The organism is Burkholderia sp. BCC1638 (assembly GCF_902833195.1).
In the GTDB taxonomy this organism is placed as follows: Bacteria; Pseudomonadota; Gammaproteobacteria; order Burkholderiales; family Burkholderiaceae; genus Burkholderia; species Burkholderia diffusa.
Genome location: NZ_CADFEC010000006.1, coordinates 113876 through 169996, shown reverse-complemented (window position 1 = coordinate 169996; position 56121 = coordinate 113876). Strand labels below are relative to the sequence as shown.

Sequence of the window (56121 nt, the reverse complement as noted above, 5' to 3'; positions counted from 1 at the left end):
CGCGCGCGACGTCGGACGGATCGGACTGCGCGAGATACGAGTTCGGGCGCTTCGCCGGATTCAGGCGCGTGAGCGTGCCCTGATCGACCATCGCCTGGCACAGCGCGTCGTTTTCTTCCTGCGAGCCGTCGCACCAGACGACGCGGTCGGGCTCCGTGAGCGCCGCGATACGCGACACCCAGTCGATCAGTTTGCGATGCTTGACGAATGCCGGGGGAGCGATCAGCGGGCCGTGCGTCGCTTCGGCCAGATTGTTTTGCGACATGGAAATGTCTCCAGACTATTGGGCGGGGATGGGGGATGCGGGACGCGCCCGCGAGATGGGGAATGCGGTCGGAGCGCAGGATGCAGCGACGCGCAAGGCGGGACGCGCGAGCGGAGCGCGTGTCGATGCCGCGATGCGGGCGAGAGAATGTGATGTCTCGTATGAGCGTGCGAACGCGAGTTTCGCCATGCAAGCAACCTGCCGTACAACTCCATGCCGGCCAGCATACCATCGCCGTTATCGGGCGGGCGTTGCGTTGCAACAAGAAACAACTGTGACGACACGCCGGCATGCCGCTTGCCGGCGCGTTCTTTTTATTGCACCGACGCGTGAGCTTTGGGGACGAAACGGCTGGAACGTCCGTCCTGCAAGGGTTTCGCGAAAACGGAAAAATCGCGCGACAGGTTCGCATGCGATGCACGCTAACTGTCGCGATGCAGATTCGTGTTTTCGCTACTCAGGCAAACCCTGAATTAGGTTGCGCACACAAACATCCATCGCGCATGCGTTGTGTGCCCTACCGCTCAAAACGGCGCGCCCGGCAATCCGGGGTAATACGCGCCTGCCGCCATCCCGCCGTCGACGGACAGTTCGGCGCCGTTGCAGTACGACGCTTCGTCGCTCGCGAGAAACAGCGTCGCACGCGCGATTTCGTCAGGCAAGCCGACGCGCTGCAGCGGCACGTGCGTGTAGTGCTTGTTGATCTCGTCGAGCGGCGCGCCGGTCGGATTCGACATCGCGGTGTTGACGCCACCGGGATGGATCGAATTTACGCGCACGCCCTGGTGGCCGAGTTCGAGCGCCGCCACCTTCGTCAGGCCGCGCACGCCCCATTTGCTCGATACGTAGGCGGCCAGCGCGTTCACGCCGCGCAGCCCGTCCACCGACGAGATGTTGACGATCGACCCGCTCTTCTGCGCGATCATGCGCGGCGCGATCGTGCGAATGCCGACGAACGTGCCGACGAGATTGATCGACACCGCGCGCTCGAAATCACGTTTCGACAATTCGGTGATCGCGCCGAACATCAGCACGGCCGCGTTGTTCACGAGCACGTCGATGCGGCCGAACTGCTCGACGGTCGCATCGGCGACACGCGCCCAGTTCGCCTCGTCGCTCACGTCGAGCCGCATGAAGCGTGCCGCATCGCCGAGTTCGCGCGCAAGCGCCTCGCCTTCCGCGTCGAGCACGTCGCCGATCACGACGCGCGCGCCCTGCTCGACGAACAGCCTGCATGTCGCGGCGCCCATCCCGCGCGCGCCGCCCGTGACGATCGCCACCTTCCCTTCCAGTCGACCCATGTCGTTCTCTCCTCGATGCTTTCCGATTCCGGTTTGCCGGCCGCGACGCACTGCCACGCGCCTCGGTGCCGGCCCTTGATGTGTTTCGCGTTCGCCGTCAGCCCCAGTACGCCTGCCCGCCGTCGAGCGGCAGCGTCGCACCGGTCAGGTACGCGGCGTCGCGGCTTGCGAGAAACACGATCGCGCGCCCGATGTCCTGCTCGCAGTCGCCGACGCGGCCGAGCGGGATCGTGCGGAAGAACGCGGCCGCTTCGTCCGGATTCGCGTCGACCCAGCCCTTCAGGCCCGGCGACAGCGCGTGCGGCGCGACGGCGTTCACGCGAATGCCGTCGGCGCCCCATTCGCATGCCGCCGCACGCGTGAGCGCGCGAATCGCTTCCTTGGTCGCCGCGTAGGCGCCATAGCCCGACGCGTCCCAGCGCACCGCGGCCGACGACGCGAAATTGACGATCACGCCATCGCCCTTCAGATGCGGATGGCACGCGCGCATCATTCGCAGCGTCGCGATCGGCCCCGACTCGAGGCCCGCGAGAAAATCCGCGTCGGTAACGTCGAGCAGGCGGCCGAGCGGCACGACCTGCGCGTTGTTGATCAGGATCTGCACGCCGCGAAACCGCTCGACGACCGCATCGACGCAGCGCGCGATCTGCGCGGCGTCCATCACGTCGCACACGAACGGCTCCGCGATACCGCCGCGAGCGCGGATCGCGTCGCAGGTCGCGACCAGCTTGTCGCGCGTGCGGCCGACCACGGCCACCTGTGCGCCTTCGGCCGCGAGCGCGTGCGCGACGCCTTGCCCGACGCCCTGCCCCGCGCCCGTCACGAGCGCGACCTTGCCTTCGAGGATGCCCATCTGCACTCCTTAAGCGACGATCGCCGGATGAGCCTGCACGGGCCCGCCAAGCAGTTCGCGATACGACGGCGGCTGCTTGCCGTCGAGATCCGCGATGCCATACTGCAGCGCGGCTTCCGCGCCGACCAGCACCTGCCCCGACAGCGCCATGCGCTGCGGATCGGCGTGGATCGCATGAATCACGCGGCCGGTGAATTCCGGGCTTTCCGCAACGAGCGAGAATTCCTTGTAGAGATCCGGATGCTCGTCCCACACGCGCGTCGTGCGTTCGGTGCGCAGCGGCCCCATCCAGATCGACACGGCCGCGACGTCGAACGGTTTCAGGTCGACGGCCATGTCCTTCGCGAACTTGTCGACGCCGGACTTCTGCGCGCCGTACGCGGCGCCGTGCATGTAGCAGCTCGCGCCGAACGACGACGTGAACGCGATCAGCCCGCTGCGGCGCCTCGCCATCAGCGGCGCCGCGTGCCAGCTCGCGACGTACGCCGAGCGCAGCCCGACGTCGAGGATGTTCACGAGGTCGAGCGACTTCTCCCAGAACGGGCCCGGCAGGATCAACTGGTCGTGCAGGTAGGTCGCGTTGTTGACGAGGATGTCGAGCCGCCCGCTGTCGCGTTCGACGCGCTCGAACAGCGCCTTCACCTGCGCGTCGTCCGCGTGGTCGCACGCGACGGCGATCCCGCGGCCGCCGAGCGCGTCGATCTCGCGCGCGGTTTCGTGGATCGTGCCGGGCAGCGGCGCGTCGCCTTCGTTCTGCGAGCGGCCCGTCACGTAGACGGTCATGCCGGCCGCGCCGAGCGCGCGCGCGATGCCCTTGCCCGCGCCGCGCGACGCGCCTGTCACGACGGCGACCGGCGCCTCGTTGTTCTGTGCCATGTTCGATGTCTCCTGAGGATTGCTTTTCAACCTGCGTGGATAGTTCGCGTCGTCACGCGGCGGGCGGCTGCGCGTCGGCGAACAGCACGCCAGGCGCGTCGCCGTCGTAGCGGGCAGAGAGCGTCGACGTGACGACGCAGCGCGTGCTCACGATCTTCCATTCGCCGTCGACCTTCCGGTATTCGTCGTCGTAGGTCGCGCCGAGCTGCGTGAGCGTGCGTGAATTCGTGTCGAGCATCTGGTAATGCAGGCCCCACGTGCCGCGCGCATGTGTGTCGTCGAGCACGGTGATGTCGGGATTCACGCCGTGGTGCATCTCGACGATGTGCGGGTGGCAGCCGAGCCGCTCGAACACGTCGACGAGCGCGTCGCGGTGGTCGAACGTGCCGATCCGGCCGTAGTCGATGTGCACGGTGCCGGGCGCGAAGCAGTCGCGCATCCCTTGCGGATCCTTCCGGTCGCAGCACGTGAAGTAGCGCGCCTTCAGGCGGCGGATCGCGTCGGCGTCCTCCAGCCTGCGCACGCGCACTTCCATTCGTTCGATCGGGGTCATGCCGTCTCCTTGGTCTCGTGTGCGCGGATCGAAGCCGCGTCGACGCCACGTTACAGGCGCAAGGGAGGCCGGCCATCACCTGTTTGGATGAACCACGATGCCGCGTATCGGCGAGGTTGAACGCAGCCCCCGCGGCGTTCGTCCGAACAGACGATGTGATGCAGGCGGGTTCGTTCCTACCATCGAATGACACCAACACGAGACACGGCGATGGACGAGACGACCCGCACGCTCCACGAGTACGAGCAGATCCGCCAGCTGAAGTACCGGTATTTCCGCGCGGTCGACACGCACGACTGGTCGCTGCTCGCGCAATGCCTGACCGAGGACTGCGAGGCGCGCCTGTACGGCGGCCGCTACGCGTACGACGGCCGCGACGCGTTCGTGTCCAGCCTGCGCGAACTGATCGGCAAGCCGACCTTCCTGACGATGCATCACGGCCACCACCCCGAGCTCACGCTGGTGTCCGCCGATCATGCGTGCGGCGTGTGGTTTCTCGAGGATCATGTGATCAATCTGGAGGACAACTACCTGCTGCACGGCACCGCGTTCTACGACGACCAGTACGTGAAGCGCGACGGCGTGTGGCGCATTCACGCGACGCGTCACGAGCGCCTGTTCGAAACCGTCACGTCGCCGATTCCGCCGTCGTTCACGCTGACCGCCAACCGCTTCGCACCGGGCGCGCAAGACGCATCTGGTGCGACCGATCCGGCCGTCAGCGCTTCCTGAAACCCGGCGGCAGCGCCGCCGACCTCGTCATTCCCTTTGGAGCCGGAGCAATGGAGAAAGTCATTTACGTGTTGTGGCGCGATGCACAGGCCGCGCCCGAGCAGTGGAGCCGCAGCGTGCGCGCGCAGCTCGCCGACAAGCTGCTGTCGCTAGGGGCGCACGGCGTGCAGGTCAACGTTGCCGACGCCGATGTCGCACCGGCCGCCGGCCTGAAGCAGACCAACACGCACCCGGGCATCGACGGCATCGTCGCGATGTGGATCGACAGCGCGAACCCGATGTTCCGTCAGCCGTTTGACGACGCGGTGCGCGCGATCGTCCCGCACATGGCCGCGTATCTCGTCACGGAGTCGCAGCCGATTCCGAACACGCGCTTTCCTGCGCGGCCCGGCGAGCGCACGAGCGGCTTCTCGCAGCTCGCGTTCCTGAAGCGCCCGCCGCGCCTCACGCACGAAGCATGGCTCGACGTATGGCACGGACATCACACGCGCGTCGCGATCGATACGCAGGACAACTTCCTGTACGTGCAGAACGTGATCGTGCGTGCGCTCACGCATGCGGCGCCCGGCTACGACGCGATCGTCGAGGAGTGCTTCCCGGCCGCGGCGATGACCGATCCGTACGCGTTCTTCGATGCGGTCGGCGACGAGGAGAAATTCCAGCGCAACGTCGCGGAGATGATGGACAGCTGCGGACGCTTCATCGATTTCGACAAGATCGACGTGGTGCCGACGAGCCAGTACGTCGTGAAGGCCGTGCGCGGATAAAAAAAAACGCCAACCCGTCATGAACGGGTTGGCGGCGTGCCGCGGGTATGACGATTACGAGAACTGGTTCATCGTGTTGTCCTTGCCCGCCGCCTTCAGCGCTGCTTCGCCGCTGAAGTATTCCTTGTGGTCGTCGCCGATATCCGAGCCGGACATGTTCTGGTGCTTGACGCACGCGATGCCCTGACGGATTTCCTTGCGCTGCACGCCGGCCACGTAACCAAGCATGCCCTGGTCGCCGAAGTATTCCTTCGCGAGGTTGTCGGTCGACAGCGCGGCGGTGTGATACGTCGGCAGCGTGATCAGGTGATGGAAGATGCCTGCTTCACGCGACGCATCGGCCTGGAACGTACGGATCTTCTCGTCGGCGAGCTTGGCCAGTTCGGTCTCGTCGTACTCGACGCTCATCAGCTGCGCACGGTCGTATGCCGACACGTCCTGGCCCGCTGCCTTCATCGCGTCGTACGCCTGCTGACGGAAGTTCAGCGTCCAGTTGAACGACGGGCTGTTGTTGTACACCAGCTTCGCGTTCGGGATGACCTTGCGGATTTCGCTGACCATGCCGCCGATCTGCGCGATGTGCGGCTTTTCCGTTTCGATCCACAGCAGGTCGGCGCCGTTCTGCAGCGACGTGATGCAATCGAGCACGCAACGTGCTTCGCCCGTACCGGCGCGGAACTGGAACAGGTTGCTCGGCAGGCGCTTCGGACGCAGCAGCTTGCCGTCGCGCTTGATGACGACGTCGCCGTTGCCCAGCTGGTCGGCCGACAGCTCTTCGCAGTCGAGGAACGCGTTGTACTGGTCGCCCAGGTCGCCCGGCGCGTTGGTCACGGCGATCTGCTTGGTCAGGCCGGCGCCGAGCGAGTCGGTACGGGCGACGATGATGCCGTCGTCCACGCCCAGCTCCAGGAACGCGTAGCGGATCGCGCGGATCTTCGCGAGGAAGTCCTCGTGCGGCACGGTGACCTTGCCGTCCTGGTGGCCGCACTGCTTCTCGTCGGACACCTGGTTCTCGATCTGGATGCAGCACGCGCCCGCCTCGATGAACTGCTTGGCCAGCAGGTACGTCGCTTCGGCGTTGCCGAAACCGGCGTCGATGTCGGCGATGATCGGCACGACGTGCGTCACGTGGTTGTCGATCTTTTCCTGGATGGCGGCTTTCGCAGCGGCATCCTTGGCGGCATCCAGCTCGCGGAACAGGCCGCCGAGTTCACGTGCGTCGGCCTGGCGCAGGAACGTGTACAGCTCGCGGATCAGCGCGCTGACCGAAGTCTTTTCGTGCATCGACTGGTCCGGCAGCGGGCCGAACTCCGAGCGCAGTGCGGCGACCATCCAGCCCGACAGGTACAGGTAACGACGTTCGGTGCTGTTGAAGTGCTTCTTGATGGAGATCATCTTCTGCTGGCCGATGAAGCCGTGCCAGCAACCCAGCGACTGCGTGTACTTGGCCGGATCGGCATCGTACGCAGCCATGTCGGCGCGCATGATCTTCGCGGTGTACTTGGCGATGTCGAGGCCCGTCTTGAACTTGTTCTGGGCACGCATGCGGGCGGCATACTCGGGGCTGATGGCATTCCACGCGCTGCCGTGGTTTTCCTTCAAGCCAGCCACTGCCTTGATGTCGTCTTGATATTGGGACATGTCAATCTCCTGGGAACGAAGCGCATTTGAGTAAAGGGTTCAGCGTGCCCGCTCCGTGTGACGAAGCGAACTGCATGGACTCAATAGTAACGCCGCCCGATGCGCTTTCGGCGAAGTCTTATATAAGACATAAGATATAAATTTCGCTTGTTTTTCAATGAGATAAGCAATGCGTTTTGCGATGCAAAACAGGTTTTCAAGCGGCGGGACGGCCGCGCGGCGGGAATTTCCCACGCATTCCGCGATATGAAACGGCCTTTCGGCAGTTGGTGGGATGACAAACACGGCGGCCTATGCGTCGGGCCTTTGCCACGCACATGACAAAACGTCTATACTTGGACAATTCATCGACGGCGAACCGAAGCGCGCCGTCGCCGCGTACCGCGATGCGCCCCCCTCCTGCCCGGATCGACATGAGCGACTATCCCGTTTTCGACGCGCTGTGCGAGCTGCTGAACACCTCCGGTGCGCGGTTCCGCGTGCTGGACCACCCGGCCGAAGGCAAATGCGACGTGATCGCCGCGATTCGCGGCACGCGTCCCGAACAGGGCGCGAAGGCGATGCTCTGCACGTTCAAGGACGGCGGCGACGTCACCGCGCTCGCGGTCATCCCCGGCCATCAGAAGATCGATTTCCGCAAGGTCGCCGACGCGGTCGGCCGCCGCAAGGCGACGCTCGCGCCGCCCGAACTCGCCGCCACGGTCACGCGCTGCGTGATGGGCGCCGTGCCGCCGTTCGTGTTCGACCCGAACGTGACGCTCGTCGTCGACCCCGCGCTGATCGAACTCAACGACGAAATCGCGTTCAACGCGGGCCGCCTCGACCGCTCGGTCGTGCTCGACGCGTCCGACTACGTGCGGATCGCCCGCCCGCTGCTGGCCGACATCACGCGCCCGGAAACGACCGACGCGCCCGCGCTCGAGGCCAATACATGACCACGCCCCGCCCCAGGCCGCAGTCGGAACAGGCATCGCTGATCGAGCAGGTGCTGCGCATCGCCGAAGGGCTCGGCGCGATGTTCGCGCCGTTCACCGAAGTCGTCGTGCACGACCTGCGCACGCCGGAGCACGCGATCCTCGCGATCCACAACAACCTGTCGGGCCGCGCGATCGGCGATCCGGCGACCGAACTCGGGCTCGCGCGCATCGAGGACGAAGACTTCCCGCAGGTCCTCGCGAACTACGCGAACCGCTTCGCCGACGGCCGCACCGCGAAAAGCACGTCGATCGGCATCAAGGATTCGAGCGGCCGCTATGTGGCCGCGCTGTGCCTGAATGCGGACGTCACGCTGTTCCGCGGTTTCCAGGGGATGCTGAACCAGTTCTGCAGCACCGAAGGCGCGCCGGTCGCCGAAACGCTCGACCCGGCCGGCGCGGACGCGATCCGGCAGCGCATCGACGCGTTCGCGACGCGCCTCGCGACCACGCCGCGCGAGCTGAAGACTGACCAGCGCCGCGAGCTGATGCAGACGCTGAAGGCCGACGGCTTCCTTGAGGTGCGGCGCGCGATGGAAATCGTGTCGCAGCACCTCGGCGTGTCGCGCGCCACCGTATACAACGATGCGAAATGACCCTGCGCGTGAAGACGCGCGCCCTGTTGACCGACTCTTCCGACGAGCGACTCATGAACACTCCGACCCTCCCCACCTACGACGACGTCGCGGCCGCCGCGGCACGGCTCGACGGCCACGCGCACCGCACGCCCGTGATGACGTCGCGAACGATCGACGAAGCGCTCGGCGCGCAGGTGTTCTTCAAGTGCGAGAACCTGCAGCGCATGGGCGCGTTCAAGTTCCGCGGCGCGTTCAACGCGCTGTCGCGCTTCGACGCGACGCAGCGCCGCAACGGCGTCGTCGCGTTCTCGTCCGGCAACCATGCACAGGCGATCGCGCTGTCGGCGCGCATTCTCGGCATCCCGGCGACGATCGTGATGCCGCAGGACGCGCCGGCCGCGAAGATGGCCGCGACGCGCGGCTACGGCGGCAACGTCGTGACCTACGACCGCTATACCGAGGACCGCGAGCAGATCGGCCGCGCGCTTGCGGAGCAGCACGGGCTCACGCTGGTGCCGCCGTACGACCACGCGGACGTGATCGCGGGCCAGGGCACGGCGGCGAAGGAGTTGTTCGACGAAGTCGGGCCGCTCGACGCCGTGTTCACGCCGCTCGGCGGCGGCGGCCTGCTGTCGGGTACGGCGCTCGCGACGCGCGCGCTGTCGCCGCAAGCGAAGCTGTACGGCGTCGAGCCGGAAGCCGGCAACGACGGACAGCAATCGTTCCGGTCCGGGTCGATCGTCCACATCGACACGCCGCGCACGATCGCCGACGGCGCGCAGACGCAGCACCTCGGCAACCTGACGTTCCCGATCCTGCGGCGCGACGTCGACGACATCCTGACCGCGACCGACGCGGAACTGGTCGACTGCATGCGCTTCTTCGCGACCCGTATGAAGATTGTCGTCGAGCCGACCGGCTGCCTGTCGCTCGCGGCCGCGCGCCGGATGAAGGACGAACTGAAAGGCAAACGCGTCGGCATCGTGATCAGCGGCGGCAACGTCGATCTCGAGAACTTCTGCGCGCTGGTCGCCGCATCCGCGTGACCGTCACGGCGCGCGGATGACCGCATGAACATCCTGTCATCCGCGCGCTGCCGCTCCTTCACGCCGCGTTAAGTTTCGCGCCCTAGACTGAATGCGTTGTCCCGCAGTCAGTCGTGAAGAAGGAGTTGCCATGAACACGCACGCGATCGTCGCCGCCGCCCTCGCGGCAGCATCCCTCACGGCGTTCGCTCAACCGGGCGTGACGTCGTCCGTTTTTTCCGCCACGTCGCCGCACGACCCGGTCGCGCAGGCCGCCCACCGTTCGCCCGCCGCGCTGCCGCATGCCGGCTTCGTGCTCGCGAAGATCGATCAGAACAATACGCCGCCCGACCGCGGCGGCGAACCAGGCGGCCGCACGCGCGCCGGCACGCACATGTAACCTTGCGCGAGCCGGCCGCGTCGGTCGGCCGGCCCGCTCCCCCATCACAACGACGGTAGCGACGGATCGCGCGCGGCGAGGATGTCCGCGGTGCGCCGCTGCAGCGCGCCGTCGATCGTCTCCGGCTGCGGAATCAGCCAGTAACGCCCGTCGCGAATGCCGTCGAACGCCCGCGCCGCGAATGCGTCGGGCGTGAGCCCGTGCGCGTTCAGCATCGCGCGCATCGTGTCGACGAAGCCCTGCACTTCGGGCCGGTCGTGCGCGGCGCCGAACGGGTCGTTGAAGATGCCCGTCTGCACCGGGCCCGGCGCGAGCAGCGACACGCCGACCGGCGCGCCGAGCATCTTCAGTTCGCCGTACAGCGATTCGGTCAGCGCGACCACCGCGAATTTCGTCGCCGAGTAAGGCGACATCAACGGGCTCGGCAGGAACCCGCCGACCGACGCGGTGTTGACGATGCGCGCGGGCACGTTGCGCTCGAGCATGCGCGGCACGAAGCTGCGGATCCCGTTGAGCACGCCGTGCACGTTGATCGCGAAACTGCGCTCGAATCGTTCCGGCGTGATTTCCCAGCTGAAGCCGGTCGCCATCACGCCCGCGTTGTTGAACAGCAGGTCGACGCCGCCGAAGCGCCGCCATGCGGCGTCGGCCAGCGCGTCGACGGCTTCCGGGCGGCTGACGTCCGTCGGCACGCACAGCACGTCGGTGTCGAGCGTCGCGGCGAACGCGTCGAGCTTCGCCGGGTCGAGATCGGCCAGCACCACGCGCATGCCGAGCCCGGCGGCATGGCGCGCGAGCCCGCTGCCGATACCGCTGGCCGCGCCGGTGATCACGGCGGTACCGCCGTCGAAGCGAATCGAAGTCGTCATGTCAAAGTCCTGTCGGGTCGATGCGCGGATGCGCGTACGCGGGAACCACGGGCGGCGGCAACGGCGAGCGGCCGTCGAGCGAGCGCACCGCGAGCCCTTGCGACAGCGGGAAATGCAGGCTGTGCGCGACGAGGCCCGTGCGCTCGCTTGCCGGCAGGCTGCACAGCGCGAGCGCGGTTTCCGCGAGATACGCGACGTCCTCGGTCGGATAGCCTTCGGGGATGTAGCGGGCCGCGCCCGGCGTGCGGATCGCGGTACTCGGCGCGACCAGGTTCACCGCGATGCCGTCGGCTTCGAGCTCGGCCGCGAGCCCTTGCGTGAAGCGCGACAGCGCGGCCTTGACTGCCGCATAGACGGTCGCGCCGCCCGCGCGCGAGAAATCGTCGAACGGCCGCGGCGGCGCGAGCGCCGTGACCGAGCCGACGTTTACGATCCAGCCGGCGCCGCGCGCGCGCATCAGCGGAATCGCGGCCTGGCTCAGCGCGAACGGGATGCGCAGATAGTGCTCGATCGTCGTGTCGAACATCGTCATCGGCATCGCGTCGACGCGCGCGTAGTCGGCCACGCCCGCGTTGTTCACGAGGATATCGAGGCCGCCGGCCGCCTGCGCCGCGCGTCCGACGAGCGCGTCGCGCTCGGCCGGGTTCGACAGGTCGGCCGCCAGCGCGATCGCGCGGCCGCCCGCCTGCTCGATCAGCGCGACGGTTTCGGCGAGCGTGCCGGCGGTCGTCGCGGATTGCGTGAGGCTGCGCGCCGTCACGACGACGGTCGCGCCTTCCGATGCGAGGCGCTGCGCGATTGCGCGGCCGATGCCACGGCTCGCGCCGGTCACGAGCGCGCATTTGCCCGCGAGCGTCGCGGTTCGGGTGTCGGTCATGATGTCTCCGGTAAAGGGGGTGTCGTGCGCGGACCGTTCCGTGTCAGCCCGCGATATCCGCAACGTGCAGCACAAACTTGGTTTTCGCGTCGCCCGTTTGAACGAGATCGAGTGCGCGCGCCGCCTGTTCGAGCGGGAAACTGTCGAAGCGCGGCACGCGCAGCACGCCCCGGCCGAGCCGTTCCGCGATCGCCGCCAGCGTGGCGCCGCTCGGCATCCGGCTGTACGTCATCGCGGTGCGCAGGCCGCGCCGCGCGGCTTCGGCGCCCTGCGCGGCCAGCCGCTCCGCATCGCCGGCCGCGAGCGTCATGATGTTCACGAGCGTGCCGCCCGGTGCCGGCAGGTCGAGTGCATCGGGCAGCGTGTCGCCGCCGACCGCATCGAGCACGAGATCGACGCCGCCGGGCGCCCACGCCCGCACGGCCGCCGCGATGTCCTGCGCGCGATAGTCGATGCTCGCCGCCGCGCCGAGCGCCTCGACGCGCGCGCGATTGCGGGCCGAGCACGTCGCCGCGACGCGCGCGCCCGCCTGCGCGGCAAGCTGGATCGCGAACGTGCCGACCGCGCCCGCGCCGCCGTGCACGAGCACGGTCTGCCCGTCACGCAGCGCGCCGTCGTCGAACAGGCCGGCCCACGCGGCCAGCGCGGGCGTCGGCGTGGCGGCCGCTTCCGCGAAGCCGACCGCGTCGGGCAGGCGCACGACCGAGTCGTGCCGCACCGCGACGTATTCCGCATACGCGCCCCAGCGCCCCGCGCCGACGTCGGTCTGCGCGAACACGCGCATCCCCGGCGCGAAACCTTCCACGCCCTCGCCGACCGCCTCGACCACCCCGGCCGCGTCGAAGCCGATCACGAACGGAAACGTGATCTGCATGAACGCGCCGAGATAGCCTTCGCGGCATTTCCAGTCGGCGGGATTGACGCCCGCGTACGCGACGCGGATCAGCACGTCGCCGGGGGCCGGCCTCGGTGCGGGAACGTCGGCCATTCGCAGCGCGTCGGAATGGCCGACGTGGTCGATCAGCAAGGCTCGCATGGTGGTGTCTCCAGGGTTGTCGTTTGCATGGCGGCGGCTCGCGTGCGCCGCGCGTCACCCGGCCGTGTCGGCCAGCAGGCTCGACGCGAGCGGACAGAACGCGTGCGAGATCGCATCGACCGTCCAGTCGGGGCTTTCGGCGTCGAAGCGGCGGTCGACCCAGCCCCAGTGATACGGATGCAGCAGGTATTCGCCGAGCAGATCGCCGGCGTGCGCGAATTCCTGTTGCCAGACGTGGGTCCACGCACCCGGCGTCACGATCCGGCTCAGCCGCCAGTTGCGGATGCCGGGCATGAACGCGGGCATGCGCAGCAGTTCGCGCTCGAGGTCGCGTACCTGCGCTTCGTCGGCCTTCGGCCGCACGCGCAGCATCAGCGTGCGCCATACGCCGTCGCGCAGCGCCGGCTCGCGCAGGCCGCCGCCGACCGCCCGGCATGCGGCGCCGTCGATCCGCACGACGCCCGGTATGCGGGCCAGCGCGGTGAAGTCCCGCGCGTGGTCGGCCGCCTGTTCGTCGCGCAGCACGTCGAGCGTGTAGTCGCCCGCGTTCCAGCAGCCGTCCAGATTGCGCGCGAGCGCCACGCGGGTCGCGCCGGGCAACGCATGCGCGGCGTCGCGCAATGCACGTTCGAACGCGTCGGCATCGTCGGTCGCCGAAGCGAATATCTGCGCGGTGTCATGCCGCATGGTCGACCTCCGTCAGCGCAGGCAGCGGCGCATCGGCGTCCGTCATCACATGGCGGCGGCGGGCGTCGCACAGCGCGTCGACGGCCGTCCAGAACGCGACCACGTCGCCGTCGGTCAGCGCGCGCATCCGGTGCATCGGCAACCTGCCATGTCAGCCACAGCGTGCTCGGCTGCCCCGGCACCGCGACGGGCGGCGACACCCAGCGGCCGGCTGCCGTCAGTCCGCGCGCCGCGTGGCCCGGCAAATATCGGTCGCGCAGCAGCGCCAGCACGTCGGGAATGCGCTCGGGCGCGAGGGTGATTTCGTCTACGATCTGGATCATTCGCGGGTCGTCTCGGGAAGTTCGCGGCGCAATGCGATGCCGGTCGCCTACGCCGTTCCGGCGAGGCCGGAAGCGGCCGGCGTGGATAGCATTCTTGCGTGGCGACGGCCGGCGAACCCCTACCGGCCCGCTCACCGGCCCCTGTCGTAACGCTCAGATCGGGAGAGAGATGAAACAGCGCGCAATGCCGGCACGCGGCCGCATGCTGCCGGGCCTCGGCGCCCGCCTGCTGGACGAGCTGACGCGCAGCGGCGCACCGCCGGCGGAACGACCGACGACGCCGGCCGCCGACGTCGCGTCGACGACGCCCGGCGGCTTCGTCGCGCTGTACCGCGACGCGATCGAGCGGCTCGAGGCGCAGGTTGCGCGCGGCAACGGCCATCCGCCGATGCGCAAGCAGGAAGTCGACCTGATGTGCCGCTGCCTGCTCAGTTGCGCGACGCTCGCCGACGCGATCCGCTGCGCGGCTGAATTCTGCGAGATGCTGACGCCGCGCGCCGGCGCGCTGTCGCTCGCGGTGCGCGACGGGCGCGCGACGTTCCGGATGGATTCGCTGCGCCGCACGCGCAGCCCGGCCGCGTGCCTCGTCGACCTGACGGGCTTGTTCTGCTATCTGCAGCTGTTCGGCTGGCTGATCGGGCAGCCGCTGCGACCGGACGAAGTCTGGCTCGGCCATCCGCGCCGCGACGACGCGATGCCGCTGCTCGGGCTGTTCAACGCGCCGGTCGATGTCGGCCGCAAAACCTATGGCTTCGCATTCGACGCCGCGCGGCTCGATGCCCGCGTGATCCGCCAGCCGGGCGAACTGGCCGCATTCCTCGTCGATTTTCCGTTTCGTCTTATCGATGCGGCGCCGGCCGTCGTGTCATGGGCGCAGCAGGTGCGCGGCTTTCTCGACGCGGCGCTCGCGCGCGAGCAGGCGCTGCCCGCGCTTGCGGCGCTGGCGACATGGCTCGGCGTCAGCGAGGCGACGTTGCGGCGGCGGCTGGCGGCCGAGGGCAGCGGCTATCACGCGTTGCGCGAGGAGTGTCTCGCCGACGTCGCGCGGCGCTGCCTGCGCGAGTCCGATTGGCCAGTCGCGCGGATCGCCGCGCATCTCGGGTTCGGCGGCGAGGAAGCATTCCGGCGCGCGTTCGTGCGATGGACGGGCGTCGCGCCGAGCCGGTTCCGACGCGATTGCCGCGCAGCCAGCGCGCCCTTTCCTCAGATGTAAAGTAAAGGGGTCCTCATGTCTCTCAAGCGAGGATTTGGAAAAGAATCCGGCGAGCACTGACGTTTTTTCGCATCCCCGCGCGCTTCGCCGATTGACGCGCCGGAGCGCTCGCCATTACGCTTGCGCGCTGATGGTTCCCGGAGACGGGATCAAAAGGGAACGCAGGAGAGGCAGCGCCTCGAATCTGCGGCTGCCCCCGCAACTGTGAGCGGCGAATCCGCACTACTCCAAGCCACTGGGAAACCGGGAAGGCCGGTGCGAATAGCGACCCGCGAGCCAGGAGACCTGCCATCGACCCGAGGTCCAAGCAGCCGCGCCGGGCGGGGTGTCCCGGAGCGCCAGGCACCGCCTTGGGCGGTCGCCCCCGTTGCATGGACGGCCCGACCTCAGGACCCTTCAGATGTCCAGTCTTTCCGCCCCCGCTTCCTCGCCGGAAGTGTCGTGCCGTCGCGCCAGCCAAGGGCGCGGCGTGTCCGCACGCGCGTGCCGTGCCGTGTCGTTCGATCCGCGCGACGACCGCCCATGCCGTCCGGTCTCGCGATAGACCAATACGAACCCGGGCGGTACGCACCGCCACCCGCTTACGCTCGTCGTACCTGCAACACGATCACGCTCATTGCCTCATGAATCTTCGCCACCTTCTCGCCACGTCCGCCGCCACGGCGCTGTTCGCCCCGATCGCCCATGCCGCCGGCGACACGGCGCTCCCGCAGCCGCCCCAACCCGCCGCAACCGCCGACCTGCCGACGATCAGCGTGACCGACACGCGGCACCTGCCCGAATCGTTCGACCAGCGCTATGCGACGACGCAGGTGCTCACGCGCGCCGATCTCGATCGGCTGTCGCCGAGCGACCCGAGCATCACGCAGGCGCTCGCGACACTGCCGGGCGTGACCGTCTCGCAGAACGGCGGCCCCGGCTCGTCCGCGTCCGTGAGCATCCGCGGCTCGTCCGCCAACCAGGTCGTGGTGTTCATCGACGGCATCCGGATCGGCTCGCCGACGACCGGCATCGCGCCGTGGGCCGACCTGCCGACCGACGCGTTCGAACGCGTCGAGGTGATCTCGGGACCGGCCGCCGCATCGTTCGGCGCGAACGCGATGGGCGGCGTCGTGCAACTGTTCACGCGCCGCGCCGCCGGCCAGCCGAACCAGACGACCGTGTCGTTCGGCGGCGGCTCGAACAAGACCTTCGACACGCAGGTGCGCACGTCGGGCACCGTGCCGTCGACGGGGCCGCTCGCCGCGCTCGGCGGCCTCACCTACACGCTCGGCCTGCACGACTACAACACGGCCGGCATCGACGCAACGCGGCCGTTCGCATACGGGCACGAGGACGGCCGCAATCCGTATCACGCGCAGGACCTCGATGCGCGACTCGGCTACACGCGCGACAACTGGTCGATCTCGACGTTCGCGCTGTATCACCGCTCCGACCTGTCCTATGACAACGCCGGCTTTGCGAATCGCGAGCTCGATCATCAGCTGACGACCGGCATCGCGTTCCATCTCGACATCACGCCCGACACCCAGTTCGACCAGTCGTTCGGTTATGCGAACGACCGCCAGTTCCTGTATGCGAGCGACCCGACCATTCCAACCGACCAGATCAACTCGCAGCGCATCAGTTCGTCGACGTCGCTGACCCGTCAGGAACACGGCTTCCGGCTGTTCGGCCTGCCGCTGTCGGGCGAGACGAAGGTCGCGTACGACTTCACGCGCGAACAGGCCTTCCTGCCGGTCGACGTGCCGGACGGCGTGCCCACGCGCAACGACTCCGCGTTCTCGCTGCATCAGTCGGCGACGCTCGGCAGCGTGACGATGTTCGTCGCGGGGCGGCACGAGATCATCGCCGGGAAGGCCGTGAACACCGGCAACGCCGCGCTGTCGTGGGCCATCACGCCGGTCTATACGGCGCGCGTGTCATACGGCAACGCGTTCCGCTTGCCCTCTTTCAACGATCTGTACTACCCGGGCTACGGCAACCCGGACCTGAACCCGGAACGCAGCGATTCGGTCGAGGCCGCGCTCGATGCGAACACGGCGTACGGCACGTTCAGCGCCGCGATCTACGACACGCGCATCAACAACCTGATCGCCTACAACCCCGCGACGCGCTCGCCGATGAACATCGGTCGCTCGCATATTCGCGGCATCGACCTGTCGTACAAGGGCACGATCGGCCGTTATACGCCGGTGAGCGTCGCGGTCGGTTTCCTGAATCCGCAGGACGAAACCAACGACAGCTGGCTCAACCGCCGGCCGCGCCAGACGGTCAGCGTCAACGTCGACCACACGTGGGACGAATTCAACCTGCACGCACTGAGCACGGGCGCGTCGCTGAACTACGGCGGCACGACATTCGACGACCCGGCCAACACGACGTATCTGCCGTCGTACCTGACCGTGAACCTGCGCGCGTCGTACAGGATCAATTCGCACCTGACGGTGTCGGCGACGCTGTCGAACCTGTTCGACCGTCAGTACATGACCGCGTACGGCTACAACACGCTCGGCCGCACCGCGTTCGGCAAGGTCAGCTACACGTTCTGACCGCGCGCGCGGTGTGTCGATGCCGCGGCTTGCGTCATGACCAGACGACGCCGCGCATGCCCGCGATCAACTGGATCGCGCCGAACACCGCGATCACGACGGCCGACACGCGCGACAGCCCGTGCACGAACGTGAGCGGCATCTTCGCTCGCAACGCGGCGGTCGCGCCGCTCAAGCACAGCCACCACGTCGCGGATCCGAGGAACACGCCCGCGACCATCGACGCCACGGTCGGCCCCATCGTGCCTTCATGCGTGCCCGCCAGCGGGCCGAGCGCCGCGAAGATCCCGACGAAAGACAGGATCGTCATCGGGTTCGACAGCGTGAGGCCGAAGGTCGTCAGGAAATCGCGCAGCACGGTCGTGCGCGGCACGTCCTGCACCGCAGCCGACGCGGCCGGCGCCTGCCGCGCGATGGACCAGGCCAGCCACACGAGGAACGCGCCGCCGACGATTTTCAGCGCGACGGTCAGCACCGGAAACGCGGTAACGATGCCGGCGACGCCCAGCGCGCCGAGCAGTCCGTAAATCGCATCGGCGCACGCGGCGCCGATGCCCGTCGCGAACCCCGCGTGAAAGCCGCGACTCAGGCTGCGCTGGATGCAGAGCATGCCGATCGGGCCGACCGGCACGGCGATCGACAACCCCATCACGACGGACTTGATGAACAGCATGGCCGGCTCCTCGCGTCATGCAATGACATGATCCGCATCGTAGGGAAAGTCCGGTCGCCGCTGAAGACGGTTTTTAAGGAAAAATGAGGCCTTCACCTTAAAAACTCCGCCGCGATGGACGAACTCGACTGGAAGATACTCGCGCTGCTGCAGGCCAACGGCCGCATCAGCTACACGGAGCTGGCGCGCCAGGTTCACCTGTCGGTGCCGGCGGTGACGGAACGCGTAAAGCGCCTCGAATCGGCCGGCGTGATCGACGGCTACACGGCGCGGGTCAATCCGGCCGCGGCCGGCTATCCGGTGAGCGCGCTGATCGGCATCACGGTGCCGCAGCCGGCGAAGGCGAAATTCCTGAAACTGCTGGAGACGATTCCCGAAGTGGTCGAGTGCCATCACGTGACCGGCGCGGATTCCTACGTGATGCGGTTCGTCGCCGTCAGCATGGCGCACCTCGAGCAACTGATCGAGCGCATCAACCTGTACGGCGAAACGCGCACGTCGATCGTGATGTCGACGCCGCTGCCGGCGCGCGGGCTCGCGCGGCCGGCCGCGGCGGTCAAAGGCATGCGGGGGTGACAGGACGCCCCGCGTTGCGCGATGCTGTGCGCGACGCACCTTGCACGAACCGGACAACCTGCCATGTCAGTGATCGGACTCAATCATTACAACCTGCGCGCGGATCGCGCCACGCTCGATACGCTGCGCGATTTCTACGTGAACGTCGTGGGCCTCCAGCCGGGCTATCGACCGCCGTTCCAGAGCAACGGCTACTGGCTCTACGCGGGCGGGCAGGCGATCCTCCACCTGTCGGAAGCGCGGCCGGGCGAGGTTCGGCCGGCGCACGTCGTTAACACGTTCGACCATATGGCGTTTTCATGCGAGAACGCGGCCGACATGGAACGGCGCCTGGCCGACGCGCAGGTCCGGTACTCGCGCACGTATGTGCCGCTCACGCGCCAGCTTCAGCTGTTTTTCACCGATCCGGCCGGCAATGGCGTCGAGTTGAATTTTGCTGAAGCCGAGGGTGACTCCGGCGACGGACCGGGTTAGCACCGGCGATCGCTACTGCCGTTGCACGAGCTTCACGATCGTCAGCGTGCCCGCCACGCGCTCGACCCGGACCCTGACCTTGTCGCCCACGTGCAACGACTCGATCATCGCCGGGTCGCCGGCCTTGAACGCCATCGTCATCGGCGCCATCCCGACGTTCTCGAGTGCGCCGTGCTTCAGCGTCACCATGCCGTGCGCGGCATCGATCCGCTTCACTTCGGCATCGGTCAACGCCGAATCCGGCGCCGACATCTTCATGTCGTCCATGCTCATGTCGGACATGCTCCCGCCCGCACGCACCGGTGTCGCGACGACGGCCATCGCACCGAGGAATGTGATGGCGAGGCATCGGATTTTCATCGAGACACTCCGTTGTTGAGCCAAAGACGAACGCGCTCGCTACACCAGCAACGTCGCGACCGCCCACGCGATCAGTACGATGCCCAGTGCGCGGCCCATGCGCTCGCCGCCCGGCAGCACCTTTTCGACGAGCACGAACAGCGACAACGCGACGATCCACACAACGTTCATCACGCCGCCGACGAACAGCAGCGCCATCAGCAGCCAGCAGCAGCCCACGCAATACGCACCGTGCCGCACGCCGAGCAGGAAGCTGCCCGCGACTCCCGGGCGCCAGTACGTCGTGAGAAACCGGACCGGCGACCGGCATTGCCGCAGGCACGCCTGTTTCAGCGGCGAGAATTGATAGGCGCCGGCCAGCGCGAGGACGATCGCGGACAGCGCGGCGCTCTTCGACCACAGCATCATTCCGGAGATCAGGCCGGCAGGCTGCAGCAGCATCTGCAGCACGGCGGCGGCGACCGAGAACGCCAACCACGCGGCCAGGTAGCCGGCCAGCAGGAACGCCGACGTCACGGCCGCCCCGTCGCCCTGCGCACCGCGATGCCGCAGCACGCGCCGGTACAACAGCACGAGCGGCGCCGCGCCGGGCGTCATCATCGCGATCATCATCACCCACCACATCAGGACCACGGTCGCCAGCGCCGGATCCATGGCCCCCGTGTCGTCGGCCAGCCGATGCGGAAACAACGCCACCGCCGTCATGTCCAGCGCCGACATGCCGGTGCCCGCGCCCGTCCACAGGTAGACCCAGCACGCGCCGACGAGCGCGGTCATGCCGAGCAGCGTGACGACGCGCTCGCGTCCGAGAAAATCGCCGACGGGGATCATGCCGCGACGCGATGCCGGATCAGCCCATGGTTGTTCAGGTGCAGCCGCGCGAACTGCGCGTAGCTCCGCTCGAGATTCAGCTCGATGTGGCCACGCGACCGGCCGGTGCCCGAACCGATCTCGGCCAGCTCGTATTCGAAGCCGTGCGGCAGGTCGATCCGCACGCGATGCTCGGCGCCCGTCACCGGATTGCGGATCGGTTCGCCGACGATGTCGAACACGCCTTCGACGCCGATCCGGCCGCGCCGCGCATCGACATCGACGTCGAAATCGATCTTCGCGAAGATCGGATCGTATGCGTGCTCGAGCGTCGACGCGAACACGGAGAACATCGTCGCGAACGGATCGGTGTCCTGACCGGTCATGATCTTCAGCACGGCCTCGCACTGCGCCGGACTCGCGCGCTCGTCGACGATCGGCTGGCACCGTCCGTGGCCTTCGTGAATCGGCCCCGGCCACTGGAACACGACCGCGATCCGGACGCCATCGAGCACCACGTCGCCGTAGTGGCCGCTGTCGATCGAAATCGCACCCATCGCTTCGCAGTTGCCGTGCGTCGGCAACGAATTGAACTGGCAGGGGCAACCGTATGAGCAATTGCAGTTCATTAGTTCGGTTCCCTGAATCTCCCAAGGCGTCATGGCTTCACCTCGCGCGTTCGGTGGCACGTAATGCTTCGAATCTAGTGCAGCGCACAGGGGAAAGCAAAGGCCGCGCGAGACGCGCGAACGAGCGAGGTAAACGCCGCCGGCGGCGTCGTGCGACGACGCTGATCGGACGAATGCGTTGTCGTCGTGCGGCGCCTCCGGGCGCGGGCCGCACCGCCCGAGACGGCGCGTCCGGTGGACCATGTTCGAGCCACGTCCGACAAGAGCCGATGGCGCGATCACGTCATCGCAAATGCGGGCATCCCGCATCGGTCCTGGTCCATACTGTCTCGCATTCGACGATTTCTGACCGTCTCTGCCGCCCCGGATGGCTGTCATGCGCGTTCAAACTGCGTTGCTCTTTCTCGTCGGCACCCTGCTCACCGCGGGCGGCTACGGCGCAACCTTCCTGCTGTCGATGCGTTTTCGCGCGATCGGCGGCAGCGATCTCGATACCGGAGCCGCACTGGCCGCCGCGACCGTCGGCACCTTCGCCGGTCTGGCGGTGGTCGGCTGGTTCTCGCGGCAGATCGGCGCCGCGCGGATCGCCGCGCTGTCGTCGCTGTGCATCGGCGCCGGCATCGTCGGCTTCGCACTCGTCGGGCGCGCGCCGGCCGCCGATTTGCCGTCCGGCTTCCTGGTCGGCTTCGGCTGGGGCGCGTTTCACCTGGCCGCGCCGATGTCGCTGGCCGAGCGGACCAGCGGCGCCGCCCGGAACGTGTGGTTCTTCCGCTCGGCGACTTTCCAGATGACGGGGATCGGCGCGTCCCCGGCGTTCGCCTCGTATGCGATGCGCATGCTCCACTGGTCGATCGACGACACGCTTTATGCGGTCGGCGCGCTGTGCGCGCTCGCATCGCTGATGTTCGAAGCGTTCGGTCGCCTGTGTCCGCACCCGCCCGCCGCGGCATCAGGTGGCCGCTGGGTGCGCGAACTCCGGGCCATCTCGCGCACGCGCGCGGCCGCGCCGATCGCGATGATCGCGCTCGGCACCTGCGTGTTCTCCGGCCTGATGACGTTCCAGATGTCGTTCATGCAAGGCACGCAGGCGCGCGCCGGCACATTCTTCAGCCTTTACACGATGACGGTGCTGAGTGCGCGCTGGCTGCTTGGGAAATGGGTCAGGATGGCGCGCCCCGAAACCGCGACCAAGGGGTTGCTCATGATGATGATGCTCGGTGCGCTCGCCATGTTCGGCGCCGCCCAGCATGCATCGCTACAGGCCGTCGCGGCCGTGCTGCTCGGCGCCGGCTACGGGCTCATGTATCCGGTCATCCAGGCGCAGGCGCTCAACGATTGCGCGGATACACAACGGCATGGCGTGCTGACGTGGTTCGTCGCGTCGTATTTCATCGGCACGTTCGGCTTTCCGTCGGTCGGCGGCTGGGTCATGGTGCATGCCGGCAAGGGCGCGTTGCTGATGCTCATCGCGAGCTGTGGTCTCGCGGCGCTGTCGCTCGCGTTCCTGCACGACCGGCCGGCGCCGGTGCGCACGCAATAGGCGGCTGCGCGACGCCCGCTCGGCTAACCGGGTTTCTTCGGCGCGCGGGCAACGGCGAACCACCCCATCACCGCGCCCGCGACCCACGCGCAGGTCAGCAGCAGGTCGAGGTCCATCATTCCTTCGAAATTCGCACTGTTCTCGAAGCTGCAATGCCGGCTGCCGAGGAACGCGATGCAACCGCTGGCGACCCACTGGACGTGCATGAATATGTGATAGACGGCGAAAGCCGAAGCGATGATGGCGACGCGCAGGCGTGTGGTCGTTTTCATTCGGCGCCGGAGGCGGAGGGATGGTCTGACGCCGATCTTAAGACAACGACGCCGCATCAGGCAATCGATCCCGCGCGAACGTCACGACCGGCACGCGCGAAGGCGAATCGCCATCCGAACAAACCCCGAGAAAAACCGTCGCATCGTGCACGGAGCCGCAGTATTCACGCCACCCGACGACGGCTTTCTCGCCGGCAAGCATCCGCCGCCGGATCGATGACGCGCATCGCCTACGCGCCGTCGATCTGCTTGAGCGTCCTCAAGCAATCCACCGCGAGCTGCTGATAGACCCGCGTGCCGGTCGCCTTCGCGTCGATCTCCGCGGCGCTCAACCGCCGCACCACGCGCCCGGGCACGCCGGCGAGCAGCACGCCGCGCGGCACGACGTAGCCGGCCTTCACGAACGCGCAGGCCGCGACGATCGTCGTCGCGCCGATCGTCGCGCCGTCCATCACGACCGCGTTCATCCCGATCATCGTGTCCGGCTCGAGCGTCGCGCCGTGCACGATCGCGCCGTGGCCGATGTGGCTGTTCACGCCGAGCCGGCACGTCTCGCCGATGCCGACGTGCAGCACGCAGCCGTCCTGCACGTTGCTGCCGTCATCGACGACGATCGCGCCGAAGTCGCCGCGCAGGCTTGCATGCGGGCCGATGTAGCAGCCCGCGCCGATCGTCACGTCGCCGATCACGACCGCGCTCGGATGAACGTACGCGGACGGATCGACGCGAGGCCGCATGCCGTTGAATTCGAACAGCGGCATCGCTCAGAGCGCCGCGGCCGCTTCGGGAACGAGCGCGAACAGATCGCCGACGAGGCCGTAGTCGGCCACGCTGAAGATCGGCGCTTCGGGATCCTTGTTGATCGCGACGATCACCTTCGAATCCTTCATGCCAGCCAGATGCTGGATCGCGCCCGAGATGCCGACCGCGATGTACAGCTGCGGCGCGACGATCTTGCCGGTCTGGCCGACCTGGTAGTCGTTCGGCACGTAGCCGGCATCGACTGCCGCGCGCGATGCGCCCAGCGCTGCCGACAGCTTGTCGGCCAGCGGCTCCAGCACCTTCGTGTAGTTTTCGCCGCTGCCCAGGCCGCGGCCACCCGACACGATGATGCTCGCCGACGTCAGCTCCGGACGATCCAGCTTCGTCACTTCACGGCTCACGAACTGCGATTTGCCTGCATCGGCCGCCGCTTCGATCTTCTCGACCGCCGCGCTGCCGCCTTCCGCTGCAACCGGATCGAAACCGGTCGTACGCACCGTGATCACCTTGATCGGATCGCTCGACTGCACCGTCGCGATCGCGTTGCCCGCGTAGATCGGGCGCTCGAACGTGTCGGCACTGTCAACAGCCGTGATGTCGGAGATCTGCGCGACGTCCAGCTTCGCGGCGATGCGTGGCGCGACGTTCTTGCCGTAGGCAGTTGCCGGCGCGAGGATGTGCGAGTAATTCTCCGCGATGGTCATCACCGTCGCTTCGACGTTCTCGGCGAGACCGTCGGCAAGCTGCGGCGCGTCGGCCAGCAGCACCTTCGACACGCCTGCAATCTTCGCTGCCGCATCGGCCGCGCCCTGCGCGTTGTGCCCCGCGACCAACACGTGAATGTCGCCGCCAATCTTCGCAGCAGCCGCCACCGTATTCAACGTCGCGGCCTTGATCGGCGAAGCGCCGCCTGCCGATGCCGCGTCGTGCTCGGCGATTACCAGAATCGTCATTTCTTTCCGCTCCCTCTTACAGCACCTTGGCTTCGGTCTTCAGCCTCTCGACCAGCGTCTTCACGTCCGGCACCTTCACGCCGGCCGCGCGCTTCGGCGGCTCGGCCACCTTCAGCGTCTTCAGACGCGGCGCGACGTCCACGCCCAGGTCTTCCGGCTTCACCGTTTCCAGCGGCTTCTTCTTCGCCTTCATGATGTTCGGCAGCGTCACATAACGCGGCTCGTTCAGGCGCAGGTCCGTAGTGACGACTGCCGGCAGTTGCAGCGACAGCGTTTCCGCGCCACCGTCGACTTCACGGGCGACCGTGGCACGGCCATCGGCGATCGTGACCTTCGACGCGAACGTCGCTTGCGGCAGGCCTGCCAGCGCGGCCAGCATCTGGCCCGTCTGGTTCGAATCGTCGTCGATCGCCTGCTTGCCGAGAATGACGAGTTGCGGCTGTTCCTTGTCGACCAGCGCCTTCAGGATCTTCGCGACGGCCAGCGGCTCGACGCTGTCGTTCGACTCGACGAGGATCGCGCGATCGGCACCGATCGCCAGCGCCGTGCGCAGCGCTTCCTGCGCTTGCGTCACACCGACCGACACCGCGATCACCTCCGCCACGACCCCGGCCTCCTTCAATCGCACGGCCTCTTCCACCGCGATCTCGTCGAACGGATTCATCGACATCTTCACGTTCGCGATGTCGACGCCGGTGCGGTCGGACTTCACGCCGACCTTCACGTTCGCGTCGACCACGCGCTTCACTGCCACGAGCGCTTTCAACTGCCTGTCTCCTGTTTCGTTTCGATCGCCGCGCGTCAGCGCGCGGTGTATCCACCGTCGATCACCAGCTCCGCACCCGTCACGTAGCGCCCCGCCGGCGACACGAGATACAGGATGCCGGCCGCGATGTCGCGCGGGCTGCCGATCTTCGCCATCGGCACGTGCGTCTGCATGTACTCGAACGCGCGGTCCGGATCCTGGCCCATCTGGCGGAATGCGTCCTCGAGCATCGGCGTGCGGATATAGCCCGGATGCACCGAGTTCGCGCGGATGTTCTTCGTCGCATACAGCATCGCGTCGACCTTCGCCATCATCCGCACCGCCGCCTTCGACGCGTGATACGCGGGCACGTCGGGACCGCCGACGATCCCGTACATCGACGACAGGTTCACGATCGAGCCGCCGCCGGCCGCCTCGATGTGCGGAATCGCGGCGCGCGTGCACAGGAACACGCCGTTGACGTTCACGTCCTGCACGCGCTGCCATTGCGCGAGCGTGAGTTCGTGCGTCGGCACGTTGTGCCCTTCGATGCCCGCGTTGTTCACGAGCACGTCGAGACGCCCGAAGCGCGCGACGATCTCGTCGAACACGCGCGCCACGTCGGCCTCGCGCGTCACGTCGAGCGACCAGAACGCGGCCTGGCCGCCTTGCGCGCGGATCTCCTCGACGAGTGCTTCCGCCGGTTGCGACAGCACGTCGAGGATCGCGATGCTCGCGCCGGCCGCGGCCAGCGTGCGTGCCGTTTCCGCGCCGATGCCGCGCGCGCCGCCGGTGATCGCGGCCACCTTGCCGCGCAGGTCGAACAGGTCTTCGATGAGTTTCATTGTGTCTCCGTGTAGTCAGGCGAACCGGCCTCGAACGGGCCGGTCATCAGGGGCATCGGGCGTTATCGTGAGGCGGCCGCGGCAGGCGCCGCCAGGAAATCAAGACATTCGCGATTGAAATACGCCGCGTGTTCCACCATGACCCAGTGGCCGCAACGGTTCAGCAGCACGAAGCGCGCGTCGCGGCAGCGTTCGAGGAACGTCAGCGCGCCGCCGACCGGATTGAAGCGATCGTCCGTGCCCCAGAAGCCGAGCACCGGGCAGCGCAGGTCGCCGAGCGCCCCCGTCAGATTCGGCACGCTCATCGTCGACAGCACTTCGGTCGGCTGCTCGACGCACACCTTCATCCGCTCGGCGACGAGCGCGTCGGTGACGATTGCCGAATCGTGCACCAGCAGCGTCAGCAGCTCGCGCATGGTGTCGTCATTCATCTGGCGATTGGTGAACAGCTTCACCATTCGCTGGATCCCTTCCATCCGGAAATAGGTGTCGCGATCCTCGACGCCGCCCGGCGCCATCATGATCAGCCCGTCGACTTCGTCGGGATAATCGAGCGCATATTTCAGCGCGATCGCGCCGCCCAGCGAATTGCCGAGCAGCGCGGCCGGCCCGATGCCGAGCGCGGACAGCTGCGCGTGCAGCGCATCGACGAAGAAATCGAGCGTATAGGCGACGTCGGACGGCTTCGACGACTGCCCGTAGCCCGGCAGGTCGACGACGATCGCGCGATGGCCCGCGGCCGCGAATGCCGGGTAGTTGTGCTTGAAGTTGCTGAAGCCGCTGGCGCCCGGGCCGCTGCCGTGGATGAACACCACCGGGCGGCCGTCGCCCGCCTCGAAGTGATGCAGGCGCAGGCCGCCCGGTACGTCGGTGAAGATGCCGGCCGGCGGCGTCGTGGGGGTCGTCATCGCGGGTTGTCTCCTTCGTCGGTCGATGGATGCCTGCCACGATGATTGCGCCGCCGGCGCCGGCCGGCATCATCCTTTCAGACTACGAAACCGCGCGCGCTTGTTCCTATCATCGGGCCACCGAAACGGAGGCAGACGATGAACGGATTCGACTACAGCGGCAGGACGGTGCTCGTGACGGGCGGCACCAAGGGCATCGGGCGGCGCATCGCCGAGCGATTTCTCGCGGCGGGCGCGCGCGTGTTCGTGTGCGGGCGCAGCGCGCCCGACACGCCGCCCTCAGGCGGCGGCCGCACGGCCACCTTCATTGCGGCCGACCTGCGCGACATCGAGCAGGTCGACGCGATGCTCGCGACGATCCGCGACGCCACCGGCTGCCTCGACGTGCTGGTCAACAACGCGGGCGGCTCGCCGTTCGTGCTCGCGGCCGACGCGTCGCCGCGCTTCACCGAATCGATCGTGCGGCTGAACCTGATCGCGCCGCTGCAGCTCGCACAGCGCGTGAACGCAATCATGCAGCCGCAACCGCACGGAGGCGTAATGCTGTTCATCGCGAGCGTCAGCGCATCGCGTCCCTCGCCCGGCACCGCCGCCTATGGCGCCGCGAAGGCGGGCCTCGTCAACGCGGTCACGTCGCTCGCGGTCGAATGGGCGCCGCGCGTGCGCGTGTGCGCGATCAGCCCGAGCCTCGTGCAGACGGAATCCGCAACCGAAGGCCACTACGGCGACGACGCCGCGCTCGACGCGATCCGCGCGACGATTCCCGCCGGTCGGCTCGCGACGCCCGACGACGTCGCGTCGGCGTGCCTGTTCCTCGCGTCGCCCGATGCGTCGTACGCATCGGGCGCGAACCTGCGGCTCGACGGGGGCGGCGAACGGCCGGCGTTCCTCGCGGCGGCAAAAGCGGAACCACGCTGACGAGCGAACGCGACCGGCGCGCCCCGATCGTTTCCAGTCCTAGGGAAGTCATCTAGTTCATTTCGACGATTCCCTGCTACCGCGATCTCCCTACTCTGCCTCTCACGACAACCACAGTCGACCGTCGTCGATACCCCAGAGGAGACACCATGCATCAACGGATTTCGCGCCGTACCGACAAGCGGGCCACCGCCACGCTGTCGACGCTGGCCGCCGCGCTGCTGACGTGCGCCGTTCCCAACGCGCACGCAGGCAGCACGATCGAGCTTGGCGCCGACACGACGCTGGACTACACGTTCACGCTGAGTTACGGCCTCGGCATGCGCACGCGTGCGCCGAGCGGCAATCTGCTGACGCCCGCGAACATCAATGGCGACGACGGCGATCGCAACTTCGCGAAGAACAAGCTGATCGAGAATCAGGTCAGCCTGCTCGGCGAAGTGAACCTGAAGCACGACGACTGGGGTGTGTTCGTCCGCGCGAGCACGTTCTACGATCAGGCCTATCACCGCCCGAACTACAACGACGCGCCGGGCACCGTGAACCAGTCGGGCCAGTACAACAACTTCACGAGCGATGCCCGCTACTGGTCGGGCGGCCATACGACGCTGCTCGCCGCCTACGCTTACAACACCTTCAAGATCGGCGCGACGAGCCTGAACGTGAAGGTCGGCGACCAGGTGGTCGCCTGGGGCGAAAGCCTGTTCTTCCCGAACATCGCGGGCGCGCAAGGCCCGGCCGACGCCACCAAGTCCTATGTCGCGGGCGCTCAGGTGAAGGACATCCTGCTGCCCGTGCCGCAGATCTCGACGCAGTGGCAGATCACGCCGAACTTCAGCCTGCTCGGCTACTACCAGTTCTCGTTCCAGCAGAACCGCCTGACCGCGCCCGGCACGTACTGGAGCTATTCGGACGTGGTCGGCCCGGGCGCGCAGTTCATCATCGGCCCGGGCGGGATGATCATTCCGCGCGGCGCCGACGAAAAGCCGAGCGCGCACAACCAGTGGGGTATCGGCGCACGCCTGCGCGTGTTCGGCGATACCGAGCTCGGCGTGTATCACCTGCATTACAACGACATGAACCCGAGCGTTGTCACGTCGTTCTATCCCGTGCTCCAGTACCGGCAGACCTATTTCAACAACATCAAGCTGACCGGCGCGAGCTTCTCGACGCAGGTCGGTCCGGTCAACGTCGCGGGCGAGGCGTCATACCGCCAGGGCGCGGCCGTGCTCGTCAACACGCCGACCGGCGCGCAGGCGACGCGCGCGAACGTCACGCAGCTCAACCTGTCCGGCATCTACTCGATCGGGCCGAGCTTCCTCGCGAATTCGCAGTCGCTGGTCGGTGAAATCACGTACGTGCACGCGGGCGGCATCTCGGCCGTCGACGGCTCGACCACCCTCACGAACTCGCGCAACGCGCTCGCCCTCGAGCTGGCCTGGACGCTCAGCTACAAGAACGTGTTCAACGGCTGGGATCTCGACGTGCCGCTCACGTACACGCACGACCTGGCGGGTACGTCGCCGCTGGCCGGCGCGCTCGGCTCGCTCACGGGCCAGGGCGACCACCGCGTGACCGCCGGCGTCACGTTCACGCGCCTGAGCAACCTGTCGCTGTCGCTCGTCTACGCGAAGTTCCTCGGTTCGCCGAATCCCGTCACGCGTCCGCTCGCCGATCGGGACTACGTGCTGGCCACGGCGACCTACCACTTCTGAGCGGCTCGGCCGCTCGTCACTCAGCAAGAAGAGGATTTGTCATGAAACGAACTCGTCTCCCCCTCCTGCGCGCGTCGGTGATGGCCGCGTGCGCACTCGTCGCGACGGCGTCGTTCCCGAAGGTCACGCCGGACGACCTGAAGGCGCTCGACGGCCCGCTCACGCCGATGGGCGCGGTGCGCGCCGCGAGCAAGGACAGCGGCGTGCCGGAGTGGTCGGGCAAGTGGCTCGGCACGCCGCCCGACGTGCAGTACAAGCGTGGCGGCCGCTACCCCGATCCGTTCGCGAGCGAGAAGCCGGTCGCGACAATCACCGCGGAGAACATGGCGCAGTACGCGGAGCACCTGACCGACGGCCAGAAGGCGATGTTCAAGCGCTACCCGGCCACGTTCAAGATCAACGTGTACCCGAGCCATCGCGACTTCCGCTACGCGGATTCCGTCTACAAGGACATCCGCACGTACGCGCCCGACTCGACGATGACGTCCGACGCGAACGGGCTGACCAATGCGCCGCCGCAAGTGCCCTACCCGATTCCGAAGACGGCCGCCGAGCTGCTGTGGAACCAGCGCTTCTCGTCGGCGATCGGCACCGAGCAGGCGACCTACGATCAGGCTGTCGTGTACTCCGACGGCAACATCGCGTGGGGCAAGGTGCGCTACGACATCTACTCGCCGCGCAATGTCGGCAAGTACGACGTGAAGAGCGACCTGAACAACCGCACGTTCTACCGCAACGCGACGGAGCTGCCGCTGTCGGACCGCGGCTCGCTGATCGTCGGCTTCACGAACTGGGACAAGGCCGGCGCCGACAACTCGTCGCGCACGTGGATGTACAACCCCGGCACGCGGCGCGTGCGCCAGGCGCCCGAATACGGCTATGACCAGCCGCAAGGCCCCGGCGGCTTCCGCACCGTCGACGACGACCGCCTGTACAACGGCCCCGGCGACCGCTACGACTGGAAGATCGTCGGCAAGCGCGAAATCTACGTGCCGTACGACAACTACAAGGCGATGGACAGCTCGGTCAAGTATGCGGACCTGCTGACCAAGGGCCACGAGAACCCGTCGTACATCCGCTACGAGCTGCATCGCGTATGGGTGCTGCAGGCCACGCTGAAGAGCGGCTATCGCCACCAGTATGCGAAGCGCGTGCTGTACATCGACGAGGATTCGTGGATGACGCTGCTCGCCGACAACTACGACGCCCGCGGCCAGCTGTGGCGCACCAACGTCGCGACGACGCTGTACGCGTACGACGCGAAGACGTTCTACCCCGGCGTCGTGTTCTTCCACGACCTGATCTCCGGCGCGTACATGGCCGACCGCCTGACCAACGAAGGGCCGATGCCGAAACTCGACAGCAGCCCGCAGTTCAGCGAGGCGTACTTCTCGCCGGACGCGATCCGCAGTTCGGGTAACTAAGCATCCGGCGCGGTACGCCCGCGCCCCACGCGCCGGAGCCGCGCTCCGGCGCCCGACGCCGCCCGAAACGGCGGCCTTTTCCATTCGAGGGCCCTTTCATGTCTTCCCGCTTGCATACGACGCTCGGCGACGAGCTGTACGCCGCGTGGCACGCACGCGCACCGGTCGCGCCGCTGTCGAGCCGCCCGCGCCGGCTGTCCCTCGACGATGCCTACCGCATCCAGCAACGCTTCATCGAACGCCGCGTCGAGCGCGGCGAATCGGTGGTCGGCAAGAAGATCGGCGTGACGAGCCAGGCCGTGCAGGACATGCTGAACGTGCGTCAGCCCGATTTCGGCATCCTGCTGTCCGGCATGCACTACGCAGCCGGCGAGGCAATCGCCACCGAATCGCTGATCGCGCCGCGCGCCGAAGGCGAAATCGCGTTCATCCTGGCGCGCGACCTGCGCGGCCCCGGCATCGACCGCACCGACGTGATCGCCGCGACGGCCGCCGTCGCGCCCTGCTTCGAAATCGTCGATTCACGCATCCGCGACTGGGCGATCCGCATCGAGGACACCGTCGCCGACAACGCGTCGTGTGGCGTGTACGTGCTTGGCGATGCGCGCGTCGACCCGCGCACGCTCGACCTCGCCGCGTGCGAGATGACGATCGAGAAGAACGGCGAGCGCGTCGCGCAAGGCCGCGGCGACGCGGCGCTCGGCCATCCCGCCGACGCCGTCGCGTGGCTCGCGAACACCCTCGCCGAATACGACGTGCCGCTGCTTGCCGGCGAGATCGTGCTGTCCGGCTCGCTCGCGAAACTGATTCCGGTCACGGCCGGCGACGCGCTGTCGATGCACATTTCCGGCATCGGCAGTTGCGACGTCCGCTTTATCTAAAGGAACGAACCTGATGAAGAAAATCAAATGCGCAGTGATCGGGCCCGGCAACATCGGCACCGACCTGCTGTACAAGCTGCGCCGCTCGACGGTGCTCGAGCCCGTATGGATGGTCGGCGTCGACCCGGCATCCGACGGCCTCGCGCGTGCCCGCGAATTCGGCCTGAAGACCACCGACCAGGGTGTCGACGGGCTGCTGCCGCACGTCGCCGCCGACGACATCCGTATCGCATTCGACGCGACCTCCGCGTACGTGCACCGCGACAACTCCGACAAGCTCACCGCGCTCGGCGTGAAGATGATCGACCTGACGCCGGCCGCGATCGGGCCGTATTGCGTGCCGCCGGTGAACCTCGACGCGCACCTCGACAGCGCGCAGATGAACGTCAACATGGTGACCTGCGGCGGGCAGGCGACGATCCCGATGGTGTACGCGGTGTCGCGCGTGCAGCCGGTCGCGTACGGCGAGATCGTCGCAACGGTATCGTCGCGCTCGGTCGGCCCCGGCACGCGCAAGAACATCGACGAATTCACGCGCACGACGTCCGGCGCGATCGAACAGGTCGGCGGCGCACGCAAGGGCAAGGCGATCATCGTGATCAATCCGGCCGAACCGCCGCTGATCATGCGCGACACGATCCACTGCCTGACCGACGGCCCGCCCGACGTCGATGCGATCACCGCGTCGGTGCATGCGATGGTCAAGGAAGTGCAGCGCTACGTGCCCGGCTACACGCTGAAGAACGGCCCGGTGTTCGACGGCAACCGCGTGTCGGTCTTCATGGAAGTCGAGGGGCTCGGCGACTACCTGCCGAAGTACGCGGGCAACCTCGACATCATGACCGCCGCCGCGGCCGCCACGGCCGAGCGTTTCGCCGAACAGATGCTGGCCGCGACGGCCGCCACCGCTTGAGTCGAGGAGTCACACGATGTCACTTGCAGGCAAGAAGATCACCGTCCACGACATGTCGTTGCGCGACGGGATGCACCCGAAACGTCATCAGATCACGCTCGACCAGATGCGCAACATCGCGCGCGGGCTCGATGCGGCCGGCGTGCCGCTGATCGAGGTCACGCACGGCGACGGGCTCGGCGGCGCATCGGTCAACTACGGTTTTCCCGCGCATACCGACGAGGCGTACCTGAGCGCCGTGATCCCGGAGCTGAAGCAGGCGAAGGTATCGGCGCTGCTGCTGCCGGGCATCGGCACCGTCGAGCACTTGCGCATGGCGCACGAACTCGGCGTCGGCACGATCCGCGTGGCCACGCACTGCACCGAAGCGGACGTGTCGGAACAGCACATCGGCCTGGCGCGCACGCTCGGACTCGATACGGTCGGATTCCTGATGATGGCGCACATGTCGTCGCCCGAGCAGCTCGTCGTGCAGGCGAAGCTGATGGAGTCGTACGGCGCGAACTGCATCTACATCACCGATTCGGCCGGCCACATGCTGCCCGACGACGTGACCGCGCGGATCGGCCAGGTGCGCGCCGCGCTGAAGCCGGAGACGGAACTCGGCTTCCACGGCCACCACAACCTCGCGATGGGCGTCGCGAACTCGGTCGCGGCGGTCGCCGCCGGCGCGAACCGGATCGACGCAGCCGCGGCCGGCCTCGGCGCGGGCGCGGGCAATACGCCGATGGAAGTGTTCGTCGCCGTGTGCGACCGGATGGGGATCGAGACGGGCGTCGACGTGTTCGCGATTTCCGACGTGGCCGAGGATCTCGTCGTGCCGATCATGGACGCGCCGATCCGCCTCGACCGCGATGCACTGACGCTCGGCTATGCGGGCGTCTACTCGTCGTTCCTGCTGTTCGCGAAGCGTGCGGAAGCGAAATACGGGATTCCGGCGCGCGACATCCTCGTCGAACTGGGTCGCCAGCGGCTCGTCGGCGGGCAGGAGGACATGATCGAGGATGCGGCGCTGACGATGGTTCGCGCGCGGGAGGTGGCGGCGTAACCGGCGTGATCGACGATATCGGGCCGCCATCGCCCGATACGTCGGCGAATCTGCGGAACGGGGCGCGATGCGCCCCGTTGCCGTCAGCCGTCACCCACGCACCGCATCAGCGGTGCTTTCCGCCATGCCTGCGTCGTCGATGCGCCGCGCGCGCCTGCAGCAGCGTCGGCATCAGCTCCTCGATGTACTGCCGCGCCTGTCCGCGCGTGACGATCTCGCTGAACCGCCGATGCGCGTGGTCATGCCCGACCAGCGCCGCATGCGCCTTCTTCAGGATGTGCAGATACGCGATCAGGCTGGTGCCGTCACGCACGGGCAGCGCATCGCGCGGGTCCGTCGCCGAAGTCGTGTTCATGAGCCGATCCTCGCCGGGCAGTCGGTGCGGCAGGTAGTTGTCACAAGCGACAGCAGGTCGTTCGCGGCGCGATCGCGGTCGGTCAGCGGCGCAAGACCGAACAGGCGTCCGAGCGTCGCGACCACCGAGCTGTGATCGTACGGCGTGTGATCGACGTGCCCTGCCGCAACCCACGGCGACACGACGATCGCGGGCACCCGCACGCCATACACGTCGAAGCCGAAACCGCTCGCGTTCAGCGTCGCGGCCGCGCCGTCATTCGGCGGCGGCGCCGCGCCCGGCCGGACCGAATCGTAGAAGCCGCCGTGCTCGTCGTAGACGATCACGAGCAGGCTGTGCTCCCACACCGGCGAATTGCGGATCGCGTCGTACACGCGCGCGGCGAGCTGGTCGCCGCCGGCAAGGCCGTCCATCGGATGTTGCGAGCTGCCGTTCTGGTAGGTGCCGTGCACGATGTCGCCGTAACCGGGCTCGATGAACGTGTAGCGCGCGGTATAGCCGGCCGCGAGATCGGCTTCGAAGTGGGCCAGATCGTCGACGTCGAAAAAGCTCACGCCCTTCAGCGAGGCCACCTGCGGCACGTGGCCGAGCGGATCGCCCGACTGGTCCTGGTAGATGCGCCAGTTGTCGTCGCCGAGTGCGGCGAAGATCGAGCCTTTCGGATAAGGAAAGCCGTCGAACGTATCCCATCCGGCCATTTCTTCCCGGGTCGGCGAATGGTCGAGGCCGGCGGACGACGCGCCGTGCAGGAAGAAGCGGTTCGGCCAGGTCGGCCCCGGCATCGACGCGTGCCAGCGGTCGCACAGCACGAATGCGTTCGCGAGCGCATACAGCGACGGCGCCTGCGTGCGCACATCCACACCCTGCATGATCGCGCCAACGCTGCCCGGTTGCGGCGGCGTGCCTTCGGAATGCGACGTCGCGTAATTCGACACGAATCCCGAATTGTCGACGCTCGGATAAGGCCGCCCTTTGACGAACGGCACGCCCGCGCCGCACAACTGTTCGAGCACGTCGGTGAATTCGTGGCACGGATCGGTCGGCATCCGGTCCGGCGCGCCGCCGCCGAACGGATGGACGGTGCCGCCGTATGCGTTGCTGTCGCCCGGCGTCGCGGCCGTGATGCCGGCGATGCCCGAGAGCGCGAACAGATGGTCGAACGAGCGGTTCTCGAGCATCAGCACGAACACGTGCCGGATGCGGTCCTGAACCGACTGAACTGCGGGAACGGAAGGAGCTGCGGGGGTTGCGTCTGCACTCATGGCGCCTCCTGGCGTCGCGCGACGAATATCCGGCTGGCACGATCGCGGCGGCAAGCAAAGAAACTGAAAGGAAAGGCGCTGCAACGTGCGCGGGCCGCGAATTGCCGACGAGTGTACGGCTACGCCGGCCCGCGCGTAAAGCCGGTTACGGCGCGCGGCAAGACGCGTGCATTCAGCCGACGACCAACGTGGGACGGAAAAGCGATGCGCGGCGAATCGGCGAGTGCGGGGAAAACGAGACGAATCGGGCGATTCGACCGGAGAGAATGCGGCCTCGGCCGCCGCGGCACTGCCCCGCCGCTGGCGACCGTCGAACGGCGCGAACCGCGCCGTCCATCCGGTGTGCCCGGCCGCATGAACGGGCCGGACGGATTTCGATCGGTGCGGCGTTGCGCTGCCCGATCGCTACTGCTTTAGCGACGCGGTTGCCCGGTGCGCGGCGGACGCGGCGAATTCGCGTCCTTGTGGCGGAAGTTGATGCGCCCCTTCGTCAGGTCGTACACCGACAGTTCCAGCGTCACACGGTCGCCCGCGAGAATGCGGATGTGGTTCTTGCGCATGCGGCCCGACGCATACGCGCCGACCACGACGCCGTTTTCCAGCGTGACACGGTATTTGCTGTCCGGCAGCACTTCGTCGACGATTCCGTCCAGTTCCAGCAGTTCTTCTTTTGCCAAACCAATTCCTCCAGACAAGGTGATGACCGCGGCCGCGGCGAACTCACCGGCGCCGTGCCCCGCAACGGGACGGCGGCCGGCGGGATGCCGGGGATCAATTCGTTCAGACGGGCGACGCGCCCGTCTTGCAATCGGAGCCCGGCGCAATGCGGCGGTCGGGCGGTCGGTGGCGGCGATGCGATCGGCACCGCGCAAAGTCGGGACCGCGCCGCGTGCGGCATGGCGACGGTCTACTCGGGTTGAAGCATGGGCCGCTGGCGATGCGGCGAGCGCGTCGCGAGGGCGTTGGATCGCACGTCGTACGGACCTGCGATGGATGAGGGAAGCACACGACCGATGCATCGTGAATTCCGCGATGCATCGGTCGTGTGCGTCGAAACGCGCAGGACGCCGGCTCGGGCCGGCCTCCGCGCGAAATCCGACCGGCAGCGGCCGCCATTCGACGGCCGGTGCCGAGGCGGCTTACTGCGGCGTGATGTTCGACGCTTGCAGACCCTTCGGGCCACGCTTCACTTCGTAGCTGACCTTCTGGCCTTCGGCCAGGGTCTTGAAGCCCGTGCCGCGAATTTCCGAGAAATGGGCGAACAGATCGTCGCCGCCGTTGTCCGGGGAAATGAAACCAAAGCCCTTGGTTTCGTTGAACCACTTGACGGTACCGGTATCCACAAATACTTCCTTAATACGAATAATTGAACATGCGCCCCGTGACGGGCACAGAAAGAATCAAAAGAGGGAGAGACCAACGACTGCCGCACGCCGTGCGGCCAATGATGAGCAATCGAACTTCTTGAAGACTTCGGTCTCGGACACTACGCGGTGCCGGCCGATCCGTCAAGCTCTTTCGAAGCGTTGCAGGCGCGCGGCGGCGCGCGCGCCTTGCCTGGCGGGCGTCGGCGGCGATCGGGACACGAAACGATGCGCCCCCTATTTTCGCCGCGCTTCGCCGTTACTGCCCGTCACCGCGGTTCGAACACGTGATGCAGCGCCGGCGGCGCCGCACCGTCGCGGATCTTGATTTCGAACGTCTTGCGCGCGACGCTCGACGGCCGCACGTCGGCCGCGTCCAGGTAGAACTGCGAATACCAGTCGCGCATCTGGTACAGCGGCCCGTCGCCTTCGCACAGCAGCGGGTTGTCGATGCGCGTCTTGCTGTGCCAGATGTCGACGTCCTCGTAGAACGCGCGCTGCGCTTCCTTCACGTATGCGTTCGCGATCTCCATGTTCTGCGCGTCGCTCAGGCCGGCCACCTTCTTCACGATCACGCCGTAGCGCAGCTCGAAGCTGTTCATGTCGATCGGCACGTGGCAGTTCAGCAGCACCGAATGGATCGGCTGTCCGCCGCTCTGCCCCGTCATCTGCGTGATGTGCACGGCCGGCCCGAAATACGTCGACAACGCGGTCAGGCTGTCGCCGCCGAGCTTCTCGCTGCGGCCAACCATCAGCTGCGTCGCCTTGTGATCCTCGAACAGGTTCGCGAAATAGTCGATCGGCGCGTGGTGCACGGTCGCGAAGTGCGCGACGTCCGAGATGTTGTCGACCAGTTCGCGGCAGTTCGCCTGGATCACCATCTTGTCGACGACCCAGTCCGACCATTCGCCGGAGAAGCACACGTCGAGGCGCGGGATCGCGACTTCCGGCGGCGGCGCATTGCCTTCCGGATCGTTCCACACGAACAGCAGGTTGTTTTCCTCGCAGGTCGGCCACGCGCCGATGCGCGCCTTCGGCGGAATCCGCTTGCAGTACGGGATCGACGCGCACTGCCCGTCGCCGTTCCACGCCCAGCCGTGGAACGGGCAGACGAGATTGTCGCCTTCGACCGTGCCGAGGCTCAGGTCGGCGCCCATGTGCGGGCAATACGCGTCGACGACGTTGATCTTGCCGGTCGAATCAGCGAACGCGGCGAGCTTGCGGCCGAAGACGTTCAGCGTGTGCGGCTTGCCGTCCTTGTAGTCGCGGGCGAGCCCGAGGCAGTGCCAGCCGCGCGCATAGCGCTGCGCGAGCGGCTGGGCTTCGATCTTGTAAGGGCGTGCGGACATGTGGGTTGACTCCTCTTTGGGGGACGCGCGGCGGCCCGCCGCGCACCGGGGTAACGGGGGTTGCGTCGCTCAGCGCACCGGATTGCCGGGTTCGAGCGTGCGTGTCGGCTTGAGCGCGGGGGGCGGCGCGGCCTGCGGCGACGCCGGCTGCGGCTCGCGCGACACGCGGCGCTCCGCCCGCTCGACGCCGAGCCATGCGGCCAGCGCGGGCAGCAGGAACACCGCGCCGAACAGGTTCACGAGGAACATGAACGCGAGCAGCACGCCCATGTCGACCTGGAACTTCAGCGCGGAGAACGCCCAGGTGCCGACGCCGATGAACATCGTGACGGCCGTGAACAACGCCGCGGTGCCGCGCTGGCGCATCGCGTCGGCGAATGCGTCCGGCAGCGTCGCGCCGTGGCGGATGTCGTGCTGCAGGCGTTCGTACAGGTAGATCCCGTAGTCGACGCCGACCCCGACGCCGAGCGTGATCACCGGCAGCGTCGCGACCTTCAGCCCGATGCCGAGCCGCGCCATCACCGCGTTGCACAGGATCGACACCAGCGTGAGCGGCACGATGATGCACAGCACCGCGCGCCACGAGCGGAACGTGACCGCGCAGAGCAGCGCGATCGCGCCGAAGATCGACAGCAGCATCGCGATCTCCGCGTCGCCCACCGCCTCGTTGGTCGCGGCCATCACGCCGACGTTGCCGCCCGCGAGCCGGAACGCGACGTTCGGCGTCGGGTTCTCGGCCGCGAAGCGCTTGATCTCGTCGACGATGTGCGCGATGGTCGTGCCTTCGTGGTTCTGCGTGTAGATCAGCACCTGGATCGCCTTGCAGTTCGCGGTGTTCATCCCGTTGTCGGGATCGAACGCATTGGAGCCCTGCGTGAGCCCGTCGCTGGAGCGCGGCAGCGCGGCCCAGCGCGGGTTGCCTTCGTTGAACGCGGCGATGAACACCTTGCCCTGCGACGACACGCTCGTCACGGACTGCACGCCGGCCACGCCGCGCATGTTCATCTCGAACTTCTCGATCGCGCTCATCACCGGGTAATGCAGGCACGCATCGTCGAAACCGGTCGTCTCGACGATCACCGACAGCACGTCGACCCCGATGTTGTACTGGTGCGTGATGGCCGCGTTGTCGATGTTGTAGCGCGAGTTCGCGCGCAGTTCCGGCGCGCCGGTGCCGATGTCGCCGATCTCCAGCTTGCGCGACTCGAGCGTGCCGTATGCGAGCAGCGCGAGCGCCACCGCGAACACGCCGAGCGCCGGCGCCGGCCGCGCGAACACCGCGAAGCGCGACCACTTCCCGCTGCCGCCGGCCGCCGCCGTGCGCTGGGCACGCGCGAGCGTGCCGCGCTCGAGGCGCGTGTACGACAGCAGGATCGGCAGGAACACCTTGTTGGTGACGATCATCAGCAGCACGCCGAGGCACGCGGTGATGCCGAGTTCGCGCACGATGTCGATCTTGATCCGCATGATCACCATGAAGCCGAGCGCGTTGGTCAGCAGCGCGACCGTGCCCGGCACGAACAGCTTGCGGAACGCGTCGCGCGCGGCCTCGACCGACGACGCGCCGCGCACCAGCGCCTGCTTCCACGCATTGGTCATCTGCACCGCGTGCGACACGCCGATCGAGAAGATCAGGAACGGCACGAGGATCGACATCGGGTCGATGCCGAGCCCGAGCAGCGGCAGCGCGCCGAGCAGCCAGACGACCGGCAGCAGCGCGACGACGAGCGCGAGCACGGTGGTCTTCAGCGAGCGCGTATAGGCGAACAGCAGCGCGGCCGTCACGAGGAACGCCAGCGCGAAGAACGCCATCACGCCGGCGATTCCGGCCTCGACGTCGCCGACCAGCTTCGCGAAGCCGATGATGTTGACGTCGATGCCCTGCCTTGCGTAGCGCGCGCGGATTTCCTCGAGCTGGCGCGCGACCGCGCTGTAGTCGAGCCGCTTGCCGGTGGCCGGATCGGTCTCGCGCAGTTCCGCGCGGATCAGCGCCGACTTCAGGTCGTTGCCGACCAGCCGGCCGATCTGCCCGGAACGCGCGACATTGCGGCGCACCTTCGCGAGATCGTCCGGGTTCGCGCTCGAGAACTGGCCGGGCACGACCACGTCGCCGCGAAAGCCGGCCTCGGTCACTTCCGTGTAGTGGACGTTCGGCGTGAACAGCGAGAACACGCGCGAGCGGTTCACGCCGGGGATGAAGAACACGTCGTCGGTCGCGTGGCGCAGCGCGTCCATGAACGTCTGGTTGTAGATATCGCCGTCGCCCTTCCAGCGCAGGCTGACGAGGATCGTGTTCGCGCCGGGGAACGCACCGGCGTAGCGCTCGAACACCTGCATGTACGGGTGCTGCATCGGGATCATCTTGTTGAAGCCCGGATCGAGCTTCAGCCGCGTCGCGGACAGGCCGAGCGCGAGCGTCGCCGCGATGCACAGCAGCATCAGCAGCCGGCGCTGCCGGATGATCGTGTCGGCGCAGCGCTCGACGAACGCGGCGAGGCGCGATGCGGGAACGGCTTCGGTGGGGCGTGACAGGTCGTTCATGGATTTCTCGGGTCGGAACGGACGGGACGGACGATGCGGGCGGTACGGGTCGGCACCGCGAGGCGAACGGATGCGGGCGACGGCAAGCGCCGCCGCCGCGCATCAGGACGGCGACGCGGTGAGCGGCGCGACGCCGGCCTCGCCGCCGAGCAGCAGCGCGCCGCGGCCCATGTCGAGCACCGCCGCGAGGCTCTGCACGCCGCCGAGCTTGCGCACGTCGAAGGTCAGGCCGCCGTCGCGCGACGCGACGATCGCGCCGCCCTGGCCGACCAGCACGAGTTCGCCGTCGGCAAGCTGGGTCGCGCCGAAGTACGACACCGGCACGTGGCTGTCGACGTGCGTCCAGGTCGCGCCGCGATCGGCGCTGCGCAGCACGTTGCCGCGCATGCCGTACGCGATCCAGTCGCCGTTCGCGAGCATCAGCGCGCCGAACAGCGAGCCTGCGTACGGCGACGGGCGCTTGTCCCAGGTCACGCCGTTATCGGTCGAGCGCAGCAGCGTGCCGCTCTCGCCTGCGATCAGCAAATTGCCGTGGCCGTCGCCGACGATCGCGTTCAGGTGGCGGTCGCCCGCCGGCGTCTTCAGCGGCTGCCACGTGAGCCCGGCATCGTCCGAGCGCAGCAACTGGCCGAAACTGCCGGCCGCGAACAGCGCGCCGTTCGCGCTGCCCCAGACGGACAGCAGCGGATCGGAATGCGCGTTGTCGCTGTGGACCGCGCGCCAGTGCACGCCCGCATCGTCGCTGCGCACGATCCGGCCGTCGTGGCCGACCGCGATGCCGAGCGTCGGCGTGACAAAGCTCACCTGCGTGAGCGTCGAGCCCTGGTCGGGCGTGACCGACGCCGGCCGCCAGCGGCGGCCCGCATCGTCGCTGAGCAGAATCACGCCGCGCTCGCCGACCGCGACGATGCGCGCGCCGGCGCGTGCGAGCCCGTTGATCTGCAGGCGGTCCGCATGGATCGCGGTGACCGGGAACGCCGGCAGCGGGCGCGGCGAGAACGCGAACAGCGCGGCGCCGAGCACGAGCGCCGACATCGCGAGTCCTGGCAAGGTACGTTTCATCGGTTGTCTCCTGTCCTGGCAAGCGGCCCGGGCCGCGCCGACGCGCTCGCCCTGCCGCTGCAAGTCTCCGGGCCGTCGGTCGTCGCCGCGGCCTCGCATGGTTCCGAATGGATGGTGGCCGAACCGGACTGTCGGTCCGGCCGCCGGTGCGGCTGCGTCGAACGCGGTTACATGCCGTTACGCGCCGACTTCGAACAGCGCGGCGGCACCCATCCCGCCGCCGATGCACATCGTCACGACCGCATGCCGTACGCCGCGGCGCGCGCCTTCGAGCAGCGCATGCATCGTCATCCGCGTGCCCGACATCCCGAACGGGTGGCCCATCGCGATCGCGCCGCCGTCGACGTTCAGCCGCTCGTCGGGGATGCCGAGCGTGTCGCGGCAATACAGCGCCTGGCACGCGAACGCCTCGTTCAGCTCCCACAGCCCGACGTCGCGCACGGTCATCCCGAAGCGCGCCAGCAGCTTCGGAATCGCGAACACCGGGCCGATGCCCATCTCGTCCGGCTCGCAGCCGGCCACGGCCAGCCCGCGGAACGTGCCGAGCGGCGCGAGCCCGCGACGCGCGGCCTCGGCGCGCGACATCACGACCACCGCCGCCGCGCCGTCCGACAGCTGCGATGCGTTGCCGGCCGTCACGAACTCGCCCTGCTCGACGACCTTGCCGCCGCTCCACGACGGCTTGAGCCCCGCGAGCCGCTCGGCCGTCGTATCGGCGCGCACGCCTTCGTCGCGCGCCGCGCGCACGGCCTCGTGACCGGCCGGGTTGCCTTCCTTGTCGAACAGCGCGCGCGTCACGTCGAGCGGCGCGATTTCCGCGTCGAAGCGGCCGGCCGCTTGCGCGTCGGCCGTGCGCTGGTGGCTCTGCAACGCGAATTCGTCCTGCGCCGCCCGCGAGATCCCGTAGCGGCGCGACACGATCTCGGCGGTTTCCATCATCGCCATGTACGCGGCCGGCTGGTGGTCGAGCACGGCCTGCGAACGCGCGCGGTAGCCGTTCTTGTGCTTGTTCTGCGTGAGCGAGATCGATTCGACGCCGCCCGCGACGACGATCCGCGCATCGCCCGCGCCGATGCTGCGCGCGGCGCTCGCGATCGACATCAGGCCCGACGAACACATGCGGTCGATCGACATGCCGGGCACCGACGCCGGCAGCCCCGCCGCCGCGGCCGACAGGCGACCGATGTTGTAGCCCTGCGTGCCCTGCTGCGCGGCACAGCCGATCAGCACGTCGTCGACGTCGGCCGGCGCGACGCCCGCGCGTTCGAGCGCGGTGCGCACGACGTGGCCGCCCAGCGCGGGCGCCTCGGTGTCGTTGAACATGCCGCGAAACGCCTTGCCGATCGGCGTGCGTGCGACGGAAACGATGACTGCGTCTTCCATGAGCTGGCTCTCTGAATCTAGAAGTAGTAACGGCTGATCGTGTCGGCCACGCAGCCGGGTTTCGCGTCGCCTTCGATCTCGACGGTCACGCGAATCCATGCCTGCACGCCGCCGTCGAGCGGCTCGACGCGCAGCAGCTCGCCGACGCCGCGCACGCGCGCGCCGACCTTCACCGGCGCCGGGAAGCGGATCCTGTCGCAGCCGTAGTTGACGCCGAGCCGCGCACCGTCGATGCGCACGATCTGCGGCAGGAAATGGTTGACGAGCGACAGCGTCAGGTAGCCGTGCGCGATGCACGCGCCGAACGGGCCGTCCTTCGCACGCACCGGGTCGACGTGCACCCACTGGTGGTCGCCCGTCGCGTCGGCGAAGCCGTCGATGCGGATCTGGTCGATCGCGAGCCACGCGCTCGCGCCGAGCGTGTCGCCGACGGCCGCCGCGAGCTCAGCGGGATGCGCGAACACGCGGGGCGTCGCGCGCACGGGGTCGAGGGTCGTCTCCATCATGCGTGCTGGCTGCTGACCGACAGCACTTCGCCAGTCATGTACGACGCGTAATCGCTTGCAAGAAACACCATCACGTTCGCGACCTCCCAGACTTCGGCGGCGCGCCCGAAGGCTTCGCGCGACGCCAGTTGATTCAGCAAGTCGGCCGGGGCCGACTTCTTCAGAAAATCGTGCATCGCGATGCTCGGCGCGACCGCGTTGATGCGCACGCCGTAAGGCGACGCCTCGAGCGCCGCGCAGCGCGTGAGCGCCATCACGCCCGCCTTCGCCGCCGCGTAATGCGCCTGTTCCGCCTGCGCACGCCAGCCGAGCACCGATGCGTTGTTGACGATCGCGCCGCGGCCGCGGGCCTGCATGTGCGGCAGCATCGCGCGCGTCATCCGGAACGTCCCGGTGAGGCTAATGTCGATCACCCGCGACCATTCGGCATCGTCCATTTCGACGATGCGTTTGGCGCCGCCGAGCCCGGCGTTGTTGATCAGCACGTCGACGCCGTCGAGCCTGTCCTGCGCATCGGCCACGAGCGCCTGCACGTCGTCCTCGACCGCGACGTTGCACAGGCGGCCGTAAATCTGCTGCAGCCCCGTTTCGGCGCGCAGCGTCTCCACTGCCTGTTCGAGGCGCTTCTCGTGGATGTCGGAGATGAACAGCGCGCGGCAGCCTTCCTCCGCGCAGCGGCGCGCGGCCGCGAAGCCGATGCCGGCGCCGGCGGCGGCCGTGATCAGCACCGATTTGCCGGCGAGCAGCTGGTGGCCCGGCACGTAGGTCGGCGCTTTCTGGATCTGGGGTTCGGTCATGCTGTGCCTCGTGGTTCCCTGGGCATGCCGAGCCCGCGCTCGGCCATGATGTTGAGCTGGATTTCGTTGGTGCCGGCGTAGATCGTGTCCGCGCGGGAGAACAGGAATACGCGCTGCAGATGGGTGAGCTTTTCGTCGGCTGGATCGATCACGTTCGCGCGGGGCCCGTGCGCGTCCATCGCGAGCTGGCCGAGGTCGCGGTGCCAGTTCGACCAGAAATACTTGTAGATCAGTGCCTCGCGGCGCAGCGGCGCGGTGGCGCCGTTCGCGTCGTCCGCGCCCGACAGCATCCGCAGCGCGTTGTAACGCATCACGCGCAGCCCGGCCCACGCGCGGCCGATCCGCTGGCGCAGCACCGGGTCGCGATCGGCGCCCGATTCGCGCGCGGCGTCGATCACCCATTCGAGCTCGCGGACGAACTGCATCTGCTGGCCGAGCGTCGACATCCCGCGCTCGAAGCCGAGCAGCGTCATCGCAATGCGCCAGCCGTCGCCCGGCGCGCCGACCAGGTCGCGTGCTGCCGCGCGCGCACCGTCGAAGAACACTTCGTTGAATTCGGCGCCGCCGTTGAGCTGCCTGATCGGGCGGATTTCGATGCCCGGCTGGTCGAGCGGCAGCAGCAGGAACGACAGCCCCTTGTTGCCCTTCGACGCCGGATCGGTACGCGCGAGCACGAAGATCCAGTCGGAATCGTGCGCGAGCGACGTCCACACCTTCTGGCCGAACACGCGCCAGGTGCCGTCGGCGTCCTGCTCGGCACGCGTGCGCACGTTCGCGAGATCGGAGCCCGCGCCCGGCTCCGAGTAGCCCTGACACCAGAACTGCGTGCCGGCGAGAATCCCGGGCAGGAAACGCGCGCGCTGGTCGTCGGTGCCGCACGCGACGAGCGTCGGCCCGAGCAGCCCTTCCCCGATATGGCCCATCCGGCCCGGGCCGCCGGCACGCGCATATTCCTCGTGGAAAATCACCTGCTCGGCGACCGTGAAGCCGCGGCCGCCCGCGTCGGTCGGCCAGCCGAGGCCGGTCCAGCCGCCGTGCGCCAGTTCCCGTTCCCACGCCTTGCGCAGTTCCGGAAACGCTTCCTCGTCGCCGGGGCCACCGCGGTATTTCAGGCACGCGAATTCGCCGGTCAGGTGCGACTGCACCCAGTCGGCGACTTCGTGCCGCAATTGCTGTTCGCGCGTTTCGCTGTTCATTGGAGTGCTCCGGTGCGCGCGGCGGACGGACGCGTGGCCATCGACGCTTGCGGCAATGCGAGGACTGCGTCGCACGGCGACGTGCCGCCGTCGATCGCATGGCATGCGATCCATTCGAGCAGTTGCGGCGTGCTGCCGAACTGCGCGAGCGACGCCTGCGCGCGCTTGAAATAGAGATGCGGGTCGTATTCCCACGTGAAGCCGACACCGCCGTGAAGCTGGATCGCTTCCTGCGCGCAGAACGCATATGCGTCGTTCGCGGCGGCTTTCGCGGCCGCGACGTCGGCGCGCAACGCCGCGCCCGGCGCCGCCCCGCCCGCTTCTGCATCCCATGCGTGCGCCGCGCCGAGCACCGCCGAGCGCGCGGATTCGATCAGCACCATCATCTGCGCGCAACGATGCTTGACGGCCTGGAACGACGCGATCGCGCGGCCGAACTGCACACGCTGGCCCGTATAGTCGAGCGTCAGGTCGAGGCATTGCTGTGCGCCGCCGAGCTGTTCGGCGGCCAGCGCGAGCGCCGCGAACCATCCGGCGCGCTCGAGCACCTGCGCGGCAACGGCGCCGCCGGCGAACAGCGCGTCGCGGCTCACGCGGATGTCGTCGAGGACGATGCGCGCGATCGGCCGCGTCGCGTCGAGCGTGTCGAGCGGCGTGATGCTCAGGCCGGGCGTCGTCGCGACGTCGATCGCGAACAGGCCGATCGACTGCCCCTCGTTCGCGATCCGCGCCGGGATGAGCAGCAGATCGACGCGCGCGCCGTCGATCACCTGTTCGATCGTGCCGGACAACGCATAGCCGCCCGCTGCTTCTTCCGCGACGACCGGCAACTGACCGGCGCCGGCCGGAAGCTCGAACGGCAATGCCAGTGTCGCGCTGCACGCACCTTCGGAGAGCTTCGCGAGCCAGCCGGCCGCGAGCGGCGCATCGGAGCAACTCGCCAGCGCGGTCGCAGCCAGGCACGCGGTCGAGAAATACGGCACGCACGCGACGCGCCGGCCGAGCTGCTCCATCAACAACGTCTGCTCGACCGCGCCGAGCCCCATCCCGCCTGCCGCCTCCGGCAGCGACAGCGCGTTCCAGCCGAGCTCGCCCGCGAGCGCGGCCCACAGCGTGTCGTCGCGGCCGGCCGATTGCTCGAGCGCGCGTCGCACGTCGACGGACGCGCTGCGCTCGGCGAGCACGTCGGCCGCCGCGTCGCGGATCATCGCCTGTTCGTCGGTGAGCGCCAGATCCATGCGTCAGCTCCCGTACACGCGCTGCGCGGGACGTGCGTCGGCGATCAGCCGCGCGACCGCCGGGCCGACCTCGGCCGGCGCCCAGCGCGCGCCGCGGTCGACGCTCGGGCCGGTGCGCCAGCCTTCGGCGACCGCGATCATCCCGCCCGCGACCTCGAACACCCGGCCCGTCACGTCGGCCGACAGCGCACTCCCCAGCCACACGACGAGCGGCGCGACGTTGGCCGGATCGAAATAGTCGAAGCCGCCGTCCTCGGGCTTCTTCATCATGTCGGCGAATACGCCTTCGGTCATCGACGTGCGCGCGGCCGGCGCGAGCGCGTTCACGCGCACGCCGTAGCGCTGCAGCTCGGCCGCCTGCATCAGCGTGAGCGCCGCGATGCCGGCCTTCGCCGCGCCGTAGTTCGACTGGCCGATCGACCCTTGCAGCCCGGCGCCGGAACTCGTGTTGACGATCCGCGCGTCGACCGCGTGGCCGGCCTTCGCGGCGTCGCGCCACACGCGCGCCAGCACGCTCGACAGGCAGAAGTGGCCGCGCAGATGCACGCGCATCACGTCGTCCCAGTCTGTCTCGGTCATGCTGGTGAACATCTTGTCGCGGCAGATGCCCGCGTTGTTCACCAGCACGTGCACGTCGCCGAACGCTTCGCGCGCGGCATCGACGATCCGCTGTGCGGTGTCGATCCGGGTGATGTCGTCGGCATTCGCGAGCGCGTGGCCTCCGCATCGTGCGATCTCGTCGCACACGGCCTGCGCGGCCTCGTGACGGATGTCGTTGACGACGACCGCCGCGCCTTCGGCCGCGAACGCGAGCGCGTATTCGCGCCCGAGGCCGCCGCCCGCGCCGGTGATGATGGCGGTGCGTCCGTTACAGATTCCCATGCTTGTGCCTCCTGGATCGAGGGATCGTGAAAGTGCCGCGCTCACAGGCGCTCGATGATCGTGACGTTCGCGAGACCGCCGCCTTCGCACATCGTCTGCAATCCGTAACGACCGCCGGTGCGTTCCAGTTCGTGCAGCAGCGTCGTCATCAGCCGCGCGCCGGTCGCGCCGAGCGGGTGGCCGAGCGCGATGCCGCCGCCGTTCGGGTTGGTCTTCTCGTGCGGGAAGCGCGTGTCCGCGAGCCACGCCTGCGCGACCGACGCGAACGCCTCGTTCATCTCGACGACATCGATCCGCGACCAGTCGAGCCCGCTCTTCTTCAACGCGGCCCGGGTCGCCGGGATCGGCGCGGTGAGCATCCACAGCGGATCGTCGCCGAGCACGCTCAGGTGATGGATGCGTGCGCGCGGCGTGAGCCCGTAGCGCTTCAGCGCATCCTCCGACACGATCAGCAACGCGGCGGCCGCATCGCAGGTCTGGCTCGCGACTGCGGCCGTCAGCGAGCCGCCCGGCATCAGCGGTTCGAGCGTCGCCATCTTTTCGAGCGACGTGTCGGGGCGCGGCGTCTCGTCGTGCAGCACGCCTTCGAGCGGCACGATTTCCCGCTTGAAATGGCCTGCCTCGATCGCCGCGACCGCGCGGCGGTGGCTTTCGAGCGCATAGCGCTCCATCGCGTCGCGCGACAGGTTCCAGTGATCGGCGATCCGCTGCGCGGCAACGAACTGCGACACCGGCGCGTCGCCGAAGCGCGCGCGCCAGCCGGCGCTGCCCGAGAACGGATCGTTGAAGCCGAGCGGCGCTGCGCTCGTCATCGCGGACGAGATCGGGATCTGCGTCATCGTCTGCACGCCGCCCGCGACCACCACGTCCTGCACGCCGCTCATCACGGCCTGCGCGGCGAAGTGCACGGCCTGCTGCGACGAGCCGCACTGGCGATCGACCGTCACGCCCGGCACCTGCAGCGGCAGCCCGGCCGCGAGCCAGCAGGTGCGCGCGATGTTGCCGGCGAGCGGGCCGATCGTATCGACGCAGCCGAATACAACGTCGTCGTATTCGTCGGCCGGGATCGCGTTGCGCTCGACGAGCGTCTTCAGCACGAAGCCGCCGAGGTCCGCCGCATGCACGTGCGCGAGCCCGCCCTTGCGGCGGCCGGTCGGCGTGCGCAGCGCGTCGACGATATAGGCTTGTTTCATCAGTGGGTTTCCTCGAAATCGAAGGTCTGCGCGGGGCCGATCGGCAATGCGTCGCCGAGGATCGCGTCGGCCACGCGGGCCTTGTGGAATGCGTTGTCGCCCCAGCTGCCGGAGAGCGCCCAGATCCGCTTCATGAAGATCTGCAGGTCGAGCTCCCACGTGTAGCCGATCGCGCCGTGCACCTGCATCGTGTGGCGCGCGGCCAGTTGCGCGGCGGCGGTCGCCGCGAGCTTCGCGTGCGACACCAGCACCGCACGCTGCGGGTGATCGTCGGCGATCGCCCGGGCCGCGCGCGCCACCACCGGCCGCGCGAACTCGTAGCGAATCGCAACGTCGGCGAGCAGATGCTTGAGCGCCTGATATGAGCCGATCGCCTTGCCGAACTGCTTGCGCTGCGCGCTGTAGTCGATCGCAACGTCGAGCACGCGCTGCGTGAGCCCGAGCAGTTGCGCCGCGACCGCGAACGCGCCGTGGTCGAGCGCGCGATCGAGCAGCGGCGCGGCTTCGTCGGCGCTCGCGATGCGCGTGGCCGCCGACGGCTCCCAGTCGAGCGTGAACAGGCGCCGCGACGGGTCGACGCTGTCGACCGCGCGCCACGCGCACTGAGCGGGATCCACGCGGTGCAGCTCGCCGCGGTGCTCGCACAGCAGCGCTTGCGCGACGTGCACGTCGGCCGCATACGGGTTCACCGGATGCACGAGCGCGACTCGTGCGCGCCCTTCGGCGATGTCGCGCAGCAGCGCGTCGCGCCAGTCGCTGGCCGGCAGCCGCGCGAGCACGCCGGCCGATACGAGCGCCGTGTCGAGCAACGGCTCGGGGCTGCCGAAGTAGCCGTAGGTCTGCGCGAGCAGCGCCCATTCCACTTCGGTCAGGCCGAGACCGCCGTGCGCCTCGGGCACCGACACGGCGGTCAGCCCCTGCGACGCGAACAGCGACCACAGCGCGTCGGAGCGGCCCGTCGGCGTGGCCCACAGCTCGCGAATCAGTTCCGGGGTCATCTCGGTCATCAGCAGGCGCTTCACGCTGTCCGCGAGCGCCTCCTGGTCTTCATCGAATACGAAATCCATACGATGTCCGTTCAGTGAGGTTGGCGCCGGCGCGCTTACGCGCGCGGCATGCCGAGCATCCGTTCGGCGACGATGTTGCGCTGGATCTCGTTGGTGCCCGCGTAGATCGGGCCGGCCTGCGCGAACAGGAAGCCGTCGAGCCAGTGGCCGAGCGTCGCGTGCTGCGCGGCCGTCTGCGGGACGACCTCGCCGTGCGCGCCGAGAATGTCGAGCGCGGTCTGGTGCATCCGCAGGTCGAGTTCCGACCAGAACACCTTGTTGGTGCTCGACTCCGCGCCGATATGGCCGCCCTTCAGCAGCCGGCTCGCGGTCGCGTAGGTCAACAGCGCGTATGCCTGCGCGTCCATCCATGCGGCGACCACGCGTTCGCGCAGCGTCGGGTCGCGATCCGCGCTGTCGCGGTGCGCGAGATACAGGTCGCGCAGCGCCTGCGCGGTGCGCTGGAAACGGGCGGGCGAACGCAGCATCAACCCGCGCTCGAAGCCGGCCGTCGCCATCGCGACCTGCCAGCCCGCGCCTTCGGCCGCGAGGCGGTTCTCGACCGGCACGCGCACGTCGTCGAAGAAGATTTCCGCGAAGCCCGTCTGCCCGTTCAGCTGGCGAATCGGGCGCACGGTGATGCCCGGCGTCGACAGCGGCACCATCAGGAACGTGAGCCCGTGGTGACGCGACGATTCGGGATCGCTGCGGAACAGCCCGAACAGCCAGTCGGCCCACACCGCGCGGGTCGACCAGATCTTCTGGCCGTTGAGCACGTATTCGTCGCCGATGCGGATCGCCGTCGTGCGGATCGCGGCCATGTCCGAGCCCGCGTTCGGCTCCGACCAGCCCTGCGCCCACACGTGCTCGCCCGCCGCCATCGCCGGCAGGAAGCGCGCCTTCTGCTCCGCCGTGCCGAAATCCATCAGCGTCGGGCCGAGCAGGAAGATGCCGTTCTGGTTCACGCGCATCGGTGCGTCGGCGCGCCAGTACTCTTCCTCGAAGATCAGCCACTCGATCAGGTCGCAACCTCGCCCGCCCAGCTCGCGCGGCCACGTGACCATGCTCCAGCGGCCCGAATGCAGCGTGCGCTCCCATTCGCGGTGCGCGGTGAAGCCTTCCTCGGTGTCGAAACTCGGCAGCCGCTCGCGCGGCACGTGCGCGGCGAGCCATTCGCGGATTTCCGCGCGGAACGCCTGCTGTTGCAGCGTATAGGTCAGGTTCATGCGCGTGCCTCCTCGACGCTGGTTCGTTCGTCGAAATACGCGTCGCGCTTCTCGACGAACGCGGCACGCGCCTCCGTCGAGTCGTTGGTCATGTACGCCTGCAGCGTGAAGCCCTGCTCCCAGCGGTACTTGTCCTCGAGATCGCCGTCCTCGACGCCGTTCAGCGCCTCCTTCGCGAGCCGCACCATCGCCGGGCTCTTTTCCGCGATCTTGCGGGCGATCGCGAGCGCCGCGTCGCGCAGCGCATCGCGCGCGACGACCTGCTCGACCGCGCCGAGCCGGTACGCCTCGGCCGCGTCGATCATCTCGCCCGTGAAGTACATCGCGCGCACCTTCTGCACGCCGAACAGTCGTTGAAGATGAGCGCCGCCGCCCATCGCGCCACGGTCGATCTCCGGTACGCCGAAGCGCGCGCAGTCGGCCGCGACGACGATGTCCGCCGCGCCGCAGATGCCGATCCCGCCGCCGAGCACGAAGCCGTGCACGGCCGCGATCACCGGCTTCGGGTTGCGGTGCACCGCGCGGAACGTCTCGTAGTTGCCGGCGTTGACCGACACGATCCGTTCCGGATGCGCGGCCAGCTCCTTGATGTCGACGCCCGCGCAGAAGCCACGGCCTTCACCGCGCACGACGATCACGCGCACGTCGTCGTCCTCGCCGAGCGCGTCGAGCGCCCGCGCGAGCGCGTGCCAGCCCTGCGCATCGAGTGCGTTCACGGGCGGATGGGCGATCACCAGTTCGGCGATGCCGTCGGCGCGCTCGATCCGGAACGGCATCGCGCCGCCCGGTTGTTTGGATGTAGTCATCTCCACTGCCTCCCTGTGATGTCTTTCAAGCCGCGTGGGCCGCCGCCGCGCCTCGCAACGCGGCCAGCGCGTCGAGCCGGTCGCCGGCCTCCGCGACGATCCGCGCGATCAGCGCGTCGCACGATTCGATCGCGCCGATCATCGCGGCCGCCTGGCCGCTGGGCAGCACGCCCTCGTCCGGCCGCCCCTCGACGATCGCGCGCTGAATCAGGAACGGCGCGTTCGCGGCCATCAGCGTCTGGCTCGCCGTGTAGTCGTGCGAGCGCAGCGCCTTGATCGCGAGGCCCAGCATGTCGGTCGTGCGCAACCCGTTCTGACGGCGCCACGCTTCGGCCGTCTTCAGCGCGAACAGCGTGCGGCGCAGCGGGCCGAAGCGTTCGAGCTTCAGCAGATACGGGTTGTCGATCATGCGTTGCGGCAACCCGTCGAGCGCGTCCGACACGCGGATCCGCGCCGGATCGCCCACCGCGACGTAGCGCTCGAGCGTCGCGCGCGGCACCGGCGATTCGGCGCTCATCAGGAAGCGCGTGCCCATCGCGATGCCGGCCGCGCCGTACGCGAGCGCGGCAGCCAGCCCGCGCCCGTCGAAGAACCCGCCGGCCGCGACGACCGGCACCCGCACCGCGTCGAGCACTTTCGGCAGCAGCAGCGTGGTCGGCACAGAGCCGGTATGGCCACCGCCTTCCGCGCCCTGCACCGTCACAATGTCCGCGCCGAGTTCGACCGCCTTCGCCGCGTGCTTCGGCGCGCCGACGGTCGGCATGCAGACGATGCCGGCGTCCTTGAAGCGGCGGATCGTCTTCGCGTCCGGCCCGCGCCCGTAGCTGACCGCGCGCAGCCGATGCTCGATCGCGAGATCGACCACCTGCGCGGCGTTCTTCTGAAACATGTGGAAGTTGATGCCGAACGGCTTGTCGGTCAGCGCCTTCACCTTCAGGATCTCGGCCTCGACCTGCTCGGGCTCAAGCGTCGCGCCGGCGAGGAAGCCGAAGCCGCCCGCGTTGGCGGTCGCCGCGACGAGCCGCGCGTCGGCCACCCAGCCCATCGCGGTCTGCACGATCGGGTAGCGGCAGCCGAGCAGGTCGCACAACGGGGTATGCAGCGTCGTGCTCATGCGGCGGCTCCGTTGACGGCGGCCGCTGCCGCATCGGTCCGCCCTTCGCCTTCCGCCTGCTCCGGCCTGCGCTGCGAGCTGGCCATCTTGCGCGCGTCGTAGCCGCCGAGGCGGTCGCCGCTGACGAGCTCGTTGTGCGCATGCGCGAAGTGATGCCATGCGAAGGCCGCGTCCATCGCCGCGCGCTTGCCCTGCAGTTCCTCGACGTGGTTCAGTGCCTGCTTGGTCAGCGCGAGGCCGAGCCGCGGCATCGTCGCGATCTTCGCGGCGATCGCGTAGGTCGCGTCGCGCAGCCGCTCGCGCGGCACGACGCGGTTGACCATGCCCATCTGATACGCGCGCTCGGCCGGCATCCGCTCGCCGAGGAACAGGAACTCCTTCGCGATGCGCGGGTTCAGCTCGTACGCGTGCGCGAAATACTCGACGCCCGGAATGCCCATCCGCACGACCGGATCCGCGAAGAACGCGTCCTCCGACGCGACGATCAGGTCGCATACCCATGCGAGCATCAGCCCGCCCGCGATGCATGCGCCGTGCACCATCGCGATGGTCGGCTTCGGCAGGTCGCGCCAGCGCCGGCACATCCCGAGGTACACCTCCTGTTCGCGCGCATAGAGGAACTCGCCGCCTTCCTTGTCGACGTGGTCGTACCACAGCGACGCGCGGTCGAACGACTCGTGGATGTCGCGGCCCGGCGTGCCGATGTCGTGGCCCGCCGAGAAATGCTTGCCGGCGCCCGCGAGCACGATCGCCTTCACCGCGTCGTCGTGCGATGCGCGCCGGAACGCCGCGTCGAGCGCATACGTCATCTTCGAGTTCTGCGCGTTGTGATACTCGGGACGGTTCATCGTGATCGTCGCGATGCCGTCCTCGACCGCGTAGTCGACGACACCGTCGCCGAACGTCATCTGGGTCGCTTCCATGTCGGACCTCATCCGCGGCGCGGCGCCGGATTGTTGCGCACGATCGTCGCGCGCAGGTTGTGAGGGTCGAGCGCACGCACGATGCGCAGGTCTTCTGCGCTCGGCGCGGCCGTCGTGCCGAGTTCCGGTGCGGCAACCAGCGGGAAGCCGGTCGCATCCTGCACCTCGTCGAAGCTCACGCCCGGATGCAGCGAACGCACGCGAATCGCGTGGTCGGGGCCGCCGAAATCCATCACGCACAGGTCGGTGACGATGCTGCGCAGGTCGACGAAGGTTTTCATGCCGGGCAGCCGGCGCGCCGGGTTGTAGCCGACCGTGCAGACCATGTCGACCTCGCCTTCGACGAACGTGCGCTTGCCGTGTCCGCTGACGAAGAACGAGTTCGCGTGATTCGTCGAGTTGCCGGGGAAACCGCGCGCGCCGAGCAGCTGCGTCTTCGGACGCGCGTAGTCGTCGCCGAGCCACGAGATGTTCGCCTGGCCGAAGCGGTCGATCTGCGTCGGCATCACGAGCGCGTGGCGCCGGCCGTGCCACAGGCAGTCGAACACGCGTTCGTAGGTCATCCAGCCGCTCGCCTTCACGCGATAGCCGTCGGGACGGGGGCCGAGCGGGACCGGCTCCTCGACGAGATACGCCTCGCCGTCGGTCAACATCAGCCCGTTGTTGTAGGCGAGCCGCGCGAGGGCGGCCGCGAGCCGCGGGCCCGTGCCGATGCCGGTCGCCAGCACTTCGCCGTCGTCGCGCCAGAGTCGCGCGGACGCGACGATCATCAGTTCCGCGAGGGAATGGTCGAGAGATTCGCTCACAGGCGCTCCTTTACAGAATCGGCAACGGCAGCGTCGTCACATGCGGCAAGCCGCCGACGCCTTCGAGATACTGGCGTTCGTCCTGGCCGACCACGTCGCGCAGGTACGCCGCCGTCTTCGCGTCGTCTTCCGCGCTCGCGCAGTACGCGCGCAGGTGCGGCAGGTCCCAGCCGTAGGCCGGCCCGCACGACGTCGGGTGCGCGCCGCCCGGCGCATGCACGACGCCGGTGACGAGCGAGCGCTCGAACGGGTTGCGTTTCGCGGCGTCGAGGTCTTCGGTCGCGAGCGACGCGTCGACCGTTTCCGCCGACACGTAGCAGCGCCGCGCGGCGCGCGCCATCCATGCGTCGAAGAACGGATCGGGGCCGTCGATGCGCGTGTTGCCCATCCGGTCGGCCGCGTTCACGTGCAGCAGCGCGACGTCGAGTTCGAGCGCCGGCATCGCGAGCAGCGTCTCGCCGTCGTCGTACGGCGACCTGACCGTGCGCAGCTCCGGCGCGTGATCGAGCAGCGCGGTGCCGAGCCCGGCGCGGGTCGGCAGGAACGGCAGGCGCGCGGCGGCCGCGCGCAGGCCGAGCTGCAGCATCCCTTCGTCGAGTTCGAGCACGTCGACGCGGCCCTGTTCGCGGGCGCGGCGGAAATGCGGTTCGAGCGGGATCACGTCCAGCGACACGAAGCCGAACACCACCTTGCGCACCTTGCCCGCCGCGCACAGCAGGCCGACGTCGGCGCCGCCGTAGGCGACGACCGTCAGGTCCTTCAGGTTCGAGCGCGCGATCTCGCGCACCAGCGCCATCGGCTTGCGCCGCGGCCCCCATCCGCCGATGCCGATCGTCATGCCGTCGGCGAATTGCGCGACCACGTCGCGCGCGGACATCGTCTTGTCGAGAGGTTTCATCGTCATCGTGCTGGCTTACCGGTATCCGATGCTGAAATCGTGGCCCCACTGGCTCACCTTGGTGGCCTCGAACACCGCATGCTTCGACCAGTCGACCGTGAGGCCGCCGAAGCCGTATTCGAGATCGAAGCCGCCGGGGGTCTTCATGTAGAACGAGATCATCTGGTCGTTGCAGTGCCGGCCGAGCGTCGCCGACATCTTCACGT

At 68.3% G+C, this 56121-nt stretch carries 59 protein-coding genes, 1 pseudogene and 1 riboswitch (2 of these 61 only partly in view); of the genes and pseudogenes, 17 read left to right on the top strand and 43 right to left on the bottom strand.

All coding sequences use genetic code 11. The annotated features are described in order from the left end of the window. From HWX22_RS09455 to HWX22_RS09435, 5 genes are all read right to left on the bottom strand, one after another. A protein-coding gene (locus HWX22_RS09455) for a phosphoenolpyruvate carboxykinase (GTP) (RefSeq protein WP_059700504.1) crosses the window boundary here: on the bottom strand, positions 1-265 show its 5' portion. Its footprint begins 1601 nt before the window's first position; only the first 265 of its 1866 coding nucleotides appear in the window; its start codon is at positions 263-265; the stop codon falls past the left edge of the window. A 524-nt stretch (positions 266-789) separates the two neighbouring features. Beyond that, positions 790-1566, bottom strand: a complete 777-nt coding sequence (locus tag HWX22_RS09450; protein WP_059690153.1) for a glucose 1-dehydrogenase — start codon at positions 1564-1566, stop codon at positions 790-792. Positions 1567-1663: 97 nt separating this feature from the next. After that, a complete protein-coding gene (locus HWX22_RS09445) occupies positions 1664-2419 on the bottom strand; it encodes an SDR family oxidoreductase (protein ID WP_175915487.1) in 756 nt (251 codons plus the stop codon). Positions 2420-2428: 9 nt separating this feature from the next. After that, positions 2429-3295, bottom strand: coding sequence for an SDR family NAD(P)-dependent oxidoreductase (locus tag HWX22_RS09440; RefSeq protein WP_124622762.1), 867 nt, complete (start codon positions 3293-3295; stop codon positions 2429-2431). Positions 3296-3347: 52 nt separating this feature from the next. After that, entirely contained in the window at positions 3348-3848 is a 501-nt protein-coding gene (locus HWX22_RS09435) for a nuclear transport factor 2 family protein (protein ID WP_175915486.1), read from the bottom strand. Between the two features lie 210 nt (positions 3849-4058). On the opposite strand from HWX22_RS09435, the gene HWX22_RS09430 reads away from it, so the two are divergent. Then, positions 4059-4580 (top strand): nuclear transport factor 2 family protein, encoded by a 522-nt coding sequence (locus HWX22_RS09430; RefSeq protein ID WP_175915485.1) that lies wholly within the window; start codon positions 4059-4061, stop codon positions 4578-4580. Positions 4581-4630: 50 nt separating this feature from the next. Continuing rightward, a complete protein-coding gene (locus HWX22_RS09425; protein ID WP_175909961.1) occupies positions 4631-5347 on the top strand; it encodes an EthD domain-containing protein in 717 nt (238 codons plus the stop codon). 54 nt (positions 5348-5401) lie between these two features. Here HWX22_RS09425 and HWX22_RS09420 read toward each other — a convergent pair whose 3' ends face one another. Then, on the bottom strand, positions 5402-6988 hold the full coding sequence (locus HWX22_RS09420) for an isocitrate lyase (RefSeq protein ID WP_175915484.1): 1587 nt from the start codon (positions 6986-6988) through the stop codon (positions 5402-5404). Between the two features lie 413 nt (positions 6989-7401). Between HWX22_RS09420 and HWX22_RS09415 the strand changes: the two genes are divergently transcribed. From HWX22_RS09415 to HWX22_RS09400, 4 genes are all read left to right on the top strand, one after another. Continuing rightward, positions 7402-7923 carry a YbaK/prolyl-tRNA synthetase associated domain-containing protein gene (locus tag HWX22_RS09415; protein WP_175915483.1) on the top strand — a complete coding sequence of 174 codons (522 nt, stop codon included), beginning with the start codon at positions 7402-7404 and terminating at the stop codon, positions 7921-7923. Next, positions 7920-8558 carry a PAS domain-containing protein gene (locus HWX22_RS09410; RefSeq protein ID WP_059819148.1) on the top strand — a complete coding sequence of 213 codons (639 nt, stop codon included), beginning with the start codon at positions 7920-7922 and terminating at the stop codon, positions 8556-8558. Before HWX22_RS09415 ends, HWX22_RS09410 begins: the two co-directional genes overlap by 4 nt. Positions 8559-8611: 53 nt before the next feature. Further along, a complete protein-coding gene (locus HWX22_RS09405; protein ID WP_059690160.1) occupies positions 8612-9586 on the top strand; it encodes a threo-3-hydroxy-L-aspartate ammonia-lyase in 975 nt (324 codons plus the stop codon). Between the two features lie 130 nt (positions 9587-9716). Further along, positions 9717-9965: a hypothetical protein gene (locus HWX22_RS09400; protein WP_175909966.1), complete on the top strand. Its 249-nt coding sequence runs from the start codon at positions 9717-9719 to the stop codon at positions 9963-9965. A gap of 44 nt (positions 9966-10009) precedes the next feature. On the opposite strand, the gene HWX22_RS09395 is transcribed toward HWX22_RS09400, so the two are convergent. The 5 genes and pseudogenes from HWX22_RS09395 to HWX22_RS09375 all read right to left on the bottom strand — a co-directional run bounded on the left by HWX22_RS09395 (position 10010) and on the right by HWX22_RS09375 (position 13757). Continuing rightward, positions 10010-10834 (bottom strand): SDR family NAD(P)-dependent oxidoreductase, encoded by an 825-nt coding sequence (locus HWX22_RS09395; RefSeq protein ID WP_059450361.1) that lies wholly within the window; start codon positions 10832-10834, stop codon positions 10010-10012. Position 10835: 1 nt separating this feature from the next. After that, on the bottom strand, positions 10836-11711 hold the full coding sequence (locus HWX22_RS09390) for an SDR family NAD(P)-dependent oxidoreductase (protein ID WP_059690163.1): 876 nt from the start codon (positions 11709-11711) through the stop codon (positions 10836-10838). A 43-nt stretch (positions 11712-11754) separates the two neighbouring features. After that, positions 11755-12747: an NADP-dependent oxidoreductase gene (locus HWX22_RS09385; protein WP_175909968.1), complete on the bottom strand. Its 993-nt coding sequence runs from the start codon at positions 12745-12747 to the stop codon at positions 11755-11757. Positions 12748-12801: 54 nt separating this feature from the next. Further along, positions 12802-13434: a Dabb family protein gene (locus tag HWX22_RS09380; RefSeq protein WP_175915482.1), complete on the bottom strand. Its 633-nt coding sequence runs from the start codon at positions 13432-13434 to the stop codon at positions 12802-12804. Beyond that, positions 13424-13757: pseudogene (locus HWX22_RS09375) on the bottom strand (hypothetical protein). Before HWX22_RS09375 ends, HWX22_RS09380 begins: the two are co-directional and overlap by 11 nt. Positions 13758-13926: 169 nt before the next feature. Here HWX22_RS09375 and HWX22_RS09370 point away from each other — a divergent pair. Next, complete coding sequence (locus HWX22_RS09370) at positions 13927-14970, top strand: AraC family transcriptional regulator (protein ID WP_175909971.1); 1044 nt, start codon at positions 13927-13929, stop codon at positions 14968-14970. A 114-nt stretch (positions 14971-15084) separates the two neighbouring features. Beyond that, positions 15085-15278: riboswitch (cobalamin riboswitch) on the top strand. Between the two features lie 315 nt (positions 15279-15593). Further along, the gene (locus tag HWX22_RS09365; protein WP_175915481.1) at positions 15594-17522 is read left to right on the top strand and encodes a TonB-dependent receptor; all 1929 of its coding nucleotides are present in this window, start codon (positions 15594-15596) and stop codon (positions 17520-17522) included. Between the two features lie 34 nt (positions 17523-17556). Here HWX22_RS09365 and HWX22_RS09360 read toward each other — a convergent pair whose 3' ends face one another. Beyond that, complete coding sequence (locus tag HWX22_RS09360) at positions 17557-18195, bottom strand: LysE family transporter (protein WP_175915480.1); 639 nt, start codon at positions 18193-18195, stop codon at positions 17557-17559. A gap of 114 nt (positions 18196-18309) precedes the next feature. Between HWX22_RS09360 and HWX22_RS09355 the strand changes: the two genes are divergently transcribed. Further along, positions 18310-18771 (top strand): Lrp/AsnC family transcriptional regulator, encoded by a 462-nt coding sequence (locus HWX22_RS09355; RefSeq protein WP_059525614.1) that lies wholly within the window; start codon positions 18310-18312, stop codon positions 18769-18771. A 63-nt stretch (positions 18772-18834) separates the two neighbouring features. Beyond that, positions 18835-19245, top strand: coding sequence for a VOC family protein (locus HWX22_RS09350; protein ID WP_175915479.1), 411 nt, complete (start codon positions 18835-18837; stop codon positions 19243-19245). A 12-nt stretch (positions 19246-19257) separates the two neighbouring features. On the opposite strand, the gene HWX22_RS09345 is transcribed toward HWX22_RS09350, so the two are convergent. The 3 genes from HWX22_RS09345 to HWX22_RS09335 are packed head-to-tail and all read right to left on the bottom strand — an operon-like array spanning position 19258 to position 21077. Continuing rightward, entirely contained in the window at positions 19258-19605 is a 348-nt protein-coding gene (locus HWX22_RS09345; RefSeq protein WP_175915478.1) for a copper-binding protein, read from the bottom strand. 39 nt (positions 19606-19644) lie between these two features. Then, positions 19645-20436, bottom strand: a complete 792-nt coding sequence (locus HWX22_RS09340) for a DUF2182 domain-containing protein (RefSeq protein ID WP_175915477.1) — start codon at positions 20434-20436, stop codon at positions 19645-19647. Continuing rightward, complete coding sequence (locus tag HWX22_RS09335; protein ID WP_059819159.1) at positions 20433-21077, bottom strand: DUF1326 domain-containing protein; 645 nt, start codon at positions 21075-21077, stop codon at positions 20433-20435. The genes HWX22_RS09340 and HWX22_RS09335 overlap by 4 nt, the downstream gene beginning before the upstream one ends. A 343-nt stretch (positions 21078-21420) precedes the next feature. On the opposite strand from HWX22_RS09335, the gene HWX22_RS09330 reads away from it, so the two are divergent. Then, positions 21421-22584, top strand: a complete 1164-nt coding sequence (locus HWX22_RS09330; protein ID WP_175915476.1) for an MFS transporter — start codon at positions 21421-21423, stop codon at positions 22582-22584. Between the two features lie 23 nt (positions 22585-22607). Here the strand turns inward: HWX22_RS09330 and HWX22_RS09325 are convergent, their stop codons facing one another. The 6 genes from HWX22_RS09325 to HWX22_RS09300 all read right to left on the bottom strand — a co-directional run bounded on the left by HWX22_RS09325 (position 22608) and on the right by HWX22_RS09300 (position 27069). Then, entirely contained in the window at positions 22608-22856 is a 249-nt protein-coding gene (locus HWX22_RS09325) for a hypothetical protein (RefSeq protein WP_059690174.1), read from the bottom strand. A 230-nt stretch (positions 22857-23086) separates the two neighbouring features. Further along, the gene (locus HWX22_RS09320; protein WP_175915475.1) at positions 23087-23617 is read right to left on the bottom strand and encodes a transferase hexapeptide repeat family protein; all 531 of its coding nucleotides are present in this window, start codon (positions 23615-23617) and stop codon (positions 23087-23089) included. 3 nt (positions 23618-23620) lie between these two features. Then, on the bottom strand, positions 23621-24571 hold the full coding sequence (locus HWX22_RS09315; RefSeq protein WP_175915474.1) for an FAD-binding protein: 951 nt from the start codon (positions 24569-24571) through the stop codon (positions 23621-23623). A 16-nt stretch (positions 24572-24587) separates the two neighbouring features. Then, on the bottom strand, positions 24588-25337 hold the full coding sequence (locus tag HWX22_RS09310) for an electron transfer flavoprotein subunit beta/FixA family protein (RefSeq protein WP_175915473.1): 750 nt from the start codon (positions 25335-25337) through the stop codon (positions 24588-24590). A 35-nt stretch (positions 25338-25372) separates the two neighbouring features. Next, positions 25373-26161 carry a glucose 1-dehydrogenase gene (locus HWX22_RS09305; protein ID WP_175915472.1) on the bottom strand — a complete coding sequence of 263 codons (789 nt, stop codon included), beginning with the start codon at positions 26159-26161 and terminating at the stop codon, positions 25373-25375. Between the two features lie 62 nt (positions 26162-26223). Next, positions 26224-27069: an alpha/beta fold hydrolase gene (locus HWX22_RS09300; protein ID WP_175915471.1), complete on the bottom strand. Its 846-nt coding sequence runs from the start codon at positions 27067-27069 to the stop codon at positions 26224-26226. 138 nt (positions 27070-27207) lie between these two features. Between HWX22_RS09300 and HWX22_RS09295 the strand changes: the two genes are divergently transcribed. The 6 genes from HWX22_RS09295 to dmpG all read left to right on the top strand — a co-directional run bounded on the left by HWX22_RS09295 (position 27208) and on the right by dmpG (position 33968). Further along, complete coding sequence (locus tag HWX22_RS09295; protein ID WP_175915470.1) at positions 27208-27987, top strand: SDR family oxidoreductase; 780 nt, start codon at positions 27208-27210, stop codon at positions 27985-27987. A 149-nt stretch (positions 27988-28136) separates the two neighbouring features. Next, positions 28137-29702 (top strand): DUF1302 family protein, encoded by a 1566-nt coding sequence (locus HWX22_RS09290; protein ID WP_175909992.1) that lies wholly within the window; start codon positions 28137-28139, stop codon positions 29700-29702. 41 nt (positions 29703-29743) lie between these two features. Then, positions 29744-31126, top strand: a complete 1383-nt coding sequence (locus HWX22_RS09285) for a DUF1329 domain-containing protein (RefSeq protein WP_059691327.1) — start codon at positions 29744-29746, stop codon at positions 31124-31126. 98 nt (positions 31127-31224) lie between these two features. Further along, on the top strand, positions 31225-32007 hold the full coding sequence (dmpE, locus tag HWX22_RS09280) for a 2-oxopent-4-enoate hydratase (protein WP_059697650.1): 783 nt from the start codon (positions 31225-31227) through the stop codon (positions 32005-32007). Between the two features lie 13 nt (positions 32008-32020). Beyond that, a complete protein-coding gene (locus HWX22_RS09275) occupies positions 32021-32920 on the top strand; it encodes an acetaldehyde dehydrogenase (acetylating) (protein ID WP_175915469.1) in 900 nt (299 codons plus the stop codon). Positions 32921-32936: 16 nt separating this feature from the next. Next, the gene (gene dmpG / locus HWX22_RS09270; protein ID WP_059537761.1) at positions 32937-33968 is read left to right on the top strand and encodes a 4-hydroxy-2-oxovalerate aldolase; all 1032 of its coding nucleotides are present in this window, start codon (positions 32937-32939) and stop codon (positions 33966-33968) included. Positions 33969-34074: 106 nt separating this feature from the next. Here the strand turns inward: dmpG and HWX22_RS09265 are convergent, their stop codons facing one another. From HWX22_RS09265 to HWX22_RS09160, 22 genes are all read right to left on the bottom strand, one after another. Next, a complete protein-coding gene (locus HWX22_RS09265) occupies positions 34075-34323 on the bottom strand; it encodes a hypothetical protein (protein ID WP_059691331.1) in 249 nt (82 codons plus the stop codon). Beyond that, positions 34320-35585, bottom strand: a complete 1266-nt coding sequence (locus HWX22_RS09260; RefSeq protein ID WP_175915468.1) for an alkaline phosphatase family protein — start codon at positions 35583-35585, stop codon at positions 34320-34322. The genes HWX22_RS09265 and HWX22_RS09260 overlap by 4 nt, the downstream gene beginning before the upstream one ends. A 413-nt stretch (positions 35586-35998) precedes the next feature. Further along, positions 35999-36262: a translation initiation factor IF-1 gene (gene infA, locus HWX22_RS09255; RefSeq protein WP_011355053.1), complete on the bottom strand. Its 264-nt coding sequence runs from the start codon at positions 36260-36262 to the stop codon at positions 35999-36001. A gap of 462 nt (positions 36263-36724) precedes the next feature. Then, positions 36725-36928: a cold-shock protein gene (locus HWX22_RS09250; protein WP_006751843.1), complete on the bottom strand. Its 204-nt coding sequence runs from the start codon at positions 36926-36928 to the stop codon at positions 36725-36727. A 290-nt stretch (positions 36929-37218) separates the two neighbouring features. Next, positions 37219-38298: a Rieske 2Fe-2S domain-containing protein gene (locus HWX22_RS09245; protein WP_059819170.1), complete on the bottom strand. Its 1080-nt coding sequence runs from the start codon at positions 38296-38298 to the stop codon at positions 37219-37221. A 69-nt stretch (positions 38299-38367) separates the two neighbouring features. Continuing rightward, positions 38368-40839, bottom strand: coding sequence for an MMPL family transporter (locus tag HWX22_RS09240; RefSeq protein WP_175915467.1), 2472 nt, complete (start codon positions 40837-40839; stop codon positions 38368-38370). Between the two features lie 102 nt (positions 40840-40941). Beyond that, positions 40942-41901 carry a sialidase gene (locus HWX22_RS09235; protein ID WP_175915466.1) on the bottom strand — a complete coding sequence of 320 codons (960 nt, stop codon included), beginning with the start codon at positions 41899-41901 and terminating at the stop codon, positions 40942-40944. A 177-nt stretch (positions 41902-42078) separates the two neighbouring features. Next, on the bottom strand, positions 42079-43284 hold the full coding sequence (locus HWX22_RS09230) for an acetyl-CoA C-acyltransferase (RefSeq protein ID WP_175915465.1): 1206 nt from the start codon (positions 43282-43284) through the stop codon (positions 42079-42081). Positions 43285-43301: 17 nt separating this feature from the next. After that, complete coding sequence (locus HWX22_RS09225) at positions 43302-43787, bottom strand: MaoC family dehydratase (RefSeq protein WP_059537737.1); 486 nt, start codon at positions 43785-43787, stop codon at positions 43302-43304. After that, a complete protein-coding gene (locus tag HWX22_RS09220; RefSeq protein ID WP_175910005.1) occupies positions 43787-44587 on the bottom strand; it encodes an SDR family oxidoreductase in 801 nt (266 codons plus the stop codon). Before HWX22_RS09220 ends, HWX22_RS09225 begins: the two co-directional genes overlap by 1 nt. After that, positions 44584-45783, bottom strand: a complete 1200-nt coding sequence (locus HWX22_RS09215) for an acyl-CoA dehydrogenase family protein (protein WP_175910007.1) — start codon at positions 45781-45783, stop codon at positions 44584-44586. The genes HWX22_RS09220 and HWX22_RS09215 overlap by 4 nt, the downstream gene beginning before the upstream one ends. Then, on the bottom strand, positions 45780-47021 hold the full coding sequence (locus tag HWX22_RS09210; RefSeq protein WP_175915464.1) for an acyl-CoA dehydrogenase family protein: 1242 nt from the start codon (positions 47019-47021) through the stop codon (positions 45780-45782). The genes HWX22_RS09215 and HWX22_RS09210 overlap by 4 nt, the downstream gene beginning before the upstream one ends. Before the next feature lie 3 nt (positions 47022-47024). Continuing rightward, the gene (locus HWX22_RS09205; RefSeq protein WP_175915463.1) at positions 47025-47903 is read right to left on the bottom strand and encodes an SDR family oxidoreductase; all 879 of its coding nucleotides are present in this window, start codon (positions 47901-47903) and stop codon (positions 47025-47027) included. Between the two features lie 41 nt (positions 47904-47944). After that, positions 47945-49096: an acetyl-CoA C-acetyltransferase gene (locus tag HWX22_RS09200; protein ID WP_175915462.1), complete on the bottom strand. Its 1152-nt coding sequence runs from the start codon at positions 49094-49096 to the stop codon at positions 47945-47947. Then, complete coding sequence (locus tag HWX22_RS09195) at positions 49096-50163, bottom strand: acyl-CoA dehydrogenase family protein (protein ID WP_175910013.1); 1068 nt, start codon at positions 50161-50163, stop codon at positions 49096-49098. Before HWX22_RS09195 ends, HWX22_RS09200 begins: the two co-directional genes overlap by 1 nt. A gap of 35 nt (positions 50164-50198) precedes the next feature. Continuing rightward, on the bottom strand, positions 50199-51368 hold the full coding sequence (locus HWX22_RS09190; protein WP_175915461.1) for an acyl-CoA dehydrogenase family protein: 1170 nt from the start codon (positions 51366-51368) through the stop codon (positions 50199-50201). Further along, complete coding sequence (locus tag HWX22_RS09185; protein ID WP_175915460.1) at positions 51365-52174, bottom strand: enoyl-CoA hydratase family protein; 810 nt, start codon at positions 52172-52174, stop codon at positions 51365-51367. The genes HWX22_RS09190 and HWX22_RS09185 overlap by 4 nt, the downstream gene beginning before the upstream one ends. Positions 52175-52199: 25 nt before the next feature. Continuing rightward, the gene (locus HWX22_RS09180) at positions 52200-53288 is read right to left on the bottom strand and encodes a nitronate monooxygenase (RefSeq protein ID WP_175915459.1); all 1089 of its coding nucleotides are present in this window, start codon (positions 53286-53288) and stop codon (positions 52200-52202) included. Continuing rightward, positions 53285-54211 (bottom strand): enoyl-CoA hydratase, encoded by a 927-nt coding sequence (locus HWX22_RS09175; protein WP_059691345.1) that lies wholly within the window; start codon positions 54209-54211, stop codon positions 53285-53287. Before HWX22_RS09175 ends, HWX22_RS09180 begins: the two co-directional genes overlap by 4 nt. An 8-nt stretch (positions 54212-54219) precedes the next feature. Continuing rightward, complete coding sequence (locus tag HWX22_RS09170) at positions 54220-55017, bottom strand: ketoacid CoA transferase (RefSeq protein ID WP_175910019.1); 798 nt, start codon at positions 55015-55017, stop codon at positions 54220-54222. Between the two features lie 10 nt (positions 55018-55027). Next, a complete protein-coding gene (locus HWX22_RS09165) occupies positions 55028-55921 on the bottom strand; it encodes a CoA transferase subunit A (protein ID WP_175910021.1) in 894 nt (297 codons plus the stop codon). 9 nt (positions 55922-55930) lie between these two features. Next, positions 55931-56121: the 3' end of a VOC family protein gene (locus HWX22_RS09160; protein WP_175910023.1), read on the bottom strand. Its footprint extends 706 nt past the window's final position; 191 of the gene's 897 nt are visible here — the last part of the coding sequence; its start codon lies beyond the right edge, outside the window; it ends in the stop codon at positions 55931-55933.

Coding starts and splice junctions, on each gene's coding strand:
- HWX22_RS09260 (WP_175915468.1), bottom strand. CDS start 35,585: ATGAGTGCAGACGCAACCCCCGCAGCTCCTTCCGTTCCCGCAGTTCAG.
- HWX22_RS09230 (WP_175915465.1), bottom strand. CDS start 43,284: ATGGAAGACGCAGTCATCGTTTCCGTCGCACGCACGCCGATCGGCAAG.
- HWX22_RS09300 (WP_175915471.1), bottom strand. CDS start 27,069: ATGACGACCCCCACGACGCCGCCGGCCGGCATCTTCACCGACGTACCG.
- HWX22_RS09175 (WP_059691345.1), bottom strand. CDS start 54,211: ATGGAAGCGACCCAGATGACGTTCGGCGACGGTGTCGTCGACTACGCG.
- HWX22_RS09365 (WP_175915481.1), top strand. CDS start 15,594: ATGAATCTTCGCCACCTTCTCGCCACGTCCGCCGCCACGGCGCTGTTC.
- HWX22_RS09220 (WP_175910005.1), bottom strand. CDS start 44,587: ATGACCGAACCCCAGATCCAGAAAGCGCCGACCTACGTGCCGGGCCAC.
- HWX22_RS09420 (WP_175915484.1), bottom strand. CDS start 6,988: ATGTCCCAATATCAAGACGACATCAAGGCAGTGGCTGGCTTGAAGGAA.
- HWX22_RS09440 (WP_124622762.1), bottom strand. CDS start 3,295: ATGGCACAGAACAACGAGGCGCCGGTCGCCGTCGTGACAGGCGCGTCG.
- HWX22_RS09415 (WP_175915483.1), top strand. CDS start 7,402: ATGAGCGACTATCCCGTTTTCGACGCGCTGTGCGAGCTGCTGAACACC.
- HWX22_RS09325 (WP_059690174.1), bottom strand. CDS start 22,856: ATGAAAACGACCACACGCCTGCGCGTCGCCATCATCGCTTCGGCTTTC.
- HWX22_RS09445 (WP_175915487.1), bottom strand. CDS start 2,419: ATGGGCATCCTCGAAGGCAAGGTCGCGCTCGTGACGGGCGCGGGGCAG.
- HWX22_RS09275 (WP_175915469.1), top strand. CDS start 32,021: ATGAAGAAAATCAAATGCGCAGTGATCGGGCCCGGCAACATCGGCACC.
- HWX22_RS09215 (WP_175910007.1), bottom strand. CDS start 45,783: ATGAACAGCGAAACGCGCGAACAGCAATTGCGGCACGAAGTCGCCGAC.
- HWX22_RS09340 (WP_175915477.1), bottom strand. CDS start 20,436: ATGATCCCCGTCGGCGATTTTCTCGGACGCGAGCGCGTCGTCACGCTG.
- HWX22_RS09285 (WP_059691327.1), top strand. CDS start 29,744: ATGAAACGAACTCGTCTCCCCCTCCTGCGCGCGTCGGTGATGGCCGCG.
- HWX22_RS09355 (WP_059525614.1), top strand. CDS start 18,310: ATGGACGAACTCGACTGGAAGATACTCGCGCTGCTGCAGGCCAACGGC.
- HWX22_RS09265 (WP_059691331.1), bottom strand. CDS start 34,323: ATGAACACGACTTCGGCGACGGACCCGCGCGATGCGCTGCCCGTGCGT.
- HWX22_RS09320 (WP_175915475.1), bottom strand. CDS start 23,617: ATGCCGCTGTTCGAATTCAACGGCATGCGGCCTCGCGTCGATCCGTCC.
- HWX22_RS09360 (WP_175915480.1), bottom strand. CDS start 18,195: ATGCTGTTCATCAAGTCCGTCGTGATGGGGTTGTCGATCGCCGTGCCG.
- HWX22_RS09450 (WP_059690153.1), bottom strand. CDS start 1,566: ATGGGTCGACTGGAAGGGAAGGTGGCGATCGTCACGGGCGGCGCGCGC.
- HWX22_RS09435 (WP_175915486.1), bottom strand. CDS start 3,848: ATGACCCCGATCGAACGAATGGAAGTGCGCGTGCGCAGGCTGGAGGAC.
- HWX22_RS09245 (WP_059819170.1), bottom strand. CDS start 38,298: ATGTCCGCACGCCCTTACAAGATCGAAGCCCAGCCGCTCGCGCAGCGC.
- HWX22_RS09195 (WP_175910013.1), bottom strand. CDS start 50,163: ATGGATTTCGTATTCGATGAAGACCAGGAGGCGCTCGCGGACAGCGTG.
- HWX22_RS09240 (WP_175915467.1), bottom strand. CDS start 40,839: ATGAACGACCTGTCACGCCCCACCGAAGCCGTTCCCGCATCGCGCCTC.
- HWX22_RS09400 (WP_175909966.1), top strand. CDS start 9,717: ATGAACACGCACGCGATCGTCGCCGCCGCCCTCGCGGCAGCATCCCTC.
- HWX22_RS09200 (WP_175915462.1), bottom strand. CDS start 49,096: ATGAAACAAGCCTATATCGTCGACGCGCTGCGCACGCCGACCGGCCGC.
- HWX22_RS09395 (WP_059450361.1), bottom strand. CDS start 10,834: ATGACGACTTCGATTCGCTTCGACGGCGGTACCGCCGTGATCACCGGC.
- HWX22_RS09165 (WP_175910021.1), bottom strand. CDS start 55,921: ATGACGATGAAACCTCTCGACAAGACGATGTCCGCGCGCGACGTGGTC.
- HWX22_RS09370 (WP_175909971.1), top strand. CDS start 13,927: ATGAAACAGCGCGCAATGCCGGCACGCGGCCGCATGCTGCCGGGCCTC.
- HWX22_RS09335 (WP_059819159.1), bottom strand. CDS start 21,077: ATGACGCCTTGGGAGATTCAGGGAACCGAACTAATGAACTGCAATTGC.
- HWX22_RS09330 (WP_175915476.1), top strand. CDS start 21,421: ATGCGCGTTCAAACTGCGTTGCTCTTTCTCGTCGGCACCCTGCTCACC.
- HWX22_RS09295 (WP_175915470.1), top strand. CDS start 27,208: ATGAACGGATTCGACTACAGCGGCAGGACGGTGCTCGTGACGGGCGGC.
- HWX22_RS09205 (WP_175915463.1), bottom strand. CDS start 47,903: ATGGGAATCTGTAACGGACGCACCGCCATCATCACCGGCGCGGGCGGC.
- dmpG (WP_059537761.1), top strand. CDS start 32,937: ATGTCACTTGCAGGCAAGAAGATCACCGTCCACGACATGTCGTTGCGC.
- HWX22_RS09385 (WP_175909968.1), bottom strand. CDS start 12,747: ATGCGAGCCTTGCTGATCGACCACGTCGGCCATTCCGACGCGCTGCGA.
- HWX22_RS09225 (WP_059537737.1), bottom strand. CDS start 43,787: ATGGAGACGACCCTCGACCCCGTGCGCGCGACGCCCCGCGTGTTCGCG.
- HWX22_RS09425 (WP_175909961.1), top strand. CDS start 4,631: ATGGAGAAAGTCATTTACGTGTTGTGGCGCGATGCACAGGCCGCGCCC.
- HWX22_RS09180 (WP_175915459.1), bottom strand. CDS start 53,288: ATGAGCACGACGCTGCATACCCCGTTGTGCGACCTGCTCGGCTGCCGC.
- HWX22_RS09235 (WP_175915466.1), bottom strand. CDS start 41,901: ATGAAACGTACCTTGCCAGGACTCGCGATGTCGGCGCTCGTGCTCGGC.
- HWX22_RS09350 (WP_175915479.1), top strand. CDS start 18,835: ATGTCAGTGATCGGACTCAATCATTACAACCTGCGCGCGGATCGCGCC.
- HWX22_RS09345 (WP_175915478.1), bottom strand. CDS start 19,605: ATGAAAATCCGATGCCTCGCCATCACATTCCTCGGTGCGATGGCCGTC.
- HWX22_RS09185 (WP_175915460.1), bottom strand. CDS start 52,174: ATGACTACATCCAAACAACCGGGCGGCGCGATGCCGTTCCGGATCGAG.
- HWX22_RS09390 (WP_059690163.1), bottom strand. CDS start 11,711: ATGACCGACACCCGAACCGCGACGCTCGCGGGCAAATGCGCGCTCGTG.
- HWX22_RS09210 (WP_175915464.1), bottom strand. CDS start 47,021: ATGGATCTGGCGCTCACCGACGAACAGGCGATGATCCGCGACGCGGCG.
- HWX22_RS09305 (WP_175915472.1), bottom strand. CDS start 26,161: ATGAAACTCATCGAAGACCTGTTCGACCTGCGCGGCAAGGTGGCCGCG.
- HWX22_RS09380 (WP_175915482.1), bottom strand. CDS start 13,434: ATGCGGCATGACACCGCGCAGATATTCGCTTCGGCGACCGACGATGCC.
- HWX22_RS09410 (WP_059819148.1), top strand. CDS start 7,920: ATGACCACGCCCCGCCCCAGGCCGCAGTCGGAACAGGCATCGCTGATC.
- HWX22_RS09190 (WP_175915461.1), bottom strand. CDS start 51,368: ATGAACCTGACCTATACGCTGCAACAGCAGGCGTTCCGCGCGGAAATC.
- HWX22_RS09290 (WP_175909992.1), top strand. CDS start 28,137: ATGCATCAACGGATTTCGCGCCGTACCGACAAGCGGGCCACCGCCACG.
- HWX22_RS09315 (WP_175915474.1), bottom strand. CDS start 24,571: ATGACGATTCTGGTAATCGCCGAGCACGACGCGGCATCGGCAGGCGGC.
- dmpE (WP_059697650.1), top strand. CDS start 31,225: ATGTCTTCCCGCTTGCATACGACGCTCGGCGACGAGCTGTACGCCGCG.
- HWX22_RS09430 (WP_175915485.1), top strand. CDS start 4,059: ATGGACGAGACGACCCGCACGCTCCACGAGTACGAGCAGATCCGCCAG.
- HWX22_RS09405 (WP_059690160.1), top strand. CDS start 8,612: ATGAACACTCCGACCCTCCCCACCTACGACGACGTCGCGGCCGCCGCG.